We start from the raw sequence: 57,671 nt of genomic DNA, 5'->3' as shown, positions 1-57,671 counted from the left end.
CAAGATTCAATTGGTTGGTGACGATGTCTTTGTGACCAATACCAAGATCCTCAAGGAGGGGATTGAGAAGGGAGTGGCCAACTCCATACTGATTAAACTGAACCAGATCGGTTCGGTGACCGAAACATTGGATGCGGTAGAAATGGCCCACCGTGCCGGGTATACCGCCGTGATCTCTCATCGCTCTGGAGAGACGGAGGATGCCACCATTGCCGATCTCAGCGTTGCGCTGAATACCGGTCAGATCAAGACTGGCTCGCTGTCACGGACTGATCGGGTCGCTAAGTACAACCAGTTGTTGCGTATCGAGGAAACCCTAGGCGCTGCAGGTCGTTATGCCGGTCGAGCGAGTATTAAAAATTTAAAATAAGATGTAACTATTCACCTTCTGACCCAGAAAGGTGCCGAAGCCCAGAACCGTAACTGTTCAGCAGTGCCGCAGATGCTAGGCATCGGCTTGCGATGTGTGCTTTTCGCACATGAGCAGGCCGATAACAACGCAGATGTGGCACTGCTGGACAGTTCAATAAGATATTCATTTGGTAGACATACACTTATTTGATGGAGGTAATTGAGACATGACACTCACAAAGGCTGATTTGGTGCATAAGGTATACGAAACCCATGACTTAAGTAAGGCGCAAGCCACCGATGTGGTGGAAGTTTTTTTACGTCTTTCAAAACGGTGCATGGAGAATGGTCAGGATTTGCTGCTGAGCGGTTTTGGCAAGTTCAATGTTAAAGAAAAAAAAGCCCGTCGAGGGCGGAACCCCCAGACTGGGGACGCTTTAATGTTAGATGCCCGTCGGGTAGTTACCTTTAAACCCTCCGGACTGTTGCGCGCCCGACTTAACAGTGACGAGTGATCAACTGTTGACCTAATTTAGGACACTGTGGCAGCTTTTTTTATTGATGCCGCAATCGGACAGATTCGGATTACCGGTCTGTCCGATTTTTTTTTGTTCTGCAGTGTCGTCTTTTATGGTAAAAGCCAGCGAATTTGAAAGATGTGTCATGTGATTATGAAAGAGAGATAGTAACGACACAGGGTAACGGTAATCAGTTATCGGTTTACGGTTAAGAGAATCATGGTTAGTCATAAATCATCGCATGATACTCAGGGTCAGAGTGTGCTCAACTATTGGTAGGAACTATTCACCGTCAACTGTCAACCGTAAACCGACAACCTGAGCAGGTACGAAAGACATTGTGTTTTTGACTGGGGGGAGCTTAAAAAATGAAGACCCTAGCGGAATTAGTCGAGTTAGTCGGCGGAATGCTTTATGGGGATGGCACGATAACGGTAGCGGGTGTTGCGGATCTGGAATCGGCCCGAAGTGGAGAGATTACTTTCCTGAGTCACGAAAAAAAACGTGATCTTCTCGCTGCCAGCAAGGCCACAGCAGCAGTGGTTCCTCTCTCCACAACTGCCTATCCTTTGCCCGTCATTCAGGTAAAGGACCCATATCTGGCCATTGCCAGGATCCACACACTTTTTCTATCACGCCCCTTTGAGGCTACGGGGATTGATCCCAAGGCTGTTATCGGTAACGATTGCCGTCTCTCTCGGGTAGTTTCCGTGGGGCCGATGGTGGTGATCGGTGCTCGTGTCGTCTTAGGGGAACGGGTGACCATCGGACCTGGTGTTGTGATTGGCGATGACGTGGTAATCGGTAATGATACGACCTTGAAGCCCAATGTGACGGTTGGTGATGGTACCCTTATCGGCTGCCGGGTTATGATCCATGCCGGGACAGTGATTGGCAGTGACGGTTTTGGTTATGCTACCGATCATCTGGGGCGCCATGTCAAGCGCCCTCAGGTAGGAATCGTGCAGATTGATGACGATGTCGAAATCGGTTCCAATGTTTCTATTGACCGTGCGACTTTTGGCAGGACTTGGGTCAAGCGCGGAGCTAAAATTGATAATCTGGTCCAGGTGGCGCACAATGTCGTTGTTGGTGAGGATTCTATTTTAGTTTCTCAGGTTGGGATTTCCGGGTCAAGTATCCTGGGCACTGGTGTAGTCCTGGGAGGACAGGCGGGTGTCGCTGGCCATGTTCGGATTGGTGATCGGGTGATGGCTGCCGCCAGGGCCGGTATTCATGCCGACATCCCGGAAAAGTCGGTTGTATCTGGATTTCCTGCCATTGCCCATCCCCTTTGGTTGCGCATCTCGTCTTTGATGACCAAGCTGCCGGACTTGGTAAGGGACGTCCGTGCTTTAAAGAAGCAGGTTGCTGATCTGATGGAAAAATAGGTGACGACTCAGGTTGACAACGACCAGTTGCCGGTTGGCAGAGGCTGTCCTTCTTGGTCAGTTGCCAGCGTGGATTATCGAATAGGAGAAGATATGACTTCAGAGATTGAATCTTTTGATATTGTAGAAATTTTGAGATTGTTGCCGCATCGCTATCCTTTTGTGATGGTCGATCGGGTGTTGGAAGTGGTCACTGGGGAGAAGATTAAATCACTAAAGAACGTCACCATCAATGAACCGTTCTTTCAGGGGCATTTTCCGGTGCTGCCCGTAATGCCGGGGGTTTTGATCCTGGAGGGAATGGCTCAGAGTGCGGCGATTTTGGCCTATACGACCATGAAGGATTATGTCGGCACCAAACTTGTCTATTTTGCCGGTCTTGATAAAGTCCGTTTCCGTCAAAAGGTAAGCCCGGGTGACCAATTGATCTTTGAGGTCAGGACCATCAAGCGGAAGCTGAGCTTGTGGAATATGGAAGGGAAGGCTTTTGTGGATGGAAAACTGGTGGCTGAGGCGATACTCATGGCAACATTCGGCTGAACCAAAAGTAGTGCCGGCGGTGCGTGTAGGAAGACCACCGGTGATTTTTTGTGCTGTTAGTCCCATGAAGAGTTGAATGGATGAGACTTTGTGCTTTTTATCCTTTTTCATTTGATGGGGTTAACTTTTCTATTGTCCTTTATTGCTACGATCGAGCTTGAAAAAAGCTCTCATACTGGCACAGATTTTTCTACTATTATGACTATTCATCCATCCGCAATTGTTGATCCAGGCGCAGAATTGGGCGCTTCGGTAACCGTTGGTCCATATGCCATTATTGAAAAGGGCGTAGTTATCGGAGACGGTACGGAAGTAGGCGCTCACGCAGTCATCTCAGGCTCCGCTACCATTGGTAAGCGAAATAGTATTCACTCTTTCGCCAGTATCGGAGCGCCGCCGCAGGACTTAAAGTACAATGGTGAAGAGACAGAACTTGTTATTGGTGATGATAATCAGATCCGCGAGTACGTCTCCATTCATCGGGGGACAGTCACTGGCCGGGGAGTAACCACTGTAGGTAATAGCAATATGATCATGGCCTATTGCCATATTGCCCATGACTGCATAGTTGGAAACCATGTTATTATGGCGAATGGCGGGACATTGGGCGGTCATGTTTCAGTCGGTGATCATGTCAATCTCGGCGGGATGGTGGCAATTCACCAGTTCAGCCGGGTTGGGGCTCATTCTTATATTGGCGGTATGTCAGGGATCAGTAAGGATGTTCCTCCCTTTGTTATTGCTTCTGGTATTCGTGATTATCTGCGAATTACTGGAATCAATAAAATTGGTTTACGGCGCAGCGGTTATGCTGCCGAGGATATTGCCGCCTTAGCCAAAGCTTTTGTCTCGATTTTTCGAACCGAGTTGGTGCTGAGCGAGGCCCTGGACATAGTTTTGGCCGAGTTCTCTGAGTGCCGGTTGGTGGTTGAGCTGGTTACCTTTATGAAGGCGCCTAACCGTTTTGGTGTGGTGCGCAAGTTTGATGCCGAGTGATCGGATAGGAATCATCGCCGGTGGGGGCCAGTTCCCGCTGCTTTTTGCTCAGGCCGCTAAAGCGAGAGGGCGAGAAGTTGTTGTAGTTGGTCATCGTAATGAGACCGATTCCGCACTTGAAGTCATCGCCGATATCTTTTGTTGGGTCAAGCTTGGTCAACTCGGGAAGATTATTAAATTTTTCAAGACTCACGGAGTAAGTGAGGCCGCCTTTTTGGGTACGATCACCAAAACTCGAATTTTTTCAGATGTCATGCCGGACTTGAAAGGACTGACCCTCTGGAATAAAATTGATATCAAACATGATGACTCTATCCTTCGAGCTATTGCCACGGCGCTGGAGGAGGAGGGGATTCGGGTCGTCGAGTCTACCTTGTATCTCAGAGAGTTACTCTTCCCGTGCGGAATTTTGACTAAAAAAAAGCCTTCATCTGCTCAGATGGACGATATCCGTTTCGGTTGGCGGGTCGGCAGAGAGATCGGGCGACTTGATATCGGCCAGTGCGTTGTGGTGCGTGACAGCACGGTGTTGGCTGTTGAAGCCATTGAGGGCACAGATGCCGCCATTAAACGGGGCGGGGCTTTGGGTCGCGGCAAGGCGGTGGTGGTTAAAATGAAAAAACCGGATCAGGACTTCCGGTTCGATCTGCCTGCCACCGGCCCAAAGACCATTGACAGTATGATTGAAGCGCAGGCCGCGGTGCTGGCGGTTGAAGCTGGCCAGTCCTTGCTCTTTGACCGTGACGAGGTCCTGATGAAGGCCAATAAGGCTGGAATCGTCATTGTCGGGTTAGTCGAAGGCGCCGAGGGGCCGACTCTGGAGTTCTCATGAAGGCCATGGTCTTGGCCGCCGGATTGGGGACACGGTTAAGGCCCTATTCCTTGCTCCGGCCTAAACCTCTTTTCCCTGTCCTGGGGCAGCCGCTGATCCTTCGTATTATTGGCCAACTGCGTTCTGCAGGCTTCGGGCCAATCATTGTTAACGCTTTTCATCTGGCCGATCAGCTTATGGCCATTCTGGCGGATCAGCCGGATATCATTCTTCAACGTGAGCTTATCGAGCTGGGTACCGGTGGGGGCTTAAGGATGGCCCGTAATCACTTTGACAATGAGCCGGTGTTGATTACCAACGCTGATATCTATCACGATATTGACTATGAGGCGGTCATGGTTCGGCACGGTCAGAACAGATGTCCAATTACCATGGTCATGCAGGATCACCCCCGATTCAATAAAGTTGCGGTAAGAAATGGCCAAGTTTTGGGGTTTGCCAATGGTCCGTTAACAGTAGAGAGTGGTGCTGCAGCACATCGCCTTGCTTTTACCGGTATTCATGTTGTTGATCCCATTGTGCTCGATGACATTCCTCTCTCGTGTTTTTATTCAATTATCGACCGATATCAGGAGCATCTCCAGGCCGGCGGGATGATCAAAGCCATGACAGTCACTGGTCATTTTTGGCAAGATATTGGTACTTTGAACGATTATCTAGGGCTTCACCAGTTCCTCTTGAACGATCATCTCCCATCTTTTATGCTGGGAGAGAATGTCGATATCGGGCAGGGTGTGAAACTTGAGGACTGGGGATATATTGGAGACAGGGTCATTATAGGCGACGGAGCGAGTCTTGCCAGGGTGGTGGTTTGGGATGGCGCAGTTATCGCCCCGGGTTCGAGTCTCACGGACTGCCTAGTGACGGCGTAGGACATAGAGCTTTTAATGATACGATTGACCGACAGTGTGCGGAACGAAAAGTTGCGGCCCTTCCCAGGATAATGGATCAGAAATATCGCGCTATAATCGACACCTTGCTTCGTCAAGCTGGAATAGATTCGGAACCAGAGACTTATGCACCTCTTGCCGGAGATGGTTCTGATCGGCCGTTCTACCGGATTATCTGTGGAAACGCCTCCTATCTTGCTGCCTTTTCTTCTCCGACTCTGGTTCGGGCGCGGGCCGAAGCTCATGCCGCTTATATGATCGGCACTCATCTTGCTCATGTAGGGGTCCCGGTGCCAAGGATTTTCACCTATGACCAGGAGAGTGGCGCTATCCTGTTTGAAGATTTGGGTGATCGGCTGCTTTTTCATGCTTTTCATGACGGTGATGCGGATATTTTTGATTTTTTTCAGCAGGCGGTCGTGGCCCTGGCGGATTTCCAATGCTTGTCGCGAGAAGGATTTCAGTCGGAGTGGTGCTGGGATAGTGTCTTCTATGACCGTGAGCTGATGATTACCCGTGAGTCGAATTATTTTTCCCGTGAATTTTGTCGTAAGTTTATGGGGATGAATCTGTTGCCTGATGGTCTTGACCAGGAGTTTGCTCTCTTGGCCGAGCGAATCAGCCAGTGTCCGTACAATGGGATCATTCATCGTGATTACCAGTCGCGAAACCTTATGGTTGTTAATGGGAAGATTCGTATCATTGATTATCAGGGGGCACGCTTCGGTCCCTTGGCTTATGATCTGGCTTCTCTGTTGAACGATCCCTACGTCCTCCTTGACGATGAGACAAAACAGGAGTTGATCGAACTCTATCTGCACCGGGCTGGTTCGCACATTTCTCTTGACCCCATACGTTTTATGGATGACTATCATCAAGTGGCCCTGCAGCGTAATCTGCAGGTCCTTGGCGCTTATGCCTTTTTAACCCAGGAACGGGGCAAGGCATTTTTTAGAAATTACATTGATCCTGCCCTGCGTCGTCTGTTTGTGCTGCTGGCCGGGACTCTGGCAGGCGATTATCCAGTACTTCTGGATCTTGTCAGCCGGATAGTCGCTGAGAGGCAAAACGATAATATGGCGTATTATGAACAATAAATTGCACATTGTAGCTTTGGTGGGACGACCAAATGTTGGGAAATCGTCACTTTTTAATCGCTTAGCTCGGCAGAATAAAGCGATTATTGATTCGGCGCCTGGGGTAACGAGAGACCGTCATTTTGAGCGGGTAGTCTTTGATGGTAAGATGTTTATTTTGGTTGATACCGGCGGCATTGAGTTTGATCCTGCTGCCTCGGGCCATGATGCTTCTGAAGTCAAAATTTCCGCCCTGATCCGCGAACAGAGCTGGCAGGCAATAGCAGACGCTGATATCATCGTCCTGATTATGGATGGAAAAGAGGGACTGACTCCTGATGACTACGAGTTGACGGCTCAGTTGCGTAAAACTGAGAAGCCTCTGTTCTTTGTGGTCAATAAGATTGACGATTATTCTCAGGAGAATGACCGGCTTTCGTCTTTTTATTCCCTGGGAGTTCCGCATCTCTGGCCGGTTTCTGCCGCTCATGGCTATGGTTTAAATGATTTCCTCACCGAAATGGTGAGTTGGATTGAGGAGCCAGTTCCGGAACCAGATGAATTAAAGCCGGACGCTATCCGACTTGCCTTTATCGGTCGGCCCAACGTTGGTAAATCCTCCTTGGTTAACCGTCTGCTCGGCGAAGAACGGATGGTGGTATCCGACGTTCCCGGCACGACCCGGGATTCTGTGGATACTCTCCTTGAGCGTCATGGGCAACAATACCTCCTGATCGATACTGCCGGGATCAGGCGCAAGGGCAAGGTTTCGGCCAAGATCGAGAAGTTCTCGGTGATGCGGGCCTTGCGCTCAATGGAGGACTGCGATATCGTTTTGATCCTGATCGATGCCGAAGAAGGTATCACTGAGCAGGATACCAAGGTCATTGGCTATTCCGTTGAACGGGGCAGGGCCTGCCTCGTAGTCCTTAATAAATGGGATATGTTGAAAAACGACCCGAAGCGGCAAAAAAATCTGCGTACTGAAATTGAGATGGCCACCCGTTTTATTGGTTATGCGCCAACCGTTACCCTGTCGGCCCTGACGGGTCAAGGCGTGATGAAGATTTTTGGCCTGATTGATACCATTTACAAGCAGTTCTCGACCAAGGTAACGACCGGTCGTTTGAACCGTGTGCTACAGAAGGCGGTTGAAGCCCATCCCCCGGCCTTGCATCAGGGGCGACGATTGAAGTTCTATTATACTACTCAGGTTGCGACACGGCCACCGACCTTTGCCGTCTATGTCAATTACCCGAAAGGGGTGCATTTTTCGTATTACCGCTTTCTGGTCAACCAGTTCCGCTCGGAGCTGGGTCTGGACTCCACCTCGCTTCGTATCCTGTTGAAGGAACGACAACGGAAGGATTATGGGAGTACCGGACCATCAGGAGCTGTGTGATTATGGTAGGGCAGTTTTGAGCGTTTTGTTATGAACAGTAATTGTTTAAGGTATCAGTTTACGGTTGACAGTTGACGGTTAACGAACCCTACCAATGGCGGAGTACGCACTGACATCATGTATCTACGTGATGTATGATTGGTAATCGTTCACCAGAAGCGTTGAACGTGCGGATTTCACCGGACTGTAAACGTTTACCGGGTGCCCCAGATGCGCGAAAGCGGTCTGCGAAGTGTGCTAGTTGCACATGAGCAGGCCGCTAACAAAGCAGACGGGGTGTCCTGTGAACGTTTACATTCTTTTAACCGCAAACCGATAACTGATTACCGTTAACCTGAGTAGTCAACTTATTGTTACAGTTGTATATGTCCCGGTCATTTAGGGGGCGCGTAAGCCTACGCTCGATCCAGATGTATTAGAATTTCCTGAGTCCAAAAGGATTGTAGCCGGTGCTGATTGTCAAGGAGAGTGATGACTTGTCCTGACTCAAAACGATCCATTCCCCTCTCCTCTGCCAGGCTTGCTGCAGTCAGCAAGGAACTTGTCGGCAGAGTTCGTAAGGAGGTAGGCCCTGCCTGCGATCCTCCCGCTAATCTATTTGTTTCTCTGCTTTCTTCCTTAGTCAAAGACATTGCTCTTTGCCACAATCACCCAATGTTGCCCCAAGCGCTGAAGTTGTCGGCTCTGAATACGGGCCGTTATTTTGCCCGTTTGGTCCGGGGGGTGGGGCTTGATTGCGGTCACGCCATTACTATTGCCTGCCAGGTTCCCACTCTGCTGGGGCACTCTAGCCAAGACGATGACCTTTCGGCAACTGGGGTATCGTCAGCGGTTTATGATTCCTATCACGAGCATTTCCTGCGCGGAGTTGTGGTTGAGTCAGTTCGTCTGGAAACAGTGTTTTTTCATCGCAAGCTGCGAGAGGCGAATCGTTATGTCTTGCAAGAGCGCCGTCGATATTCTTCCATCTTCAAGAGAATGGCTGAGCCCGCTTTTATTGTGGATCAGGACCTTCACCTGCTCGAAACCAACAAGGCCTTTGATCGATTCTTCATGGTTACTGGCAGAGACCATATCGGTGAAGACTGCTATCAGGTCTTAGGAGACGAGTTTCGCTTAGCCTGTGACCTTCACGAGGTGCTGCATGGCAAGGGTGGAGGGGTTGATCTTGAGGTTGATATTACGATTCAGGGAGAGTCGCGCAGTATAATTGTCACTGGTACTTTTCTTGGTGATATTAATCGCGAGGCAGTGGGCGGGATTGTTATTATTCAGGATATTACAGCTAGGTTAGAGGCTGAACGGGCATTATGCGAGCGCGATCGGCACTACCGGTGTTTGATTGAAACCATGCCGGATGTTACCTGGCGTGCTGATCAGGATGGGGATTTCGTCTATGTCAGCCCTAATTCGTTTCGTATTTATGGCTATTCCGCCGAAACCCTGCAGGGTGACCCTTCGATCCGCCGGAGAGCCATTCATCCTAATGACAGCGATCTGGTTCGCCATGCCTATTATCGATTTTTTGATGCCTCTTTACCTGATGGTGTGGCACTACGCCGTTCGTTTTGCTCGCAATTAGATGACGCAACAGAGGAGGGAGGCGATGAGATTGGGTTGTATGATGTGAAATATCGTTTTCTGAGGGAGGATGGGAACTGGGTCTGGATTCATGAACGGGCCAACTATGTGGAATTTAAGAATGGTCGTTGGTATGCCAATGGCATCTCATCAGACATTACGGCCTTGAAGATGGCGGAGGCCGAGTTGGAGCGCCATCATTTCCGTCTGGCGGAATTGGTCGACGAGCGGACCTCCGAGTTGCTGAGCGTCAACCAAAAACTAAAACAGGAGATTAAGGTCCGCCGCCATACTGAGCAGGCCCTGGTGGAGTTGACGGCCCGGCTTTCTGCATCAAATCAGGAACTTGATCAATTTGCCCATGTGGCATCCCATGAATTAAAGGAGCCGTTGATGCTGATCGGGGCTTTCACTGAGCGCTTGGGCAATAAGTACGCTCACTGTTTCAATGAAAAGGGGAAGGAGTATCTGTCGCGTATTAAAGCCGCAGCGGAACATATGCGCCAGCTGGTTGATGGCTTTTTGTCATTGTCTCAAGTGACGTCCGGAGGCCAGTCCTATGAAGAGATCGATCTCAATGATTTAGTACGAGAGGTCCTCCAGGATCTTGAGGGGCGGATTATGGAAAGTAAAGCCTTGATTGAGATTGGAGATCTGGGAAGAATGGGCGGGGACCGGGTACAGATGCGCCAATTGTTTCAAAACATTATTGCCAATGCCCTGAAATATAGCAAGCCTGGCGCCTCGCCTAGGGTGGTGCTTAGGGGTGGGGTGGCTGATGATGAGGATTTTTACGAGATCCTGATTCAGGACAACGGTATTGGTTTTGATCCCCGTGATGCCGAGCGGATCTTTAAGCCGCTGGAACGGCTGCACAGTCGGCGGGAATATGAGGGAACCGGCATGGGGCTCACGACCTGCCAAAAAATCGTGGCCCGCCATGGTGGAGAGATTGTGGCACGGGGGGCGCTTGGTCAAGGAGCCACTTTTATCATCCGCTTACCCGCAAGCTTAATAAAGCTAAAGTAGAAATGATAGAAGTCAAAGCGATTTTTTTTATTTATATTTCATAATTAATGATTCTAAAAGAGCTGGCCAGGCCGCCAATAGCGCCTCTTGGTTTGCAAAAGTCAGACTGAGAGTGAGTTCGTCTTTTTCATAGGATGGTGAATGGCTGAGACTAGCTCCTTTTGGCAGGTTCAATCGTTTGGTCAATTGTGAAAACTCCTTTTCTGCCGCTGCCAAGTTCGGGGCATGCTTTCTGGTGAGATATTGCATTGCCTGCGTAGTTTTTTGTGGCGCGTTGGCTTCCGGGTGGTCGATAATTTCTCTCAACTCTTGAGCTGCCAGGATGTCGTGGATTGAGGTGTCATGACGTTTTGCCAGATCCTGGCAGATGATGATGAGTTTACGTTGGCTGCTGACACTGAGGTGCAGAGTGTCGATCAAGTCAAAAATGGCGAATCTGTCGCGGAAGGAGAGTCCGGTCATGGCTATGGCGGTTTTTTCCTCGAGTCTGCCCTGATGGAGCGCCAAGGCCAGGGGTTGCTCAAGGGTGGCGATTCCCACAATTTGCTGGAGGTGGTATGGGTGCGGGGCAAGGCCGAAAAGGGGCAGAAAGCGTCGAGCCGCTTCTTCTGGTGGGCAGAGGGCTATAGCCTTGCTGAAAAAAACTGCTTTGGTTAGCGGGTTGACAGGTCCGCTGAGAAGAGTTTCGTTCAGGGCCAGGGCCAGGGTGGCAAGAGGATCAAATTCAACCGGCACAATCAGGCAGTCGCAGGCGGCAAGCTTGAGCAGATCACCGATGATCCTGAGCCGTTTCCTTCCCGAGACGATCAGGAAGTTCCCTGATTCGGTTTGTTTAAGAATCGGGGGGTGAAGAATGCCGCTGTGGACGATGTGCTTGGTTAGTTCCTTGCTGGGCGGGTCATCAAAGGGCATGAGGCTGAAGGTGTGATCGTTGCGGTCGATCAGGGAAATAGGGACGCGTTGGATAGGAAGTGATTTCATTTGGTTTGCAGACAGCGTGGGGATTAGCCTGAAGGGTGAAGGAAGTGTACTCAGGTTGTCGGTTTGTAGTTGACAGTTGAGGGTGAGTGATCCTGCCTCTGGCTGAGTACTCACTGACATCATGACTTATCGTAACCGTAAACCGATAACTGATAACCGTTAACCTGAGTAGCTGTTACATGAAGACTATGTCATTTTCTCAGGAGGAAAGTCAAGTAAAGATTCGGTTCTTGCCCGGTACTGCTCTTGCCGCACTGCCGACTGATATTGTTCGTGCCGTAGCTGTTGTCGGGCGTCGCCGGGCACTTCCGGTGTATTTCAGTGGTGGTGCGGTGCGAGACTGGGTACTTGGTCGTGTCCCGGCGGACTTGGATTTGACTATTGCCTCTGGTGCCTTGGATTATGCCCGTGAACTGGCAGCGTTCCTGGGAGCGGCCTTTGTTCCTCTGTCTACAGCAGAAGGAGTGGCCAGGGTGGTGCGAGGCGCGTTTAATCTTGATGTCAGTCAGTTTCGAGAAGGAACCACCTCTATTGAGGCCGATCTCTCCCTTCGTGATTTCAGCGTTAACGCGCTGGCAGTGGCTTTTGACTGTAATAGTCAGACATTTGCCGACAATGGGCGGATTATTGATCCTCTTGATGGTCTCGCTGATATTGACGGCAAACTGATTCGACAGGCCTACCCGCAAGCCTTCAGTGCCGATCCTCTGCGGATGATACGGGCCTATCGATTTCAGGCGGCGTTGAACTGGTGCGTCGATCAGGATACGAGCGAAGCGGTTATCCGGCAGGCCCATTTGATCCGTCAGGTTAGCGGCGAACGGATTGCGGCTGAGTTCGATCTGCTCTTGACTAGTAATTTGGCCTATCAGTCCATCTCCGGCATGGCCGAGACCGGACTCCTGTTTCATATTTTGCCTGAGCTTCAATCCGCTATCGGTTTGGAGCAACCATCAAGTCACCACCTAGATGTCTTTGGTCACAGCCTGGAGACACTCCGGCAGATAGAGTTAATTGTCCGCTCTCCTGAAAATTTCTTCCACAGTTTAACCGATGAAATGATGCTTTATCTGCAAGAGCCACGGCAGAAAATTCGTCTCTACTATGCCGCCCTTTTTCATGACCTTGGCAAGACGATCACCTCTGACGATAAAGAGGGTAGGATTACCTTTTATAATCACGACGAGGTGGGAGTTGGGTTGTTTTTAAATATCGCTCGCCGTCTTCGGCTGAGTAATGAAGATACTCGGCGAATTGGTCAGATGATAAAGCAGCACATGTGGCCTTTTCATCTTCAGAACGCCCAGATACGGACAGGCGTCACGCCTAAGGCCATCCTCAAACTCGGCAAGGCTGCCGGTGACGATCTTGTTGGACTCTTTATATTGGTCATGGCCGACAGTCTGGCCGGTCAGGGGCCTGGTAAGCCGATGGGGATGGAAGAAGGGGTGGCGGCGCTTTTTGACACAGTCTTTTCCGCCTACCAAGGACAGATCAAGCCTTTAATCGCTGCCCCGCTGTTGACGGGGGATGATCTGATTCAAGAGTTCAACCTTACACCTGGCCCTGTTTTTAAAAGGATTCTCGACGGGCTTCTTGAAGTACGGGTTGTTACCCCGGAGATGACTCGGGCCGAGGCCTTGGATTGGGTGCGTGATTATTGCTGTCAGGAAGAAAAATCTCTGTAACGGAGATGAGTTATCCCTCTATTTCTCTTGACCTAAATGATTTGGTTGTGGCAGACTGATAATGTTTATCGGATTTCGCCATTTATTTGTGCAGAGCTAAGGTGTCTGCTGATTTAATGGTGTGAAGACCGCAAAGATCTCTACTCTTTTCAAGGTGCCTTTATGAAGAAATCTCTCCCGGTCAAAAATGAAGACCCATTTACTTCTCTGTTCAACCCCAAGGATGTTCCTGGCATAAAAAAAACCATCTTGAATCATCTGATCAGTTTTCAGGGCCGGGATCCCGACCGAACTGGCGCCTTTGATACCTACAAGGCCATGGCCTATACTATCCGTGACTTCATGATGGAAAAGTGGATTGGCACCCAGAAGAGCTATTACGTCAAGAATCAGAAAAGGGTTTATTACCTCTCCCTTGAGTTTTTGATCGGGCGTTCTTTGGGGAATAGCCTGATCAATATGGGATTTGATGAGAAGGTCGAAGAGGTCTGCCGCGAGATGGGGTATGATCTTGACGAAATACGGGAAGAGGAAGAGGATGCCGCGCTTGGCAATGGCGGGTTGGGTCGTCTGGCTGCCTGCTTTATGGACTCGGTTGCCACCATGAATATCCCGGCCTACGGTTACGGAATTAATTACGAGTTCGGATTGTTTCACCAGAAGATTATCGATGGCTTTCAAATGGAAAGCCCGGATAATTGGATGCGTTTTGGTTCTCCTTGGCAATTTGAGCGCAGTCTCCCCCTGCACCCTGTCAATTTTTACGGTAAAGTTAATACTACAGTCGACGACAAAGGGCGGTTCCGTTCGGAGTGGGTCGATACCGAAATGGTAATGGCCACTGCCTGTGATGTCCTGATTCCAGGGTATCGTAATGATAATGTCATCAATATGCGTCTCTGGCGGGCCAAGGCCTCCCGTGAACTTGACTTGTCATTCTTTGGGCGAGGCGATTATATCGGAGCTGTAGAGCATAAGGTCACCTCCGAGACCATCTCCAAACTGCTCTATCCTCCTGATGAGGCCAGCGCCGGTCGGGAACTGCGTTTGAAACAGCAGTATTTCTTTGTGGCAGCCACCTTTCAGGATATTTTCCGCCGTTACACCAAGCATAACAAGGAGTTTAATCGATTTCCCGATCTGGTTGTCGTTCAGCTCAATGACACCCATCCCGCTATTGCCATCCCCGAGTTGATGCGACTCCTGCTTGACGAATACGGTCTGGGTTGGGAAAAGGCCTGGGATATCACGGTAAAGACTTTTGCCTACACCAACCATACCTTGATGCCGGAGGCCTTGGAGACCTGGTCTGTTGAAATGCTTGGCAGGATCTTGCCCCGGCATATGGAGATCATCTATGAGATCAATCAACGATTTCTTGATCAGGTCAAGCAACGTTATCCGGGGAATGACTCTAAACTGCGGTCAATGTCCTTGATCGATGAGGGTCCGCCTAAACGAGTGAGGATGGCCAATCTTGCCATTGTTGGCAGCCATTCGGTGAACGGTGTCGCCGCCCTGCACACCCACCTCTTGCGGACTAGGTTGTTTAAGGATTTTGATGAGTTTTATCCTGATCGAATCAACAATAAGACTAACGGGATAACGCCACGTCGCTGGTTGCTTAAGTGTAACGTTGGCCTATCGACTTTGATTACCGAGACAATCGGAGATGGATGGATTACTGACCTTGATCAGCTACGCCGTCTCGAACCATTCGCTGACAATGCAGTCTTCCAGAAAAAATTTCAGCAGGCTAAATTCCACAACAAAATGCGATTAGCCAAGGTCATCAAGAGTGAATGCGGTTTGGTTGTCAATCCTAATTCATTATTTGACGTCCAGGTGAAGCGTATCCATGAGTATAAACGTCAGCTCTTGAATATTCTCCATGTCATTAACCTCTACCAGAGGATCGTTATCGACCCGGATACGACCCTAACTCCACGGACGGTCATCTTTGCTGGAAAGGCCGCGCCGAGTTATTGGAAGGCCAAGCTGATTATCAAGTTTATTAATTCGGTGGCAGCGGTAATTAACAACGATCCCAGGGTTGGTGATCGGCTCAAGGTGGCTTTTATCCCGAATTATGGGGTTTCCCTTGCAGAAAAGATCATTCCGTCGGCAGATCTTTCGGAGCAGATTTCCACTGCCGGCACCGAGGCTTCGGGTACCGGGAACATGAAATTTTCTCTGAACGGGGCATTGACCATTGGTACCCTGGATGGAGCGAATATCGAGATTCGTGAAGAAGTCGGTGCAGAGAATTTCTTTCTCTTCGGTCTTACCGCCGAGGCGGTAGAGTGGGAAAAACGCTCTCCCCGACGTACCCCATATCAGATTTATGAGCAGAACAACGATATTAAGCAGATTATTGATGCTGTTCGCGGAGGTTGTTTCAGTGAAGGCAACAAGCAGCTTTTCCTGCCCATTGTTGATGATATTCTTGACATTAATCGTGATCCCTACCTGAATCTGCTTGACCTCGAAGACTATCTCCGCTGTCAGGATGAGGTGGGACAGGCTTATCAGGATCAGAAAAACTGGACCCGGATGGCGATACTGAATGTGGCGCGAATGGGTAAGTTTTCCAGTGATCGTACGATACGAGAGTATGCCGATGATATTTGGGGTATCCCGATAAGTTGCCCACTGCCTGCTGTTAAGGATCAGGCAGTGCGGTGCAGCGCGGATAGTGATTGACGTGGTTAATGTCTGGCCGGTGAGAATCCAAAGATTTGTGGTGTCTATGATAGAGGGGTTGTCAATCGGTCTTCTTTTCTTGCTGTTGACCCTCTGGACTCCGCTATCGTGGGCTGAAGAGGGCTCAGTCTCCATGGCAGCCAGTGCCGAGTTGGGTGAGCTTGAGCAGCGCCTGGCAACCAGTCTCACTCTGCCGGACCTAATCTCTTTCGCCTATCAAAGAAGTCCTGAGATCGTGGCCGCCCGCTTCGAGTGGCGAGCTGCCACAGAGAAGTATCGGGTTGAAACCGCCCTTGCCGATCCTGAGTTGATGGTGGAGGGGATGTACATGGAGGAGACCTTCGGGGATCAAACTCAGCCTGACGACTGGAAGGTTACTCTGACCCAGCCCTTGCCTTTGCCCGGCCAGTTGACTAAATCAGGACACGTGGCAACTGTTGAGGCAGGGATTGCCCGATTGCTGCTGGATAGCGCAGTTCGAGACATCTCCTCTCGAATCCGCGAATCGTATCATGAACTTCTGTATCTTCGGGAGGCGCAGCGGCTGGCTATGGCTAACCGGGACGTGCTCGATCAGCTCCGCAAGGCTGGAGAGACAGCGGCGGCTTCAAGCCGTGCATCAATTGTCGATGTGATGAAGGCTCAGGCCCAATCAGGCCAGGTTCAGTATGATGTCCTTCTGCTGGAAGAGCTGACCAGGACCGAACAAACCCGTCTTAATGCGATCATCGATCGTAATCCTGATGCTCCTTTTGGCGACCTTGCCGACCTCCCCTTGTATCCTCTCCGTTATTCATTAGAAGAGATCTATCAACTGGCGGAAATGAATCTTGAGGAGATAAAGGTTGCTTCCGCTAATGTCGAGAAGGCCCAGTCCTTGCGTGACCTTGCCCGTTATCAGACATGGCCTCAATTTAAACTGGGGCTTTCGTATGGAGAGTTGAATCAGGCCCGACAGGTCGCAGTCCAGGCAGGGCTGATGTTGCCGATATGGATAGGTAAGAATTCCGGCAGGGTTGAGGGCGCCCAGGCCGATGTCGATACCATGCGAGCGAAGCAACGCCTTCAGATTAATGAGTCCAGGGCAGAAATTCGAGATACCTTCTTCCGGTTGCAGAATGCCGAGCGGCTGGTGACTCTCTACCAGCAGGATCTCTTGCCTCAGGCCGTCCGGTCCATGCAGATGGCTGATACCTGGTTTTCTAAGGGCCAGGGCAGTTTTGCCGATTATCTTGAGACCGTGGGCGCCTGGTATAATTTTCAACTGGCGCTGGCTCGCTCCAAGGCCGATTATGGTAAATATTTAACCCGACTGGAAAGCCTCGCCGGACTGTCCTTGACAGTGCGCGAATCGTCGACCGGCGCCATTGAAGGACCAAGCGAGGGCGGGCAATGAGATTGCTTGTGATCAGCGGTTTGATGATTGGGACAGCCTTTGCCGTGGAGGCTCAAGCTGGCTATCGTGCTCTGATGACCGAATTGGACAGCTACCAGCCTCCGCCGGTTGTCGCTTCGCAGATGGAGCCACAGGGGGTGGCGACAACAACTGCAGCCATCGATCTGAGTGATGAGGCATTCCAGGCTCAGCGCGCCGAACTCAGAAAAGAGGAAGAGCGGTGGCGTAACTCCATGGACCACCCGGATCAAGGATCAGTGTTTCTCGTTCCAGAGCACTCCATGGTGACACGGTTACAGACGGCAGTTGAGGATAACGATGCTGCAGGAAAGGCTTTGGCAGACGGATTTACCCTGGAAACTCTCGAAACATTGGTCTTGCTCCGCAGCCCTGCTGTTCGCGCAAGAGAGAGCCAGTTCAAGGGGGTGCTTGCCGGGTACAGTCAGGCCGAACATCTTGATACCATTCTCAGACGCTATGCAGCGCTTACGAAGAGTGTCATGACCGGTGTGGGAGGAATGACCAATCCCGATCCTGTGACGCTAAAGTTTCCTTTTCCCGGTGTCTTGGCGTTGAAGGGTGAGATTGTCGGCCAAGAGGCAAGGGTGGCTAGGGAAGAGTTGGAAATTGCTCGCCGGGATGCGGTGACCGCTGCGCGCACGGCATATGCCGAGTTGTTGTATCTTCGTGATGCTCAGGAGATTACTCGCTCCCAATTACGTCTTATTGCCAATCAGCAACAGGCGTTATCGACCCGCTATCAGTCGGGAGACACTGGGTTTGATTCGGTGTTGAAGGTAGGGATTGAACTGGAACAGATTAAGGAGGAACTGACTTCCTTGATTGAGGAGCATGGCAATGTCGAGATGGTAATTCGTGCCGTTTTATCTCTGCCTGAAAGGATAAAGATTGGTAGTCCTGCCTCTCGAGACAAGGGCTCTCGCCCTGTTGGTCTTGAAGCGCTCTATTCATTGGCTCTAGAACGGCGGCAGGAGATTAAGGCCAAGCAGGCCATGGTTGGCAAGACTGAGCGAATGGTTGAGATGGCAGAAACCATGATTTATCCGGGTTTCACTCCAAATCGATCATTAATTGAGGCGGATGCCATTTCATCGGTTGGTAATACGACTGTCATGGAAGAGTCAGAAGCTGGTCCGGTTTCATCAGAGCCTGGAGTCGGCGCTGTTTTGCCAAAAACACCGTGGTATGCGGCTGATGATGCCTATCTCCGTCAGGCACGAGAGCAGATTCAGGTGTTAACCAAGGATGTTGAGGCCGAACGGGCAGCGACACTGCTGGGGGTTAGGGAAACGTGGTATCGTATGGACAAGGCTTGGCGTCAGGAGGCATTATATAGGGAGAGAATCACCACACTCGCCCAAGCGGGTTTTGACACTACAAGTCAGGCGTATGCCGCTGGCCGGGTATCATTTTCTGAGTTTATCGAATCAGCCAATGCCTGGCTTTCTGCTCGACTTGGACTGGCACGAGCAAAGGCCGATATCTTGAGATCTCAAGCCGAGCTTGATGCTGCCGTGGGAGTCAGCTTGGTGGATTCGGCGAAGAAAGATTAGACTCTCAGGGGAGAGTAATACGAGCGGTAGGAACCATTGTGTCCTACTGCTTTAATTTAAAGGAAAAACCATGCACGAATTTCCCGAGTTGCCCACGCCGCCTCCAAATAAGCGTCATCTTTTCACCCGGACCAGACTGACTTTGGCTGTCGTCCTTGTAATCATGCTACTTGCTGGGTTTGCTTATGTCGGCAGGGAGTTCTTTCAGACCGGACATGACCACTCGGAATTAAGCCAAGCTGATGTTAAATATATCTGTCCCATGCATCCTGCGATTGTTGATAACAAGCCGGGGTCTTGCCCGATTTGCGGTATGGATCTGGTAAAGATTGAGAATGAAGAGTCGGCTCGGGAATCCAAGGTTGTTGTTCCGGTCAAGGATGATCTTGACGATCTGTTTGGAGATTCTTCTGATTCCAAGTCTAAATCAAGCGAAGGGCGCACTATTCTTTTTTATCGTAACCCCATGGACCCGACAATTACCTCACACACACCGGATAAAGATGAAATGGGCATGGATTATATTCCTGTCTACTCAGACGAATTTGATCCTTCTGCCCCGCCGGTGGAAGGGATGGCTACTATCAGGTTAGGTGAGGACGCGCTTCGGTTGACAGGAGTGCAGACGGCAAAGGCAACAAATGAAGTCGTGGCTCGTTCAGTGCGGACGGTGGGGATTGTGGTCCCTGATGAAACTCGCATCCGTCACGTTCATACCAAGGTTGATGGGTGGATTGAGACCTTATATACCAACTTCACTGGTCAGATCGTCACTATGGATCAGCCGTTGCTGTCCATTTATTCTCCTGAGTTGTTAGCTTCCCAGGAGGAGTTTTTGGCCGCAAGGGCAGCGGCAGTCAAGTTTACTTCGTCATCCAGTCCCGATGTTAAGACTTTGGGGAAGAATCTCTTGTTGTCTGCTCGCAAGCGGCTGGAGCTTTTCGATGTGCCTGAGAAGGTTATTGATGAGCTGGAAAGGACCGGCGCTGTGCAGCGGACTGTGACCCTGGATGCGCCGGTATCTGGCTTTGTTACCTCAAAGGGGATCTATGAGGGCCAACAGATTGAGCCGGGCTTGGAACTGTTTACCATCACTGACCTTTCCCAGGTCTGGATAGAAGCCGACCTCTATGAGTACGAGGCTTCCGCAGTACACCTTGGCCAAGAGGCTATCCTGACCCTGGCCTATGAACCGGGGGTCGAATTGAAGGGTTCCGTGGCCTATGTTTTTCCTTATCTATCCTCGGATAGCCGGACACTTAAGGTCCGGTTTAATTTTCCTAATCCAGACTTAAAGTTGAAACCGCAGATGTACGTTGATGTTACCTTAGCCCTTGCCAAGGGCACTGGCGTGACGATCCCTGATTCGGCAATTATCGATTCCGGAGTTCGTCAGGTGGTTTTTGTAGAAACTGCGCAAGGCTCCTTTGAGCCACGCCAAGTCAAAAGCGGGGTGAGAGGAGGCGGGAAGATTCAAATTCTGGGCGGGGTCAAGGTTGGTGACAATGTGGTGGTCAAGGCCAATTTTCTCCTGGATTCGGAGTCAAAGTTGCGAGCCGCTTTGAATAAGATGACAGGCGGAGGGGGGAAGTAAATGCTTCCTCATGCTTCCGAGGCAGGTGAGTCGGGCAGGCTCTCCTTGATCCAGCGCATTATTAAAGCTTGCGCCAATAATCCGATCATGACCATTCTGGCGGTGGTCTCACTGATGGTAGTGTCGGTTTATACCCTTAAGGTCATTCGTCTCGATGCCCTGCCTGATCTCTCAGATACTCAGGTTATCATTTATTCACGGTGGGACCGTTCGCCTGATATCATCGAAGATCAAGTGACATATCCGATTGTTTCTTCATTGCTTGGTGCCCCTCATGTTAAGGCGATTCGGGGTTTTTCCGATTTTGGTTTTTCATACGTCTACGTAATTTTTGAGGACGGCACTGATATCTACTGGGCTCGGTCTCGGGTTCTGGAATATCTTTCTAAAATCCAATCTCGGTTGCCCCAGGGGGTGCAGACCGAGATTGGGCCAGATGCTACTGGTGTTGGATGGGTGTTTCAATATGCACTGGTCGATAAGTCCGGAACGCATTCGCTTGATGAGTTACGTTCATATCAGGACTGGACTTTGCGCTATGCCATTCAGTCGGTGTCGGGCGTGGCAGAAGTGGCTTCCATTGGTGGATTTCAGAAACAGTATCAGATCACGGTAGATCCTAACCGTCTAGTCGCTTACGGATTGTCACTGGATATGGTGATGGAGGCAGTGCGTAAGTCGAACAACGAGGTTGGCGGGAGACTGCTCGAGTTTGCCGGAACCGAGTATATGGTTCGGGTCAGAGGGTATGCCAGGAACATTGCCGATTTTGACACCATCGTGGTCAAGACCGGAGAGGGAGGCGTGCCGGTTTTACTTAAGGATATCGCCAGGGTGGAGCTGGGGCCTGAAATCCGTCGGGGTGTCTCCGACCTCGATGGTCTTGGGGACCATGTGGGTGGAGTGGTGGTGATGCGCCATGGGGAAAATGCCTTGAATGTCATTAACCGGGTCAAGGCCAAGATCAAGGATCTTGAGTATTCCATGCCCAAAGGGGTTGAGTTCGTCACCACCTATGACCGTTCCGATCTCATTCAACGGGCCCTTGGTACCCTGAAGCACGAATTGATTATGGAAATGATCATCGTCTCCCTGGTGATTCTCGTATTTCTGTGGCATTTCCCGTCAGCCCTGGTACCAATCGTTACCATCCCGATATCGGTTTTGCTCTCTTTTATACCGCTCTATCTTATGGGGGTGACAGTCAATATCATGAGTCTTGCTGGCATTGCCATTTCAATTGGGGTATTGGTGGATGGAGCGATAGTCGAAGTGGAAAACGCTTATAACCGTATCCACCATTGGCAGGAAGGCGGGCGAAAAGGCGATTTTCACAGTGTGCGTCTCGCGGCCCTGATGGAGGTTGGGCCATCAGTTTTTTTCTCTTTGCTCATCATTGCCGTCTCCTTCCTGCCGGTCTTCGTCCTGGTAGATCAGGAGGGACGTCTCTTTAAACCTCTGGCCTATTCCAAGACTTTGGCGATGGCTTTGGCTGCGATTCTCGCTATTACTCTTGACCCAGCCCTCAGAATGCTTTTTGCCCGTATTGATCCTTTTGTTTTTAAACCGCGTTTCCTAGCCAAAATAGCCTCAACTTTTTTGGTGGGCACCTATTTTTCCGAAGAGCGGCATCCGATCAGTCGGGCCATTTTTCGGGTCTATTATCCGGCTTGTCGTTTCGTCCTTCGACACCCCAAGGGGGTGATAGCTGCTGCTTTTGCTCTGGTTCTTATCAGTCTGCCTGTATATTTTAAGCTTGGCAGTGAGTTCATGCCGCCATTGAATGAAGGGGCGATCCTCTATATGCCAACTACGCTGCCTGGAATTTCTGTGGCTGCGGCTCAAGAATTGATGACGACCCAAGACAAGCTTCTAAAAGGATTTCCTGAAGTCGAGAGGGTGTTTGGTAAAGCCGGTCGGGCTGACACCTCGACTGACCCCGCGCCATTTTCGATGATGGAGACTACGGTCATCCTGAAACCTGAGCGTGAGTGGCGCGGTAAGGAACGTTGGTACTCGGAGTGGGCGCCTGACTGGCTTAAAGCCGTATTTCGCACTGTATGGCCGGATCATATCTCGTGGGATGAGTTGGTTGCCGAAATGGACAAGACATTACGTATTCCTGGGGTTACCAACGCTTGGACTATGCCGATTAAGGCTCGTATCGATATGCTCTCAACCGGGATCAGGACTCCGGTCGGGATTAAAATCTATGGCTCCGACCTCAACGCCATTCAACGCATAGGCGAACAATTGGAGAGTATTGTGCGGGAGGTTTCTGGTACTCGAAGTGTTTTTGCCGAGCGGGTGACCGGCGGATATTTCGTGGATTTTGATCTGCGGCGTGATCAGATTGCCCGGTACGGACTTAGCATTGATGAGGTCCAACGGGTGATTCTGACTGCTATTGGTGGCGAGAATATAACTACCACGGTAGAGGGTCGGGAGCGATATCCGGTCAATATTCGTTACCCGCGCGAATTGCGTGAGGATACCGACCGGTTGGGGCGGGTGCTGGTGGCGGCTACTGGTGAGAATGGGATCATTCAGGTGCCATTGGCTCATCTCGCTGAGATCCGTCTGGTTACCGGCCCGGCGATGATTCGTAACGAGAATGGTTTTCTCTCCGGTTATGTCTATGTCGATATAGCCGGTCGTGATGTGGGCAGTTACGTTGAGGAAGCTAAGCAGGCGGTGGCTGATAAGTTGGAGCTTGAGCCAGGCTATGTCCTGCAGTGGAGTGGGCAATACGAGAATATGATCAGGGTACGAGAGAGACTGCAGGTCGTGGTTCCTCTGACGCTGGCCTTGATTTTTGTGTTGCTGTACATCAATACCAAGAGCGCTTTTAAGGCCTCGGTGGTGATGCTTGCCGTTCCCTTTTCGACTATCGGAGCTATTTGGCTCTTCTATTTTCTGGATTATAACGTTTCCATTGCTGCCTGGGTAGGGATGATAGCCCTGCTGGGTCTGGATGCGGAAACAGGGGTGTTTATGCTCCTGTTCCTCGATCTCTCCTATAACGATGCCAAGGCCAAGGGTGCTTTGAAAACTATGGCCGACCTGGATGAGGCCATTCTTCACGGGGCGGTGAAACGGGCTCGGCCCAAAATGATGACCGTTGCCGCGGCTTTCATGGGACTTTTACCGATTATGTGGTCGACATCGGCTGGATCTGATGTCATGAAGCGGATTGCCGCTCCTATGATCGGCGGACTGATTACTTCTTTTGCCTTGGAGCTTTTGGTGTATCCTGCCATTTACAAATTATGGAAGGGGAGGGAGGTTGTTGGGGACAAGCAATACCAAACTTGATTCCCAGTTTTAAAAAGGGCTTGACCATCATCATAATCAGCTATATGTTAGGTGTAAGAATTATTCCTAATTAGCATGAGGGATCAATCTTGAAAAAACAAAGACGGGCTAACCTTGATAAAAAAATACTTGATTTTGAGCAGGCCTGTCGGGGCGCTGGTCTCAAACTTACCCATCAGCGGCTGGAAATATTTCGAGAACTTGCCTCTGCAGAGGATCATCCATCTGCGGAATCACTCCACAAGAGGCTGCAGAAGAGGCTTGCCTTTCTCTCCCTTGATACAGTGTATCGAACGTTAGCAACATTGGAGAAATATCAGCTTATTTCCAAAGTTGAAACGGTTGAGAGCCAGGCCCGTTATGAAGTCGAGATGGACCGACACCATCACGCTATTTGTAGAAAATGTGGGACTATCACTGATTTTAGATGGAATTCATTTGATGAAGATCCACTGCCTGAAACTGTCAAAGATTGGGGATGGATTGAGAAGAAGAATATCACTGTGCACGGGGTTTGTGGAAAGTGTACCCTAACTCCTCCGTAAAGGGGCGAGAATTTTTTTTGTCTTTAGAGTAAGAAATATTCTGATATAGTTATTTAAATTATGTTGATTTCCTAGTAGATAAACCATACTTTGCTGTTGATGTTAATCTATATCATCTGATATGATCATTTTATTAAATGAGTAATGACGAATTTGTCATAATAAAAAAAAGGAGGTTCATAATGGCAAAAAGTAAAACCGTAATGACCACTAGTGGCGGCAATCCCGTTGCTGATAATCAGAACTCGCTCAGCGCAGGCGCTCGCGGCCCCCTGCTGCTTCAGGATTATCAGTTAATCGAAAAGCTTGCCCATCAAAACCGGGAGCGTGTGCCGGAGCGGGTAGTTCATGCCAAAGGCTCAGGGGCCTATGGCACACTTACGATCACCAATGACCTCAGCAAGTATACTAAGGCCAAGCTTTTCTCCCAAAAGGGGAAGGAAACCCCGGTGTTTCTCCGTTTTTCGACTGTTGCCGGAGAACGTGGTGCAGCAGATGCGGAGCGTGATGTACGAGGCTTTGCCTTAAAGTTTTATACAGAGGAAGGGAATTGGGATTTGGTGGGTAACAATACCCCGGTTTTCTTTGTCCGGGACCCACTTAAGTTCCCGGATTTTATCCATACTCAGAAACGTCACCCCCGTACTAACATGCGTAGTGCGACTGCCATGTGGGATTTCTGGTCGCTTTCCCCGGAAAGTCTTCATCAGGTTACCATCCTTTTTTCCGATCGCGGTTTACCTAAAAGTTATCGCCATATTAATGGGTACGGGTCGCATACTTACAGCTTGATCAATGCGGCTGGGGAGCGTTTCTGGGTGAAGTTCCATTTTAAGACCGAGCAAGGGATTCAATGTGTAACCAACCAGGAGGCTGAATCCATTGTCGCCAAGGACCGGGAAAGTAACCAGCGTGATTTGTATGAGTCCATTGAGGGGAAAAATTATCCTCGTTGGAAAGTCCAAGTACAGATCATGCCTGAGAAAGAAGCTGAGACTTACCACCTCAACCCCTTCGATTTGACTAAAGTTTGGCCCCATCAGGATTACCCGGCTATCGATGTGGGCATTCTTGAGTTAAATCGTAATCCGGAGAATTATTTTGCCGAGGTAGAACAATCTTCGTTCAGTCCTTCCAATATCGTGCCTGGCATAAGCTGGTCTCCGGACAAGATGCTTCAGGCCAGGGTATTTTCATATGCCGACGCCCATCGCTATCGGGTCGGTACTCACTACGAGTTGCTGCCGGTGAATCGTCCTTTAAATCAGGTGCACACCTACCACATGGACGGCTCCATGCGATTTGACGCCCCAGGTGGTCCGGATGCCTACTACGAACCCAATAGTTTTGACGGACCGATGGAGGATCAGAGTTTTCTTGAACCACCACTGAAAATTTCAGGCGATGCTGATCACTATAATCACCGTGAGGGTAATGAAGATTATTCTCAGCCAGGCGCGTTATTCAAGCTGATGAGCACTGAGCAAAAAGCACAGCTCTTCGGTAACTTGGCCGAGGCAATGGCCGGAGTGCCTTTGGAGATAGTCACTCGCCAGTTAGGACATTTTCATAAGGCGAATCCAGCGTATGCTGCAGGAGTCGCTGCAGCTTTGGGAGTTAACTGGAATCCAGGCACATAAGAGGATGATGCCAAGCGGCTCATGGGGGAAATCTATGGGCCGCTTGCGATAAGAAAGATATCTTTGAAACATTATGCTTCTCAGCGAATCAGAAGAAAAACGCTATATCGAGCTGCAGTCCCTTGCTCTGGAAAGCGCCCGGTCAGGCGACACGGAACTGCTGATAGGCATGCTACAGGCAGGTATGCCGGTAAACTTAAGTGATGGCAGGGGGAACACTCTGTTGATGCTCGCTGCCTATCACGGACATGAAGAGACGACCCGGATTCTTATGGAGTTTGGTTCGGACCTTGAGCGCCGCAATGACCACGGACAGACACCCTTGGGAGGTGTCGCCTTCAAGGGAAATCTTGCTCTGGCAAGAATACTGGTTGAAGCCGGGGCAAATGTTAATGCCGATAACGGTGGCGGTAAAACTCCGCTGATGTTTGCTGCGATGTTCGGACATCGCGATATTGTTGCCTATCTGCTAGAAAAAGGAGCGGATAGTAACTCTCAGACCCTGTTGGGTATCTCAGCTCAACAGCTTGCCAGGATGACTGGCGCTGTTAGATCACTGGGCTCACTACTTTCGTGGTAGTGTTCTTGTGCATTTCCCGCTTATTTTATGTAGAGCAGCTGTCTCCACTCGTAATGGAGCATGTTTTCGATTAGTTGCATTATGTGAAGTTGCTTTATGATTTGGGGTGTGCTGCCATTTTGTTAAGTCTGCAGATTTAATTGGTGGGTGCTGGCGGAGCGTTGAATTGACGCTATAGTATCTCATGAGGGTAATTGATACTCACCTTGCTCAGTATTCTATATGGACGGTGCATGTCGAGTGCAGGATAAATAGTCGATCTTTTGTAGAATCAGGGTATCGACTGAGTTAATTACTAGGAAAGTTATTGACTTTTGCAACGAGTTCGAATTAACGTTGCTTTAATCGACAGCTATCTAGACTGATACAGAGGTATCACTGGTTGTCGTAATTTCGACCTTTTTAACAGATGCTATTTTTGACATCACTAAAAGGATCAATATCGTGCGTTGCATAGACCTGGTGATTGTGCTGGTCTTTGCGGCGGACACCAAAAACATAATGAGGTAGACAAGTGAAAAAAACGATCATTATTTCAGTTGGATTAACGCTGCTCTTTTCTGGTTGCGTGCCTCAAACCAATACACAGAAAGGTGGCATGTACGGGGCTGCGGGCGGGGCCGCAGTTGGAGCAGGTGTTGGCCAACTGGCAGGCAGAGACACCAAGGCAACCCTGGTTGGCGCAGCTATCGGCGCAGCTATCGGTGGACTGGGTGGGGCAGGTTATGGCCGCATGATGGACAACCAGGAGAGGGATATGCGGCAGGCAATCGGCCAATCGGAAGCGGCTACAATTCAGCGTCAAGGTGATTTGTTGGCTATCAGCCTTAAGGGAGATGTAACCTTTGATACTAATTCATCGGCAGTTCGATCTGGACTCTACTCAGAAATTGACCGAATCGCCAATGTTCTGCAAAATTACCCAGACACTGTCGTTATGATTGAAGGTCATACCGATTCTCGCGGCTCTGACTCAGCTAACATGGAGCTTTCTCAACGTAGGGCTGAGTCCGTCAAATCGCTTTTCATCGACAGGGGGATAGTTCCGAGTCGAATCGAGGTTCAAGCCTTTGGTGAGTCTAAGCCAATCGCTACCAATGACACCGAGTCAGGTCGTCAGATGAACCGCAGAGTGGAAATAAAAATTGCCCCCAACGCTCCGCAAGCTTAGGGCGGGGCTGGAACCAATACTGTGCAACGGCGGTGATTTGATCTTCGATCAGAGGTTGGTCGGAGTTGGTTTTGTAAGGTTGTTTATCTTTACTTGACCATCTCAATCAATAATGTTCCGGCAGTGTTGAGTCAATCTGATTGCACGTCAGTTTGAAATGTCGTCCTCTGGCCTGGTTATCAGCTCGTGGCAGAAAACGATGAGTTTATCAGCCGTCGACACCGTGCATTTGATGCCCCTCTTATTGGATGTTGAGAGTATAGTCCTCGACCTCGCCGTAGTTAAAGGTGCCGCATGCCGGTGGATAGTTGTTGTAGCGCATGGCAGTTCGAAGGCGCGTGGCCCCTGTGATGGCATCGGCCGGGATCGTGATCATGCCAATGACCGAAGCCTTGCCTGTGCCTTCGAACAGCAGCTCACCTGAATCGTTAAAATCGCCGTCATGGTTTAAGTCTGCCCAGAGACGCCAGTATTCAGAAAAAGGAGAATTGGCAAAACCAGGTGTCATTTTAATCGTCATGGATGCCCCCTTCTGGATATTGATTATCAGCTCCGTGAAATTCGAATACCCGCCTGGACCTGACGTTTTGGTCTGCAGTCCCGCCTCCACTTGAGCGATCCACTCATAGGTTTGGGTGTTTCCCTTGGTCTCACAGTAATTTAATCCTCCTTCGCCCACCGTGACTAACTGGGTTGCGGAGCCTGTCAGGCCATTGCCATCGGTCACCGTCAGGGTCACGGCATAGGTGCCTGCGATCACATAGGTATGAATCGGATGTTGGTCACTGGATTGGCTGACGTCGCCAAAATCCCAGTGTCGTTCGACAATATCGCCGCTGCTCATATCAGTGAAGCTGGCTGTGAGCCCCTCAACCGTGTGGCTGAAGGCAGTCTGTGGTCCGATGTTACTACTACTGATCTGGAGGGTGTAATCTTCCACCTCACCGTAGGAGAAGGTGCCGCACGAACTGGGATACAAGCCGTATCGCATTGATACCCGCAGTCTGGTGGTGCCGACCGCTACTGTTGGTGGGAGGGTGATTGTGCTGTTGACTACTGTCCCTCCTGTGCCATGAAACAATAATTCGTCAGCATCGTCGAAATCGCCATCCTGATTCAAATCGGCCCAAACCCGCCAGAATTCTTTATATGGTGTACCGGTAAATCCCTGGGTTAGAGACAACGTTGTCGGAATTTCCTTTTGCACCGTGAAGATTTGATTTGTGAAGTCAGAATACCCGGCAGCGCCGGAATTTTTGGCATAGGCTCCTACCGTGACCTGGGTGATCCATTCAAAGCTCTGACTGTTGCCCATGCTGGAACAGTAGGTCGCCTTGTCACTCACGGTCACCAGTTTGGCGACGCTGTCAGTCAGTCCGTACTTATCCGTCACTGTCAGGGTCACTGTGAAGGTGCCGGTAGCCGCATAGGGGTAGACTGGATGTTGCTCGAATGATTGGCCGCCATCACCAAAATCCCAGTGCCAGTCAACGATGGTGCTGGTAGGGGCCGTGCTCTGGTCGGTGAAGGTCACGGTCAACTTGGCCGCTGCGGAATGGAAGTTCGCACTCGGGCCGGACAGGGTCAGCGATTGGTCTTCACTGCCTGTCAGCCCGCTACTGTCGGTTATTGTCAGGGTGACCTGGTAGGTGCCGGGAGAGGCATAGGTGTGCTGGGGATGCTGCTCGCTGGACTGGTCGCCGTCACCAAAATCCCAGTGCCAGCTCTCAATGTTGCCAGCTGGGTTGATGCTTGAATCGGTAAAGCTCACAGTCAGTCCGCTTACGGAATAGCTGAACGCTGCCTGCGGCGTCGGGTTGCCTGTCCCGATGAATAAGGTATAGTCTTCCACCTCACCGTAGTTGAAATTGCCGCAAGGTTCAGGGTATCCACCATATTTCATCCCTGTCCGCAGTCGGGTTGCTCCGTCAATTGCGGCAATCGGGATGGTGATAGTGCCTTTGACCGCCCCGGTGCCGTTGCCTTCGAACAACTTCTCCCCAACATCCTCAAAATCCCCGTCACGGTTTAAATCCGCCCAAATGCGCCAGTATTCCTTAAATGCGGCAGAGGAAAAACCAGGGGTCAGGTTCACCTCAGTTGTGGTATCTTTTTGTAATTCGATGACCTCTGAAGCGAAATCAGAATAACCGCTGGGGCCAGAGGAGTGGGTAAAGTTCTCCACCGTCAACGTCTTGATCCATTCATAGGATTGTTTATAGCCTCCGGTTTCGCAATAGTCCAGTACCATTCCTGCCTGGACGATATTGCTTACGCTGGCTGTTCCGCCGACACTATCGGTCACGGTTAGGGTGGCAGTGTAACTCCCTTCCGTCCCATAGGTGTGGGACGGATTTTGATCGGCAGAGGTTTGGCCATCGCCAAAATCCCATTGCCAGTCAACAATGGTGCAGTTTGAGCAGGTGCTGGCATCGGTAAAATTAACCGTCAACTGGTCCGTGTAGGTCGAAAAAACAGCATTCAACCCCTGTGGGACATCGATGTAAATGTCAACAGCAGCAAAGGCATTTTGGACATCCTTGGAGGAGTATCCGAGACTGATGGCCGCGTCCCGAACTCCCTCGGCACCTTGAAAAAAATTGGTGCTGGGCTCCCAGTAGTCTTGGTTGGCCTTGACGAAAACCGCAAATGCCTTGCGGGTGTCCCAGCCAGGAGTGGTGGCCAGCAGATAAAAGGCCTTGTTAAAAACACCACTGCTGTAATGGACATTCATCTCGTTTACATAGGCATTGGCGCTGTCGATGGACTTGCCGTCTTCTGGTGGATTATCCATGTAACGCAACGCTCCGGGGCCCTTGCGAATATCATTGGCCACCAAAAAATCGTTGGTCCCCTTTAAGTAAAATTCGGCCGCTTCGCCGGCTATATCGGAAAAGGCCTCATTGATCCCACCCGACTCTCCGGAATATATCAGATCGGAATGTTGTTCAGTGAAACCATGGCTGATCTCATGGGATATTACATTCAGGCCAACCAGCGGGTAGTAATTATACCATCCATCGCCAATAGAGACTGAAGAGCCATCCCAGAAGGCATTGTCATAGTTGTTGCTGTAATGGACCCCTATCACGATCTGGAAGTTGAGCGGCGTGATCTTGAACCAGTTTTTGTACATGTCATGCACTGTGGTTGCCATGAAGTGAGCGTCATTGATGGGTGAGTAAGCGCCATTGATAGTCTTGAAGGTGTTTTCATAGCAGGCGTATGTATAGGCTGTTGAGCCAGAAGAGTTGTGATTCAGGTTGACTGTTTTGACCTTGGCGATGTTCATCGTGCACTGCCCCCCGACAGCGAAGACTTCAAGAGGGGGAAATTCCTGCCCGTAATGATACAAGCCTATTTTTTCATTACCGCCAGGACCGGTTCCGTTGGCATGGGTCAATCCGTCAAATTCTGAGATGATCTCGCCGGTTGCGGCATTAAGGAGGATGACAGGACGCGATGGGTGTCCACCCATCTCTGTATCAGCAACAAAAGAGATTAGGTAGCAGATGCGAGCCAGATTGTCCCCGTCGAGGGAGATTACGGTTTTGTTGACTTCATTCTTAAATATCCACGACAGGCCCGGTGATGAACTGTTGGCGATATGTCGTTGTTTCATTTGTTCCAAGGCGGCTTGGGAGGTCAAGGTAGAAGGCGCCAGGGATGGACTTGTGAGGTCAGCGGCGATTTCCGCCACTTTAGTCCCATGGATGCTGATGACTTGGTCAGCTACATTTCTGACGACGATGATATGATGGCCCCAAATAGGGATGCCGTTGAATAGTTGACGATACCGGCTGTGGGTGATACCGCTTTCGTCTGTTCTTTGCCCCAGGAGTTGCAATCCTTCTTGCGGGGTCAGTCCAAGTGTGGATTCCAGGCTCTGGATCGAAAGAGTTTGGACCTGTTTGGCTTGAGCCTGTATCTGCATGGCATTGGGCAGATAAATTTTTGTTGCTGCGAACCCCTCTGCTAATAGGATCAAATGGAATAATAGTGACAGGATACCGATTATGGGTGTTTTTTTCATACCCTTTCCTCCCTTACCTTTGGGGATACTGTAATGGGTGATGATTAAGCCTTGTCTGTCTGTTGTCTCTGTCTTCATAGACGGATAATTCTCTGGACAATTTCTTAAGATGTCGTCTTCTGTTATTATACTCAGAGCCTGTGTGTCATGTCCTGGTGGTGGTTTGAGGTGTAGGATGGGATGTTTTGTGCATGGATGGTTTCCCAGTCAATGACAAGTGAGTGGTGTTGAGCTCATCCAGGTTAACCCTGGATCTGTCTTTTAGAGAAATGAAAGAGTTGTATGAAGAAAAATAACGTTAGTTCAATTTGACTAACCTCTATTTATACTCTTGAAAAACTAATTATAATTTTATTATAATACCATAAAAAAATATCAGAACACTGTGTGGAAGTCAATTTTTTTCGGGTTATCATGTTTGGAACAAGGACATGTCGTGCAGTGTAGGGAGTTAGGTAGTCGATAACAGAAAGAAAAGAGGTTGTTCGGGTCCAGGTGTCAATTGGCCTGGTGGGCTGAAAATATGATACTCAGTAATTATGTCATTTAACCAAGGAGGTTCAACATGCACACCATTTCATCGTATGCCGCCATGACAGCAAAATCAGCCCTGATTCCTCATGCCATTGAGCGTCGAGAACCTGGTCCACACGATGTTTTGATCGACATTCTCTACTGTGGTATTTGCCATTCTGATATTCATCAAGCCAGAGATGAATGGGGTGGATCTATTTTTCCGATGGTTCCAGGCCATGAAATTGTGGGAAAAGTAGCCAAGGTGGGTACCCAGGTTAATAGGTGGCAGGTGGGTGATAGAGTAGGGGTGGGATGCTTCGTTGATTCTTGTCGCGAATGTGATGCCTGCAGGGAGGGTGAAGAGCAATTCTGTGAGCACGGGACGAGTTTTACTTATAATTGTTATGAACGTGATGGCAAGACCCCAACGTATGGTGGTTACTCGACTCGTATTACGGTGAATGAAGATTACGTCCTGCGTATTCCACCAGGAATGCCACTTGAACGTGTTGCTCCTCTCCTCTGTGCTGGGATCACCACATATTCTCCTCTAAGACAATACGCTATCAAGACTGGAGACCAAGTTGCCATTGTGGGACTCGGTGGACTTGGTCACATAGGAGTAAAAATAGCTAAGGCGATGGGGGCTACGGTCACTGTTCTCAGCCATTCTGCCAATAAAAAAGCTGATGCCAGAGCCCTTGGCGCAGATGATTTTGTTGTTACCAGTAATCCTATAGCATTTAAGGAAAATTCAAAAAAATTTGATTTTATCTTGGACACGGTGTCGGCTCAGCATGACTACAACGCTTACCTTGAACTGTTGAAACGTGACAGGACAATGGTTCTGGTTGGCATACCCGATCCTATTCCCCTTTCTGCCGCGCCACTGGTCATGCAGCGAAGGCATCTTGCAGGGTCACTCATTGGTGGAATTCGTGAGACCCAGGAGATGCTTGATTTTTGTGCTGAACATAGTGTGTTTTCTGATGTTGAGGTGATCCCGATCCAAAAAGTCAATGAGGCTTACGAGCGAGTGATCAAAAGTGATGTGCGCTACAGGTTCGTCATTGATATGGCAAGCCTCAAATAGGGGTCTGGTTGCGCTAGTGGGGGTTGGTTTTTTGTTACAGGTTGCAGGTATGCAATAATGCAACGCTTTAAATTGCATTATTGCAATATTAATTAACCATTCCGTTGATTCTGGCCTCTTTTGCAAAACAATCAACGGTATGTTTTACTGTTCCCAGCAGGTAATTTCTGCTGCTGCATTAGCTGAGGTGAATTTTTTGCTTTTTTCCACTCAATTATATTCAATGACATTGTTGTTATTTCTGTGAAGGCAGCAAACCTGGGAAGATGGCTGTCTCGTAGGGTTTCCCGCCATGGCGATGATAACGTTCATAGAAGAGTAAGTCTTTTTCCCAATGGATTGCCACTGCATGGCAATCAGGATTTATTCTGCCCAAATACTTTTTATTCTATGCTTGGCATCATGATTGCTATGTTAATAGGCAAGAGACAATAAAGAAGGGATCCTAAAGATGGGAAAAGGAACCAAGCAAACCTAAGGAGGTGCGCCATGAACACTAACAAAACAACCCAAAAGTTAAGTGCAGAGAAGAAGACAGCGTTGTGTATCGTGATGTCAATGTTCTACTTCGCAATGTTAGCCTATCCATTTGGTGTCAGCGTTGAGGGATATGTCTGGCAGAAGGTTCTTATTGCTGCAGTAATTTTCTTTGCCATTTCCATCCCCGCCTGGATTATTAATCTGAAAAGGGAGTTTTATGACGTTCAGAAAGCTGAAGGAACGGTTGGCGAACTTCTTGAGAATGAAATTGATGTTAACGCCCATGAAAATACGGCTAAAATCAGCCGGATTGGCGAACTCGCACGAGCACAGAGATGGTTAACCCTTGAAGACACGGCGCAAATTCTTTTCTGCCAGAATGGTGAAACTGGCAGTAAGTTTGGGCAGGTTGCCATAAAAAGGAATTACCTGACCCCTCAGCAGGTCGAGAGCTTATTGGCCATGCAGACTTCGAGATCTTAAGATCTGAATTTTCAACCTGGATATTCAATCTGAAAACAGCTGGACAAACTACGGATAGATTAAAAGCTATCCACTAAAAAAACCTTCCTTCCTGATACTGGTGTTTCGATTCACCAAACAACGGTATCAGGAAGGACTGGGACATGCGCTGCACCAGCTAATCAGTTATTCCTCGAGATCAATTCCGAAGACAATTTTTCCCTCTCAAAAACACTCTCGTTTCTCAAATAGTGCGGGTATCATTACTGTCTCGACTCAAACGAGGAATAGCGTCCTCCGGATACCCCTCCATATACCCCTCCATCATACCTATACCAAGCAGCAACATGAGGCGTCAAAAAAAGGTTAGGACTCATTGGCCCTGGATCAGGTTATTTTTTCAGCAGGCCAAAAATGCTCTCTCCTTTTAACAGCATGAGGGAGGTCTGTAATTGATTGTCATCCTTCATCCGCGTATCTTCCTCAGTATCTTTTTCCTTCTTGTCGTTTTTGGGGTCCTTCTCTTTTTTGTCTTCGCCCTGTAGCTCATTGCCGTTTTTGATGTGGTGACTCAAGTCCTTTTCCTTGATCATGCCTGATGGAAGGATGCTATTGTTTTCGTCGCTAACAGTCTGGAGGGGGATGACCAGGTTCGGGGTGATTCCTTTGGCTTGGATCGACGTTCCGTTCGGGGTGTAGTAGCGGGCGGTGGTGACCCTGAGTCCTGCCCCGTTGTTTAAAGGGAAGATGGTTTGTACCGAGCCTTTGCCAAAGGTTTGTTCCCCTAAGATCAAGGCCCTTTTGTGGTCCTGGAGGGCGCCGGCCACGATCTCTGATGCCGAGGCGCTGCCTCCGTTGACTAGTACGATCATAGGGAAATCATAGTGTGGGCCGCCGGAGTGGGCCTTATATTCCATGCTTTGTTCCGAGAGCCGACCCTTGGTGTATACGATCAGGCCCGAATCGAGGAAGAGGTCGGAGACATTGACCGCCTGGTCCAATAAGCCCCCTGGGTTATTCCTGAGATCGAGGACAAGCCCCAAGATTGGCCCTTTCTCTATCATCTTGTTGAGTTCGGTCCGGAGGTCTGAGGTGGTTTTGGCCTGGAAATTGGTGATTCGGATATAGGTATAGCCTGGCTCCAGGAGTTTGGTCTTGACGCTGTAGATAGGGATATCGTCGCGGGTGAGGGTAATTTCCTGCAGTTCTGTCCAGCCTTTGCGGAGGATAGCGATGGTAACCGCACTGCCTTTTGGTCCTCGGAGTAATTCGACGGCCTCAATAAGGCTCATATCCTTGGTAAATTGACTATCTATCTTGATGATCCGGTCACCGGCTTGTATCCCTTTTTTAAAGGCCGGGGTGCCCTCGATAGGCGAGACCACAACCAGCGCCCCGTCCTTTTGGGTGATTTCGATACCGATGCCACTGAAGCTTCCCTTGGTCTCTATCTGCAAGTCTTTGAAGCTCTCAGGCTTCATGTAGGAGGAGTGGGGATCAAGGACATCAAGCATCCCTTTGATGGCGCCCTGGACCACCTCGTCGGTTTTGATCTCCTCGACATAATTATTCTCCAGGATACTGAGGACATTGGCAAAAGTTTCGAGGCTTTTGTAGGTATCCTGTTCTTTGGCCTGACTTAAGGATGCGCTGAGACACAGCATGGCTACGCCAAGCACAAGAAGTTTACGATGTAGCGAGAGGGAACGGGTTGTATGGTTTGACATGGTATCCTTTATCATTAATGGCAGGGGTGTGTTGTTTGAGACTTAGGCTTCTGACGGGTCCGTGGCAGGTGGAGGTGCTTTGGCGCCCTGATTGCCGTAATTTTATGCAACCGTTCACCAGGGGCGCCCGGTAAACGTTTACAGTCTGGTGAAATCCGCACGTTCAACGCTTCTGGTGAACGATTATGAAACTACAGGTACCCCCGGAACTGTAAACGTCCACATTTTTATCATACCACGCTCTCTTGCTGTGAACAACTGGATCATCATTAATACGTAATTATGATGCCTGAAAAAGAACAGGCTGCTTATGAATTTCTTTGGGCTCATCGGACTATCTCAAGTTGGCTGGTGTCGAGCCAGGGGAGCGGATCTTCCGGGGTGGAACCGTGGCGGATCTCTACGTGGAGACCGGGGGTGATCAGTCCAGGAGCCTGGTCAAAGACGCCGATGACATCACCGGTGCTGACGATGTCATCCTTGGCCCTGCTTAGTGAGGCCAAGCCGGAGGTCAGGGTGTAGTATTGGGAGTCGTGGTCGATGATGATCAGGTTGCCGTATCCGGGCATGGTGTCGGCGAAGATAACTCGACCGCTGTGCATAGCCGTGACCGGGGTTCCTGGCGGCACATCAATGTCAATGCCGTCGGAGCGAAGTCCGTTGCCGAAAGGGTCTTGGTAGGGGCCGAATACTCTGGTGATCTGGCCGATTGCCGGAGGAGGCATTCGGCCCTTGTCGGCTAGGAATCCAGTGTTCACTGGTCGGGTGGGCTTGGTTTTAGGCAATTGCCGGGACTTTTTCTGCCGGGCAGCCTTAAGTTCGCGAGCCCGTTCCTGTTCAATGGTCGTGGTCAGTTTGGTTGCGGCGTCCTGGAGCGCTTGAGTGGCCTGGCGGTGGAGTTCTACTTCCGTGCGAACTTGTGCTAGCAGTTGGTCCCGTTCCTCACGGCTGGCACGCAGGGACTTTTCTCCTTCTTCGGCTTGGGTGATGAGAGCTTCCAGGTCGGCCTTGGCCTTGGCCAAGGCCTCTTTGGCTTGAGCCAACAGCTCGATTTGACGCTTGAATTCGTCAGTTACCTGCTTGTCGTATTTGAATAGCGCTTGGACGTATTCCTGTAGGTTCAGTAAATCGCCAAGATCTGAAGCCGAGAATAACGCATTGATAATACCTACTTCGCCAGACTGGTAAAGCCCAGCGAGTCGTTTCTTGATGTGAGCGGCTCGAACATCTTTTTCGGCCACTATCAGGTTGATTTCATCTTCCTTGTTGCTGATGGCTTCTTCTTGTCGCCTCGATTTTTCCTGTAACTCTTGAAGATTCTTTTGCCCTTTGGCGATCTGGCTGTCGATGCGATGCATCTCTTGTTCAAGATTTAAGGCTTTGATGTGTGATTCTTTGATTTTTTCGTGGTGGGAGTCGAGTTGTTCTTCAACCTGTCTCAGGCGATCATTACTGGATGGTCTATTTTGCTCGGCTAGCGCCGGGATTGGCGGGATTAGGGCAAGAGTCCCGATAGCGACAATGAGGAAATTACGGATCTTCGATCCGGGGCAGGCGAGGTGCATCGGCATCAGATACGCAGGAATTTGCGGATTGAGATAAGGCTACCCAGGGTGCAGAGGATGATACTGACCACAAAAATCAAAGCGACAGCTTCTCCAGGGAGAAAGGAGAAGGTGATCATGTTAAGGGCGGTTTGGCCATGGAAGTGATCTTGGACCCAGGAGAATAGTCCGTATAGGCACAAGAGTCCGACACCTGAGCCAAGCGCTCCTTGGAGGAGTCCTTCCAAAAAAAGCGGGGTCTTGATGTAAGCCGAGTCAGCGCCCAGCAGGCGCAGAATTTCGAGTTCGGCCTGTCTGGTTACCACCGTAAGCCGGATGGTGCTTGAAACCATGAAGGTTGAGGTAAGGACCAAGAGTCCGCCGCTGAGATACACGATCAAGCGGACCAGTTGGGTTAAGCTTGCCAGCCGTTCAATCCACTCTCTGCCGTATTGGACCTTCTTGGCTTTGGGCAGGGTTGCCAGAAAGTCTGAAAACTCTTTGATCTGGGTCAGCGCTGTTAAGCTTCGTGAAGGGTGGACTTCGATGGACGGCGGGAGGAAATCGGGTGTGAGATCGGCAAGTAGGTCACGGTCTGCTCCAAGGTGTCGACCTAACTGCTCGAAGGCCTCTGTTCGTGATTTGAAAACTACTGAATTAACCGGAGTAAAACTTCTGATTTGTTTTTCGATCAGTGGTTTTTCTGTGGCGGTGGGTTCTTCTTCGAGATAGACGATAATCTTGATGAACTCTCCAAGCTGGATGCCTGTCTTTTGCAGGTTGATAAACACCAGGAAGAAGAAAGAGAAGATCAGCACCGACAGGCTGACAGTTGCCATGGTCATGATTTGCGAACCGAAGGTCTGGCTGAGGTTGCGGACGGTTTGGCTGATGATCGAACGGGTCTTCATGACTTATGCTTAGGGTCTGTTCAGTGGAGTTGGTTTCAGCGTGGCAGAGGCTGGGTGGTTAACAGGGGGGGATGATTTGATTCTGCCCTGAGTTAACTCGAGAACATGGTGATTGGTGTTTTGATAGAGAGAGTGGTCATGAGTCGCAATGACCAGTGTGGTTCCGGCCCGGCGTAGTTGGTCAAAAAGATCCATCACCAGTTTGGTGGTCGTTTGGTCAAGGTTACCAGTTGGCTCATCCGCCAGCAGAAGCGGTGGGTAATTGGCAGCGGCACGGGCGATGGCTACCCGTTGTTGTTCCCCGCGTGATAGTTTTTCGAGTCGGACATCTCGTTTTGCAGAGAGGTTCAGGGAGTCCAACAGGTAGTTGACCCGGTCGCGGATGGTCTTCTTGGGGGTGTAGGTGACCTCCAAGGGCATGGCGATATTGTCGGCTACTGACTGTTTTGGGAGGAGCTTGAAATCTTGAAACGAGACCCCCATCTGCCGCCGGAGGTTTTGAAGTTGGGAGGGGGAGATCTTGTCGAGATCGTGGCCAGCGACGAGAATCACACCCTGGCTGGGGCGTTCAATGGCTGAGATCAACTTGAGCATGCTGCTTTTGCCCGCGCCGCTCATGCCGGTAATAAACAGGGTCTCTCCGGGCTGAACCGTGAACGAAACGTTGCGGAGAGCGATGACGTCAGGCGGGTAGATTTTGCTGACTTTGGAGAAATCGATAATTGGTGATTGCGGGAGAATTCGTTCCATGTCGTCTGCTGGTGGAGAGAGGGAACATCAATATGATAATAATTTTACTACCATACCCTGTCCAACGTGTGGCGTAAACTGATAACCGGCTACATTTAGCAATTATTTCTGGTTTGGAGGACTGCCTGACCAAGATATAAATCTACTGCGCGATCCTCTCGACCCGATTGTGCCACCAAGTTGTGATGGCGCAGGGGGCGGTTAAGGAAACACTTGTAACGTATCATTAGGTGAAGTAGACTTTTTATAGTGAGGGAATAAAGAGGTGTCAGTGTCTTTTTGCTGGCCCATAATTTTCTCTGGAGTGGCTTGCATCTGGCCGGATTTCTTCCAAAACCTGCGGGAATGATGAAATACAACATTATTTCTCTCTCTGGGGCGATGTGACGACATCTGACTTAGAGATGAAGTGGGGATGAGTATGAAAAAAACCATTAAAACAGAGAAACATCCGATCAAACTTTGGTTGGATGATATTGAAGCCGGTGCCCTTGAGCAGGCCAGAAACTTGGCTAATCTTCCCTTTGTCTTTCGGCATGTGGCGATTATGCCTGATGCCCACTTAGGGTATGGAATGCCAATTGGCGGTGTGATGGCGACCGAGGGAACTGTGATCCCCAATGCGGTGGGAGTTGATATCGGTTGTGGGATGTGTGCGGTCAGGACTTCATTGACTAATATCTCCACCGAGAAATTACGCGCGGTGCTCAGTTTGATTCGGAGTTCCGTCCCACTTGGTTTCGCGCATCACAAAGAGGGGCAGGACCCGGCCCTGATGCCGAAGACCAAAGGGTACACAGTGGATGATATGCCGATCATCTCCCAGGAGTACCGGAGCGCTCTGCGGCAGTTAGGCACCTTGGGCGGGGGGAATCATTTTATCGAGATCCAGAAGGGCAGCGATGGTCATATCTGGTTGATGGTCCATTCCGGCAGCCGGAATCTGGGCTTCAAGGTGGCTCACTATTACAATAAGCTGGCTGGGGAGTTGAACCGAAAATGGGGCTCTCAAATCCCTCCTAAGTGGCAGCTTGATTTTCTGCCACTGGATAGCAAGCCGGGTCAGACGTATTTGAAAGAGATGCGCTATTGCGTCGATTTTGCCTATGCCAACCGGCAACTGATGATGGAGAGGATTAAGGATGCCTTGGCCGCAGTGCTGGTGCCGATTACTTTTGAACCATTGATTAATATTGCCCATAATTACGCAGCAGAGGAAGAGCATTTTTCCAAGCGTGTTGTGGTTCATCGTAAGGGGGCAACCAGCGCTCTCCCCGGTGAAGTCGGGATCATTCCCGGTTCACAAGGGACGCCAAGTTATATCGTCAAGGGTTTGGGTAACGCGGAAAGCTTTGCCTCGTGTGCTCATGGTGCAGGGAGGAAGATGGGTCGGAAGCAGGCCCAGCGTCAGTTGGACCTTCAGCAGGAGCAGAAACGGCTGGAGGACCAGGGGATCATCCATGCCATCCGTCATACCTCGGATCTGGAGGAGGCGGCAGGGGCCTATAAAGATATTGATGAGGTGATTGATAATCAGCTTGATTTGATTGAAGTTATTGTCGAGTTACGACCTTTGGCGGTGATCAAAGGATGATGGTTTAGCAACGTTAATTCTGTTCAAGGGATTGTTTTTTTAATGAAAGGGGGGGATATGAAGGTAAAACTTTGTGGTCTGTTGTTGGTTATTTTCTTTTATGCTCCTCAGGCCTACGCAGAGACTGGCGTTAGGATCGGCCTGATTCAGACTTTGAAGGGGTCGGCTACCATTCAGCGTGGCGGTCAGGCGCTGGCTGCTGCCCCAGGCGGGGAGGTGTATCGTGGTGACCTGATCCAAACGGCCAAAGGCAGCGCGATGGGTGTCGTTTTGGAGGATGATACCACCATCTCAATGGGGGCTGAGAGTGAATTCATCATCACGGAGTGCGACTTTTTCCCTAAAGAGGGCAGATTCTCTCTGGTGTTGCGGATGCTGAAAGGCACATTTTCTTATATTTCCGGAATAATGGCTAAACTTGCCCCAGAGGCTGTGCGTTTGGAAATTCCCGATGGCACTATAGCTGTACGTGGGACAAAACTTCTGGTTGATGTTAGGGAATAACCCGTTACCCGAATCCTAAAGGAGACTCTCCATGCGATACCTTACAGGCGGCCTGCTGGCCATGATGCTTATGTTGTCGGTGCTTACCGGCTGTGCAACCAAACATGCTGTTGTCCTTGTGGCTGATCCTGACGGTCATGTCGGCAAGGCGGAGGTGATCACCGAAGGCGGGGCGCAGCGTCTTGAAAAAGCAAGGGATGTGACCCATCTTGCCGGCAAGTCGGCCCCTCCTTCGCCGGTGGCTACGGCGGATCCTAAGTACATTGAAACGACCTTCGGTGAGGCGCTGGGGGTGGAGCCGCTGCCGTCGGAAAAATTTACTCTTCTCTTTGAGACCGGCGGCGCAGCTCTTGCCGCCGAGTCTCAGTCCGCGATTGCCGATATTGTGGCGGCGATCAAGCGGCGAGGCGCCATCAGCGTTAGAATCAGCGGTCATAGTGATTCGGTGGGCTCGATTCAGATTAATGACGCTATCTCCCTGGAGCGTGCTACCCGGGTTAAGGATCTGCTGGTGGCAGATGGGGTTGATTCCTCGATCGTGGAGGTATCTTCTCACGGTAAGGGGAATCCTCTGATTCTGGTGCCGGACGGGGTTGCTGAGCCCAGAAATCGTCGGGTAGAGGTCATTGCCCGTTAGGCCGGTCATGTCAGATTCAGAGTCAGAGGCATCTTCATCTTCGATCCGTCCGTTGTTGTTGCCTCTTTGGGATGGTGGCGGCCTGTTGATTGCCGCTGGATTTCTGTTGACTCTCTGTATGTTCTCTCTTCTGGCAGTTTCACCTGTGTGGATACGCCAGGCCGAGCTGCGTCTTTACGATCATATGCTCAGTGATCGCCCTTCTTCGTCGCGGCACGATGCCACGGTCATTGTGGGTATCGATGAGGAGAGCCTGGCCGCTTATGGTCAATGGCCATGGCCACGGTATCGCGTGGCCCGCCTGCTGGAGAGGATTCATCAATTGGGAGCGGAGGTCATCGCCCTTGATGTCCTGATGCCGGAGGCGGATCGTACTTCACCTGACGTCATCATGGCCGAACGGCAGCGGGATTTTGGTGTGGTAGGAGCGGCTGGCCCCTCAGGGGCAACTCCGGACAGTAATTCACAGGCGCTGGCCGCAGCACTTAAAAAGGGACCTGCCATTATTGGGTGTTACTTTGATTTTTCAGAAAAATCATCCTATCAGGAGACCGGTTCCCCTAATGTCCCCGCTAAGTTGGTGGTGGTGGGTCGGGTTGGGGAAGGAGTATGGCCCGAGCCGACTGGAGTGCTTCGCAGCATTCCGGCGCTGACCGCCGTAGCGGTTGAAGGATTTACCAATATCAGGCATGATATTGACGGCATTCTTCGACGGGCGCCGATATTGATTCGGCAGGGGAGTCACTATTATCCTTCTTTGGCCCTGGGTGCGGCTTTATTGTCATCCCCGGAGCGAACGTTCTGTCTGCGGCAGGATATGGGGGAAACTATCCTGCAATGGGAAGAACGGGCTATCCCTTTAGATAGGCAAGGGAATCTTAATATCAACTTTCGTCCTCGCGATGCCCCCTTTCCCTATATTTCTGCCAAGGCAGTGTTGAGTGGAGCAGCCGGACTGCCCTCTCTCTCTGGCAAAATCGTCGTGGTTGGCGCTTGGGCCAAGGCCTTGGGTGATATTCATCAGGTGCAGTATGGGCGGTCCCTCTCTGCCTTGGAGGTGCATGCCAATATCATTGATACTCTTCTGTCGGGCGCTTTTATCTCCCAGCCAGGCTGGGCTCGTGGTACAGAATTGGTGGTCATTGCTGTGTTGGGGGTGTTGAGCAGCCTGTTTCTCAGCCGGACAGGGGCCGTGGTATCAGGGATCATGGTGGCAGTGGCAAGTGTCGGGAGTTATTGGATCTGTCGCGAGTTGTTGATGGTAAAGGGGCTTTTTGTGTCGCCTCTCTTGCCGATGATGACGCCGCTTGTGGTCTTGACGGGCGTGATTCTCTTGAAGTATGGGATCGAGGCCCGTAAGGTTCGGCAACGTAATTGTGAGTTGCGCCAGGCCCATGAGCTGATCGAAGGGGTGGCGGAGGAAAAGGTTGAATTAGAGTTAGTCAACCTCAAGTTGGCGGAGGTTGATCGGCTGAAATCCATGTTCATCGCCTCCATGAGTCATGAACTTCGCACGCCGCTTAACTCAATTATTGGCTTTACCAGCATCTTGATCATGGGACTTGCCGGGGATTTGAATGAAGAGCAGAAAAAGCAGCTGGCTATGGTCAAGTCAAGTTCGCTGCATTTGCTTGATCTGATCAACGATATTATTGATTTAAGTAAAATTGAGGCCGGTAAGATTGATATTCGTTGGGATGATTTTGACTTGGCTCAGACCGTGCGTGAGGTTTTTGCTACTTTTCAGGTTACGGCGGACCAGAAGTCGCTACGTCTGATCTTCGAGGGGCCGTCCCAGTTTATGATTCACAGTGATATTTGCCGGGTGCGGCAGATTTTGGTCAATTTGATTGGTAACGCTGTCAAGCTTACTGAGTCCGGGTCCGTATCCGTTACCCTCAGTTCGGTTCGGCAACAGGTTGCGGTTGCGGTTTGTGACACCGGGGTGGGGATCAGGCAGGAGGACATGGGTAAACTCTTTCAGTCTTTCAGTCAGATCTCTACGGATGGAGAGGTGAAACATGAAGGTACAGGTCTCGGGCTTTATTTGTCGAAAAAATTGTCGGATCTTCTGGGAGGGACTATTGTGGTGGAGAGCAAATTTGGTAAGGGGAGTATTTTTACCTTAAGTCTGCCAGTCAAGGAAACTGAGGAGAGGGGATGAAGACAGTCATGGTGGTTGATGATAACGAAGCGAATTTGTATCTGATGGCCTGCATTATCAAGAAGATGGGGTGCCGTATCCTTCAGGCAAGAACAGGGGAGGAAGGGGTCGATCTTGCGGTGCGCGAGCGGCCTGATCTTATTGTGATGGATATCAAGTTGCCTGGAATTGATGGAGTGGAGGCAACCAGGCGGATACGCCAGTCTGAAGCGTGCGCCAAGGTGCCGATCCTTGCGGTTACGGCCCATGCCATGACTGGTGATCGGGAGCGTTTTCTACAGGCAGGGTGCAACGCCCATATCGAAAAACCCATTGATCCGGTGATGATCATGGCAGAGATTTTCGCGTATCTGCAGTAAACGTTCACCGGGCACTCCATCTGCTTCGCAGTCTCGCAAACTCGCTTAGCTGTCATATTATGGTATGCCGAACGAGCAAAACCGCCACGTAATTTAGTTCAATCCCCGCTGGTGTTGGACGGGGACGCAGTAGATCGGACTTTTTGCGACGCCATCAACTGTGACTTTCGACTACCTGCTGGATCTCTTCCTGGAGGGTGGTGATGACTTGATCAGGATCTTCTGCCTTGGAGATTGGTCGTCCTACGACAACATAATCGGCGCCGGCGGCAATGGCTTGACCCGCGCTCATCACCCGTTTCTGATCGTCGTTCTCTGCGATGTTGGCCCCTGGCCTGATGCCTGGGGTGACAATCAGGAGCTTTTCTCCTAACTGCTTACGTAGTCGTTCAGCCTCGAGGCCCGAGGAAACCACCCCGTCACATCCCAGATCCAATGCCCTTTTGGCGCGAAAATAGACGAGATCCTCGATGCTTTGGGTCATGCCCATGGCCCGCAGGTCGTCTTCTCCGAAGCTGGTCAATACGGTAACTGCCAGGATTTTCAGGCTTTCGTCTGCGTTTTTGTCGCGAGTAGCATCCATGGCGGCCTTGACAATGGCATCGTTGCCATGAACCGTGGCTAAAGAGACTCGGCGGGCCATAAGTTGTTTGACTGCCAGGTGGACGGTCTCGGGGATGTCGAAAAATTTAAGGTCAACCATTACCTTGTGGCCGCGGTCAACAATCCAATCTACGGTGTGAAACCAGTCCGCCATGAACAGTTGGAGCCCGACTTTATAGAAGCCGAGTTTTGATTCGGTGGCTAGAACCAGTTTTTTTGCGGTTTCTGGGTCGGGAACATCAAGGGCCAGGATAATCCTGTCCCGTAAGGGGATATTTTTCATTGTGGTCTCGCTGATGGCGGCTTTGCTGGGTTTCGGCGTGTGGTTTTTTGTCGGGTATTGAAATCTCAGTGAGAGATACCAAACTCTGGCGGAAATTGCCAGTCTCAACCTTGTGGTTAATGGTTAATCATCCCCACCCGGTAATGACTGAAGGCATCGGTTTACGGTTGATAGCTGACGGTGACCTCATCGCAGACCATGATTTTTTGTAAACGTTCACCGGTAACTGGTCACCGTCAACTCAAGGCAGTTTCCTTACAAGTGTGTAATTGTTCACCAGAAGCGTTGAACGTGCTGATTTCACCGGACTGTAAACGTTTGCCGGGTGCTCCAGCCGGAGTCTCCCTACGGTCACTTACCTGCGCGATTTATATTGACCCGCTTCGTCGGTCAATAAAGCGGTCTGCGAAATGTGCTAGTTGCACATGAGCAGGCCGTTAACAGCTAAGCGAGTTTGTGAGACTGCGAAGCAGATGGGGTGCCCGGTGAACGTTTACACAAGTGTTTGATGCTCAGCCCATAGAGAGCGCCTCTTGCACGGTGTCGCTTAAGGTATTGATGGTGATGGGTTTGGTCAGATAACTGGTGATGCCGAGGGCTTTTGCCTGATCTTCTGACAGCACGTTGCTGAATCCGGTACACAGAATGATCGGTAGTTTTGGCCGAAGGGCGCGAACCCTTACAGTTAGTTCGGCTCCGGTCAAGCCCGGCATGGTCTGGTCGGTGATCAACAGGTCGAAATCATTGGGGGTGGAGGTGAAGGCGGTCAGGGCGTCCAGGCTGGAGAGAAAGGGTGTCACGTGGTGGCCGAGTCGTTCCAGGATGCTATGGAGCATGGTCACGATCATGGGGTCGTCATCTACCACCATGATTCGGGCATTGCAAGTTGGGAGAGACGGGCTGGTGGGTTTGGCAGCTTGGCTGATGGATTTATTTTTTGAATCAGGCAGGGCCTGGAAATAGATTCGGAAGGTTGTGCCGTGGCCGGGCTCACTTTCCACAGTGATTATTCCGCCTAAGGCGTCAACGATGCCATAGACTACAGCTAAGCCGAGTCCCGTCCCTCTGCCACGCGCTTTGGTGGTAAAGTAGGGCTCGAAAATATGAGGCAGGGTGTCTGCTGCTATCCCTGCGCCGGTGTCCTGAACCGTCAATTCGAGGTAGGGTCCAGGGGTGAGTCGCGGGTGAGCGGCAAGGTCTTTGCGGGTCAATTCCCTGCGCTCCAGGGTGATGGTAATGGTTCCCTTTTCATCGGGCAAGGATTGGAAGGCATTGGTGCAGAGGTTGATTACGATCTGATGGATCTTGGTGGGGTCGGCGAGGATGACCCCGGATTGGGAATTGATCTTGTCGACTATGGCCATGGTCGTTGGCAAGGAGACGCGAAGGAACTTCAAGGCCTCCTTGATCATTGGCGAGGGGTTCATCGGCCCGAGTTGCTGGGTGCCGCCCTTGCGGCTGAAGTTGAGGATCTGTGACACCAGCTCTCTGGCCCGCAAGGCCGCTTCAATCACCCCATTAATTTCTGCTAAGGGGCGTTCCCCTCCACCCAGAAGTTTTTGCTGGGTCAGTTCTGCGTAGCCGAGGATAGCGCCAAGGATATTGTTGAAGTCGTGGGCGATGCCGCCGGCCAAGGTACCCATGGCTTCCATCTTGTGGCTTTGAAACAGGTCTTCCTCCAGACGTTTTTGGATAGTGATGTCCCTTGCGACATGGATGATGTATTCAATAGCGTTATTGTTGCCAATAACCGGGGCTGAGCTGACAGAGAAAATTTTGCCGAGAGCCTTGTGAGTGATTATGCCGGAGTGAGGTTGCCGATCTTGAATGGAAAGAACAATGGGGCAGTTGGGACAGGGTTCGCTGCAGCCACTGAACACCTCGTAACAGAATTTACCGATAAGATTTTCAGGTTGGGTGGAGAAGCACTCTCCTGCCGCATTGTTGGCTTGAGTAATGCGCATGTCAGTGTCGAGGAGGGTGAGGATGTCGTGCAAGGAGTTGAAGGTTCGCTCCCATTTGGTGGTAATTGCCTCCAGCTCGTGGACTTTACGTTCAAGCTTGGACGCGACCATGGCAGCATATGTTTCTAGTAATGCGGAGCTATTGTTGATTGTCTCCTGGGAGACAGGAGGGGGCTCGCCTAGTTTTTTTATGATCTCAGAGAGTTGACGCCATAAGGTTGCCGGCTCTAATGGTTTGGTCAGGAACGAGGCGGCGCCAAGTTTGGTGGCTAATTCGTGTTCGTCCTTGCTGGTGTAGGTGGCTGAGTAGAAGACAAAGGGGATTGTGCTCAAACCGGGATCGCTCTTCATGGTCCTGAGCAGGGTGAAACCGTCCATCTTTGGCATCAGGGCATCGGAGATCACCAGATCGGGCGTGTCTGTCTTGAGATGTTCCAGGGCATTGAGGCCATCGGTGGCTTCAGAGACTTGGAGTTTCTGATGTTCAAGGATTAAGCGAAGGAGTCTTCGATCCTCGGGGCGATCATCAACCAGCAGTACCTTTTTCATGAGGTCACGCTCCTTGCAATATTTTCATTAATTTTTGTAACTGTCCAGCAGTGCCACATCTGCGTTGTTATCGGCCTGTTCATGTGCGAAAAGCACACATCGCAGGCCGATGCCTAGCATCTGCGGCACTGCTGAATAGTTACGGTTCTGGGCTTCGGCATCTTTCTGGGTCAGAAGGTGGATAGTTACTAATTTTTTTCACCACTTCACCCCTTGCCCTTCGGGTTGGAATAATAAGGGTAAAAGTGCTGCCCTGGTTCAGGGCGCTTACGACTGTCAGGTCGCCTTGAAGCACTTCGTTGGCCAGTTTGTGGCTCAAGTACAGGCCGAGACCGGTGCCGGGGTACTTGTTGTTGGATGGTTCTAGGCGCAGGAAGGGGGTGAAAAGTCGGGCTTGGTCTTCCGTGGAGATACCGATACCGGTGTCATTGACGGAAATGGCGATACGGCTGTCGGCCAGTTTTTTTGCATAAACGCTAACCATGCCGTGTTCAGTGAATTTGACAGCGTTGCTTACCAGATTTATCAGGCATTGCAAGAGACGACGTCGGTCGGTTAGCAGGCGGCAGGCACAGGGGTTGGTGTTCAGCGAGATGCCTTTGTTGTGAGCTTCTTGACTGAAATTGATGGTGGTTTCGGCGATCAATTCATCGAGATCGAATTCCATGTCCTGAGATTCGAGCATCCCTGCCTCGATCTTGGAGATATCGATGATGTCATTGATCAAGGATAGCAGGTGCCTGCCGTTATTGAGGATGATGGCCTGGTTGGTTCTCTGTTCAGGGTTGAGCGGTCCGGGCCACTCTTCGAGGAGAATGCTCGAAAAGCCAATGATGGAGTTAAGCGGCGTGCGAAGTTCATGGCTCATGGAGGCGATGAACATGGATTTTAAACGATCGAGTTCTTGTAATTTGAGGTTGGCGGATTCCAGTTCCTGTTGACTCATTTCCAGATCAACGGTCTTGCCTCGCAGCTCTGCCGTGCGTTCCTCGACCATGGTCTCAAGCTGAGTTTGGTACTGTTCCAGTTCAATTTCTTTTAGTTTGCGTTCAGTGATGTCACGGGACGATGCAATGATAAAGTCTTGCTGGTCATGGGTCAGATAGCGGAGTGTGACCTCTACTGGCATCAGAGTGCCATCCTGGCAACGGTGATGGCTGTTTATGGTCATTTGCTCTCTGTTTTTCATCTCTTGGACATGGGCGTTCCATGCTTGGATGTCGGGGAAGGTCGGATCAATGTCCATGACGGACTTGGTTAACAGATGTCTCTGTTTGAAGCCAAGAACATGGGCAGCCCTTTCGTTAATATCCAGCAACCTGGAGGTGTCTGGATCGACGATGAAGAGTGAGTCATTGGCTTGGTCTATTAGCGAGCGAAACAGGGAGAGATTATTTTTTTTGGTGTTGAGGTCTGCTTGGATACGTTCGTTTTCGATGATTTTGGCCTGTATCCGGCGAGTGCCAAGCGCAAGTCCGGCCCAGCCGACACCATAGACGATAAGGTGTAAGAATATGAGGCGGGAGAAGCGCTCTTTTCGCAGTGCGTAATACTTGCCCATGGGTACTGATACGGAGATACCTCCCCGGATATCTCCAGTCTTGTATCCTTGGTGTGCGTGGCATTTGAGACATGGCTTTTCGGTGATGATGGGGCGCATGAAGCGGAGGTAGGGAGTGCCGGATGTCGTGTCTTGCGATGATACTTCGTTGATCCCATTGGCAAAGGACTCAAGCGCTTGCCGTTCCCAGAGGTCTGGACCATTCTCAGGCCTGATTGGATTGAGGCTGGTGATGTGGCTCTTGGTCTCGAACAGTTCTTTTGCCATCTCATGGACCTGGCGGGTCATATATGCCGGATTCACCAAGGTCAGGTGCACGCCTGCAGTGGTCGTGAGGTCGCGGTTGGGGAGGAAGCTGAGGTGGGGGTTGGGAGGGGTGTAGGCGCTTGGGACAACATAAACGCCGCCCTGTTTGGCTGCCCATCGCCGGTAACTGAGGTCATTGTTAAAACTGGCATTTGCCTCTATGGTGGCAAGCTGAATGATCATCTGTTGGAAGTCACACATCGTCCAGATGAGAGAGACGGAGATAATGACGGTCCAGACCGCAAGGAGGATCAGCATCCCCTGGCGGATGGGGATTGGATGCGATACAGGGGCGCTATTGTTCGTGGAGGTCATTGATTGCCCTTCAAGGTTCTTGACATGTTATCTCGGCGAACGGTGTGGTCCTTTTATCAGTGAGATCAGGGGCGTGAATGAAGGTGGTCTCATTTCTATGATGTCTTGGTCGTGTTATAAAGTCAACGCAATTTTGTTGTAAAAGTAATTGACAAAATGCTAGAACCTGGCATTTTAAGTTGTCACAAATCGGCAGTCTCTTGCTTGACATTGGGATAGTCTCTCCCGTAGAGTAGTTTATGGAGATTGTTGGGCGAAATTTTAGTAAACGTTCACCGGGCACCCCAGATGCGCGAAAGCGGTCTGCAAAGTGTGCTAGTTGCACATGAGCAGACCGCTGACAAAGCAGATGGGGTGCCCGGCAAACGTTTACAGTCCGGTGAAATCCGCACGTTCAACGCTTCTGGTGAACGATTACAAATTTTATGCTTAGGGACTTGGAAATTGGTAATTTCCGAGTCCCTTAGTTCAGTAGTTGGGAGATGTGCTGCTCGGATCCACCGTGGATTTATTCTGGTGATATCCCCTTTGTCACAATGTAACCGATTCGCGGCGTTAGCTGCCGTGAGTAAAGGAAGTTCGGCTGACCATGGCAAACCCTTTTATCCTGATTGATCATCCTTGTTATCGCGACCATGATACCGGTGGCGGGATGCATCCTGAAGTGCCGGGGCGGATTGCCGCTATCCGGACTTGTTTTGAGGCAGGTCCTTTTGCCGCTGGGATGCGGGTCGTTGCGCCAAGAGATATCAGTCGTGCCGAGTTGCTGGCAATCCACGATGAGTCGTATCTGTTTCGACTGGAAGAGGCCTGTCTCTCCGGGCATATCAGTATTGATCACAATGATAACCAGATATGTTACGATTCTTTTGATGTGGCGCAGGTGTCGGCTGCTGCGGGTCTTACTGCCATTGATCTTGTGGAGCGCGGTGAGACAGAGACGATCTTTTGTGCTGTCCGGCCGCCGGGGCATCATGCCGAGCGGTCCACGGCCTTGGGCTTCTGCTTGCTGAATAATATTGCCATTGCCGCCCGTTACTGGCAGCAAGCCTATGGCCGCCGGAAAGTTTTTATTATTGACTGGGACGCCCATCATGGCAACGGAATCCAAAGCGCCTTCGAGCATGATCCGGAGGTCTACTACGCCAGTATCCACGAGCACCCGACCTTCAGCTTTCCAGGCACTGGTTTTGGAGATGAGCGCGGGCATGGACCTGGCAAGGGCACGACCTTGAATGTCCCTCTGCCGCCGGGAGCCAATGATGCCATGCTTCTTGAGGTTATCGAGAGTAAGATTGGACCTGCAATAGAGTCATTCCGACCGGATGCCCTGTTGGTGGCTGCCGGGTTTGACGGGCATCAGGATGACGATATGTCCGGACTCTGTTACTCCACAGGAGTATACAAAACCTTGGGGCTGATGACACGGCAATGGGCTAAGCTTTTTCATGGCAGGGTGGTGTCAATCCTTGAGGGTGGCTATCACCTTGAGTCGCTTGCTCAGAGTGCCGAGGCCTATGTGGACGGGTTGGCCGGTGAATGATGGTTGTAGGTTGGAATAGCGAAGCGTAACCCAAGATTTTTCTTTGCCTAAATATGATGGTCTCGCAAAAAGTCACGGTATGTCTAAGCAAAAGGGCGCTGCAACGCAGTAGATCGGGCTTTTTGCGACGCCATCAAATATGAAAGAAGAGGAGGAGATCTATGTATATTGAACATTACATGACCAAGATCCCGGTCACGGTCGGGCCTGAGACTCCCATCGGTGAAGTGAAGGGAATCCTTGAGACTAAACATTTTCGGCACTTGCCGGTTGTCGGGGATGATGGTTGTCTCCTTGGCATGGTCACTGACCGTGATATTCGTTCGGCCTACCCCTCCTGTGTCGATACCGGTAAGCAGCATAAGGACGAGATTTGGAAAATCAGTCAGTCCCCGGTTGGCGAGATCATGAGTAAGGATGTGGTTTCTCTTTCATCCTATGCCACCTTGGACGATGCCCTGATCCTTCTTAATCGGCACAAGGTTGGCGCCTTGCCGGTGATCGATAGCCACCACAAGGTGATTGGAGTTTTTTCCGTTCGTGATCTGATCATGGCCTATACCACGCTCTTTGGTCTTGGCGAGCGGGGATCGGTCCTGGTCGGCGTCAAGGACGATGGCAAGCCCCGGCCTTTAACCCGGATCGTGCACACCTTGGAGGAACATGATATCCATTTCAGCCGGGTGGTGCGCAGCAAGAGCATGGTCCCTGGTCAGCATTCTCAGACTATCTCGGTTCGGGTCAATACTATGAACCTTCGGGCCGTGCACCGGGCCTTGGAAGAAGCTGGGTTTGTTGTCGACCCGATGCTGCCAGAGCAACCTCTGTAAATTTAATCGGTTACACTAATAGGAATTAAACTACCCATGCTTGACGCCCTGTTTCAACCTCAGACCATTGCCGTTATCGGCGCATCACGCAGTGAGGGCGCCTTCGGCCACCGGTTGCTGGCTAATATTATTCAGGGAGGGTATGCCGGGACCGTGGTGCCGGTAAACCCGAAGGCTGATGAGGTGCTTGGGCTCCGCTGCTATCCTGGGATTTCTCAGTTTGCAGGGAGGATCGATCTTGCCTTGATCGCCGTTCCTGCCGCTCAGTGCCGGGATGCTGTCCGTGATGCCATTGGCGCCGGGGCTAAAGCGGTGATCGTGCTGTCGGTGGGTTTTAAGGAAGCGGGTGAGGCTGGGGCTGAAATGGAGACCCAGATTGCCGAGATGTGCCGACTTCGTGACGTGCGACTCTTAGGTCCAAATTGTCTTGGCGTCATTAATACTGCTCATTCGCTCTTTGCCTTTGACACCGAGTCATTTCCTGAGCCTGGCGGTATTTCGATGATCTCTCAGTCCAGTTCTCTCTGCGCACTTTTTCTGGAGCGTCTGGCTGGGGTGGGGCTGGGCCTTGCCAAGATGGTCAGTCTTGGCAACAAGGCGGAATTGTCCGAGATTGATCTGCTCAGAGCTCTGGCCCTCGATCCTCAGACCAAGGTTATTATCGGCTATCTTGAGAGCATTAATGCCGGTGACGCTTTTGTCAAAGCGGCGGAATATGCCACCAGTCGTAAGCCGGTGATCATGTTGAAGGCTGCAACTACCCTGTCCGGGCGAAAGGCGGTTGCCGCTCACTCTGGGGCGTTGATTGGCCAAGATTCCGCTTATGGCGCCGCGTTCCGGCGTTCCGGGGTGATCCGGGCGGAGAGTATGAGCGCCCTTTTTGACCTGGCCACTTCGTTTAGTCTACAGCCTCTGCCTAAGGGGAAGCGGATTATGGTGCTGACCAATGCCGGTGGTCCGGGGATTATGGCCGTGGATGCCATAGAGCGGGCAGGACTTGCGATCAGTTATCTTGATGCGACGGCGGCAAGCATTCTCCGGGCCGAACTGCCGGATGCAGCCACTATCTATAATCCAGTGGACCTTCTTGGCGATGCCGGGCCGGAACGGTACCGGGTGGCGCTTGAGGCGGCAGTCAATGACAGTCATGTCGATGCGGTGGTGGTTATTATCGCCAGGCGTGGCGCAGCGGATCAGACCCTTGCCATTGCTCAGGCAATTGTCTCCTGCAATCATGGTCAGAAGCCTCTCTCTGTCTGTGTGCTGGGAGGTGATACTAACGCGACTCGGGATTTGTTGTTTCACGGAGGAGTGCCTGCCTTTGATTCGCCAGAAGGAGCGGTTGCCGTGCTCAAGGCCATGGTTGGGTATGTGGCCTGGCGCAATCGACCGCCGCGGGTGGTTACTCGTTTTAAGGTGAATCGGCGTCGGGTTGAGCGGATCATCTCTCGCCGGATCCGAACCAATCGTCTGCATATTGCCGAAGTCAAGGCTAAGGACATTCTTAAGGCCTATGATTTTCAGGTGCCTCCTGGCCACCTGAGCACTACCGTGGAGGAAGCCATCGAGCATGCCGAGGGAATCGGTTATCCGGTGGCAATGAAGATCGTGTCGCCGGATATCGTTCATAAGAGCGATATGGGTGGGATTCGACTCAATATCACCAATCGTCAGGGAATTCGGGACGGTTTTGATCTGATGATGCTCAGGATGAGCCAGCGTGCCCCTGATGCCTGGATCGACGGGATTTATATCGAGAAGATGTTGGACCGAGGTCCGGAGGTGATCATGGGAATGCATCGGGATCCCCAATTTGGGCCGATGCTGATGTTCGGTCTGGGGGGTATCTATGTGGAGGTGATGAAGGATGTGGCCTTTAATTTGGCTCCTATCACCTTTGATGAGGCCATGACCATGCTGAGAAATACCAAATCGTACCAGATCCTGGTCAGGACTCGCGGGGAGGGTGGGGTCGATATGGCAAGCATTGCCCATTGTCTGCAAAAAATCAGTCAGTTGGCCACCGACTTTCCGCAGATCGCAGAGATTGAGATCAATCCGCTCTTGGTCTGCGAATTTGGTACCGAGCCGGTGGTGGTCGATGCCAAGATCAATCTGCGAGTAGGGAGTTAGGAGCCAGTCGGACTTAGCATCCCCGGACTTTTTGCGAGACCATCATTTATAGAAATCATCAACCGTTAACTGATAACCGTAAACCGATAACCTGAGCGGTTATGACCAGAGACTTTATGATCAACACTGATAACGCTTTTTTTGACCCGAACTGGCAGGAGACCTACCGGTCCATGATCACTACTGCCAAGAAGGCGGTGCGATCCTTCCGTCCGGGGCAGCGGATCTTTATTGGCACTGGTTGCGCTGAGCCTCAGGAGTTGGTGCAGGCTTTGACTGACAGGGCCCATGAGTTGCTTGATGTCGAAATCATTCATCTTTTGACTAAAGGAGAGGCGTTGTACGCCGCCAAGCAGTTTGCCGATCATTTTCGGGTGAACAGTTTTTTTATCGGTCACAATGTCAGGGATCAGATCCAGGAAGGTTTTGGTGATTATACCCCGGTTCATCTCTCCGATATCCCTGGGTTATTCAATTCCGGCAGAATGCCGATCGACGTCGCTCTGATTCAGGTTTCTCCTCCTGATCGACGGGGACGGGTCAGTCTCGGGATTTCAGTGGATATTGTCAAGAGTGCCGCTGAAAACGCCTCCCAGGTCATCGCTCTGGTTAACGAGCAGATGCCTTACACTTACGGGGACAGCCTCCTCCATGTCAATGATCTTGATGTGCTGGTGCCGATTGACGTCCCGCTTCTTGAGCGGGTGTCCAATCCGCCCCATCCGGCGACGGATACCATTGCCCGGCATATCGCCGCTTTGATTCAGGATGGCGATACCCTCCAGTTCGGGATGGGCCGGATTCCAGGGATAGGCCGGATTCCTCCGGCGGTGATGAATCATCTTCTCGATAAGCGCGATCTTGGTCTTCATACCGAGATGATCACTGACAGCATCATCAAGCTGGTTGAAGCGGGGGTGTTGACCGGCCGCAAGAAGTCTCTGGATCGAGGTAAGCTCGTCACTTCATTCTGTATGGGAACTCGCCGGTTGTATGACCTTGTCGATCGTAACCCGCTCTTTTCCTTTAGGCCCACCGAGTATGTTAACGACCCTGCCATTATTTGCCGTTTAGAGCGAATGGTGGCTATCAACATGGCCATGGAGATAGATTTGACAGGCCAGGTCTGTACCGATTCGATTGGTGAAAAATTTTATTCCGGCATCGGCGGTCAGATAGATTTTGCCCGGGGCGCTGCTCGATCACCAGGCGGGAAGGCCATCATGGTCATTGCCGCCTTGGATGAGCAGAATCAGACATCGCGTATTGTTGCCCGGCTCAGCCCTGGCGCCGGTGTTGGGATTACCAGGGGTGATGTCCATTACGTGGTCAGTGAATTCGGGGTTGCTTATCTTCACGGCAAAACGGTGCAGGAACGAGCGCTCGCCTTGATCTCCATTGCCCATCCCGAGTTCAGGGAGCAGTTGTTTCAGGAGGCCATTGAGGCCAAGCTGATTCGTGGTGAACATGCCCATGTTCAGGCCGGTTTTGTGGTGGCGGCTGGTGAACGGAAGAAGAGTGTGGTTCTGCCCGGCGGGGTCGAGGTCTCTCTTCGACCGATTTTGCCAACCGATGAGCAGGGGATTAAGGATTTGGTCTATTCACTCTCGCAGGAGACCCTGTATCACCGTTTCATGACCAGGACCAAGCAATTCGGCGCTAAGCAGATTCTTGATTTTGTCTATGTTGATCATCGAAGTAATGTCGCGTTGGTGGTGACAATCCCTGAGGCCCACGGTGATGACATTATTGCGGTGGGAAGATATTACCTGGATGAAAAGACCAATCGTGCCGAGGTCGCTTTTTTGGTCCGTGATGATTGGCAGGGGCGAGGAATAGGTCGACTGCTCTTTGATGCCCTGGTGGTGATTGCCAAACAGAGCGGGATTGCAGGGTTTACTGCCGAAGTTTTACGTGAGAATAGAAAGATGCAGGCCGTGTTTAATCGGTGTGGACTGATGGTGACCAGTCATCTGGAGGATGATGTCTATAGTTTTCAGCTGGATTTTTGAGTGTAGGACGGTCTTTTTGTCGCTAGTGTGGAGAATATTTTGACTTGTGTAGTTTTTTTTGTACGTTAGGTTGGGAGGTGGAAGCCCTATAGCCGATTCATCAGGTGTGGATGATGAATCGTTCGCACCTTGAAGAGGGGGGCTATTTCCCCGATTAACTTATATTAAGGAGAGTTTGATATGGCTGATTTTCAACGGGCGTTACAGGTGGGCAGACCGCCGAATATTGTTAAACTTTTTCCTAATTCCAAGGCATTGATTGTCAGCGGCAAGGTGATTGACCGGGCGCTAATCGCTAAGGGTGGGGCTATGACCATAGCGGCCAATGGCCGTAATAATTTTGTTATCCGTGGGGTGTTGCGGGCCGCTCAGCGGGCCAATGCCTGCATTATCATTGAAATTGCTCGTTCCGAGGGCGGGGCCAAGGCGTATTGCCCGACAAACTATTGGAACATGGCGCTCCAGATTGACGCGGCCTGTAATGAGATGGGAATTACGGTGCCGGTGGCAGTTCATGCCGATCATTACGGGATTAAGAAGGAGTCGGATATAGCCTTTGCCAAAAGCGAAATCCCAACTCTTTTTGAGTCAGGGATCACCTCTATCGCTATCGATGCCTCCCATATGCCGGATGATCAAAACCTCCTGGCCAATATAGCTTTAAGTTCGTGCATTCCCTCGTGGGCAGGGCTTGAGACCGAGGTCGGCGAGATCAAGGGGGATCAGGGTCTGTCCACAGTTGATGACGCTTTGTTCTTGATTCAGGGGATGAATGCTCATGGGATCTTTGCTGACTGGATCGCTTTGAATAACGGCACCACTCATGGTTTAGAGAGCAGCGGTCAAGGGATTCAAGTGGAATTGACCGCAGATATCCACCGCCACCTTGAGCCTTACAAGGTATCCGGCGCTCAGCACGGCACTTCGGGGAACTCATCGGGGCGGTTGCGGGCTATCGCCACTCAGACCAACACCTACGGTAGGATGTAGCCGACCGAGGACGGG

41 protein-coding genes (1 of these 41 running past the window's edge) are annotated in these 57,671 nt (G+C 50.8%); 32 read left to right on the top strand and 9 right to left on the bottom strand.

What is annotated here, in order from left to right:
• The 10 genes from FP815_14910 to FP815_14865 all read left to right on the top strand — a co-directional run.
• A protein-coding gene (locus FP815_14910) for a phosphopyruvate hydratase (protein MBA3016219.1) crosses the window boundary here: on the top strand, positions 1 to 370 show its final stretch. It extends 923 nt beyond the left edge of the window; 370 of the gene's 1,293 nt are visible here — the last part of the coding sequence; its start codon lies beyond the left edge, outside the window; it ends in the stop codon at positions 368 to 370.
• A 208-nt stretch (positions 371 to 578) separates the two neighbouring features.
• Positions 579 to 866 (top strand): integration host factor subunit alpha, encoded by a 288-nt coding sequence (locus FP815_14905; protein MBA3016218.1) that lies wholly within the window; start codon positions 579 to 581, stop codon positions 864 to 866.
• Positions 867 to 1,237: 371 nt separating this feature from the next.
• A complete protein-coding gene (lpxD, locus tag FP815_14900) occupies positions 1,238 to 2,260 on the top strand; it encodes a UDP-3-O-(3-hydroxymyristoyl)glucosamine N-acyltransferase (protein ID MBA3016217.1) in 1,023 nt (340 codons plus the stop codon).
• Positions 2,261 to 2,353: 93 nt separating this feature from the next.
• Positions 2,354 to 2,800 carry a 3-hydroxyacyl-ACP dehydratase FabZ gene (fabZ, locus tag FP815_14895; GenBank protein ID MBA3016216.1) on the top strand — a complete coding sequence of 149 codons (447 nt, stop codon included), beginning with the start codon at positions 2,354 to 2,356 and terminating at the stop codon, positions 2,798 to 2,800.
• Between the two features lie 198 nt (positions 2,801 to 2,998).
• Complete coding sequence (gene lpxA / locus FP815_14890; GenBank protein MBA3016215.1) at positions 2,999 to 3,796, top strand: acyl-ACP--UDP-N-acetylglucosamine O-acyltransferase; 798 nt, start codon at positions 2,999 to 3,001, stop codon at positions 3,794 to 3,796.
• Positions 3,786 to 4,628: an LpxI family protein gene (locus FP815_14885; protein ID MBA3016214.1), complete on the top strand. Its 843-nt coding sequence runs from the start codon at positions 3,786 to 3,788 to the stop codon at positions 4,626 to 4,628. The genes lpxA and FP815_14885 overlap by 11 nt, the downstream gene beginning before the upstream one ends.
• Positions 4,625 to 5,500, top strand: a complete 876-nt coding sequence (locus FP815_14880; GenBank protein ID MBA3016213.1) for an NDP-sugar synthase — start codon at positions 4,625 to 4,627, stop codon at positions 5,498 to 5,500. Before FP815_14885 ends, FP815_14880 begins: the two co-directional genes overlap by 4 nt.
• A 71-nt stretch (positions 5,501 to 5,571) precedes the next feature.
• The gene (locus FP815_14875) at positions 5,572 to 6,615 is read left to right on the top strand and encodes a phosphotransferase (GenBank protein ID MBA3016212.1); all 1,044 of its coding nucleotides are present in this window, start codon (positions 5,572 to 5,574) and stop codon (positions 6,613 to 6,615) included.
• A complete protein-coding gene (locus FP815_14870) occupies positions 6,605 to 7,996 on the top strand; it encodes a ribosome biogenesis GTPase Der (GenBank protein ID MBA3016211.1) in 1,392 nt (463 codons plus the stop codon). Before FP815_14875 ends, FP815_14870 begins: the two co-directional genes overlap by 11 nt.
• Before the next feature lie 471 nt (positions 7,997 to 8,467).
• Positions 8,468 to 10,606: a PAS domain S-box protein gene (locus FP815_14865; protein ID MBA3016210.1), complete on the top strand. Its 2,139-nt coding sequence runs from the start codon at positions 8,468 to 8,470 to the stop codon at positions 10,604 to 10,606.
• A 27-nt stretch (positions 10,607 to 10,633) separates the two neighbouring features.
• Here the strand turns inward: FP815_14865 and FP815_14860 are convergent, their stop codons facing one another.
• Entirely contained in the window at positions 10,634 to 11,710 is a 1,077-nt protein-coding gene (locus tag FP815_14860) for a hypothetical protein (GenBank protein MBA3016209.1), read from the bottom strand.
• Positions 11,711 to 11,766: 56 nt separating this feature from the next.
• Between FP815_14860 and FP815_14855 the strand changes: the two genes are divergently transcribed.
• From FP815_14855 to FP815_14810, 10 genes are all read left to right on the top strand, one after another.
• Entirely contained in the window at positions 11,767 to 13,275 is a 1,509-nt protein-coding gene (locus FP815_14855; protein MBA3016208.1) for an HD domain-containing protein, read from the top strand.
• A gap of 162 nt (positions 13,276 to 13,437) precedes the next feature.
• Positions 13,438 to 15,978, top strand: a complete 2,541-nt coding sequence (locus FP815_14850) for a glycogen/starch/alpha-glucan phosphorylase (GenBank protein MBA3016207.1) — start codon at positions 13,438 to 13,440, stop codon at positions 15,976 to 15,978.
• A 40-nt stretch (positions 15,979 to 16,018) separates the two neighbouring features.
• Positions 16,019 to 17,374: a TolC family protein gene (locus FP815_14845; protein ID MBA3016206.1), complete on the top strand. Its 1,356-nt coding sequence runs from the start codon at positions 16,019 to 16,021 to the stop codon at positions 17,372 to 17,374.
• Positions 17,371 to 18,948, top strand: coding sequence for a TolC family protein (locus FP815_14840; protein ID MBA3016205.1), 1,578 nt, complete (start codon positions 17,371 to 17,373; stop codon positions 18,946 to 18,948). The genes FP815_14845 and FP815_14840 overlap by 4 nt, the downstream gene beginning before the upstream one ends.
• A gap of 70 nt (positions 18,949 to 19,018) precedes the next feature.
• The gene (locus tag FP815_14835) at positions 19,019 to 20,542 is read left to right on the top strand and encodes an efflux RND transporter periplasmic adaptor subunit (protein MBA3016204.1); all 1,524 of its coding nucleotides are present in this window, start codon (positions 19,019 to 19,021) and stop codon (positions 20,540 to 20,542) included.
• A 45-nt stretch (positions 20,543 to 20,587) separates the two neighbouring features.
• A complete protein-coding gene (locus FP815_14830; protein ID MBA3016203.1) occupies positions 20,588 to 23,857 on the top strand; it encodes an efflux RND transporter permease subunit in 3,270 nt (1,089 codons plus the stop codon).
• A gap of 89 nt (positions 23,858 to 23,946) precedes the next feature.
• Positions 23,947 to 24,402, top strand: a complete 456-nt coding sequence (locus tag FP815_14825) for a transcriptional repressor (GenBank protein ID MBA3016202.1) — start codon at positions 23,947 to 23,949, stop codon at positions 24,400 to 24,402.
• Positions 24,403 to 24,584: 182 nt separating this feature from the next.
• Entirely contained in the window at positions 24,585 to 26,042 is a 1,458-nt protein-coding gene (locus FP815_14820) for a catalase (GenBank protein MBA3016201.1), read from the top strand.
• Between the two features lie 70 nt (positions 26,043 to 26,112).
• Positions 26,113 to 26,622: an ankyrin repeat domain-containing protein gene (locus FP815_14815; protein ID MBA3016200.1), complete on the top strand. Its 510-nt coding sequence runs from the start codon at positions 26,113 to 26,115 to the stop codon at positions 26,620 to 26,622.
• Positions 26,623 to 27,136: 514 nt separating this feature from the next.
• Positions 27,137 to 27,793: an OmpA family protein gene (locus tag FP815_14810; GenBank protein ID MBA3016199.1), complete on the top strand. Its 657-nt coding sequence runs from the start codon at positions 27,137 to 27,139 to the stop codon at positions 27,791 to 27,793.
• Between the two features lie 241 nt (positions 27,794 to 28,034).
• Here the strand turns inward: FP815_14810 and FP815_14805 are convergent, their stop codons facing one another.
• Complete coding sequence (locus FP815_14805) at positions 28,035 to 31,904, bottom strand: PKD domain-containing protein (protein MBA3016198.1); 3,870 nt, start codon at positions 31,902 to 31,904, stop codon at positions 28,035 to 28,037.
• 487 nt (positions 31,905 to 32,391) lie between these two features.
• Between FP815_14805 and FP815_14800 the strand changes: the two genes are divergently transcribed.
• Positions 32,392 to 33,435, top strand: coding sequence for an NAD(P)-dependent alcohol dehydrogenase (locus FP815_14800; protein MBA3016197.1), 1,044 nt, complete (start codon positions 32,392 to 32,394; stop codon positions 33,433 to 33,435).
• 489 nt (positions 33,436 to 33,924) lie between these two features.
• Positions 33,925 to 34,398, top strand: coding sequence for a hypothetical protein (locus FP815_14795; protein MBA3016196.1), 474 nt, complete (start codon positions 33,925 to 33,927; stop codon positions 34,396 to 34,398).
• A 371-nt stretch (positions 34,399 to 34,769) separates the two neighbouring features.
• Here the strand turns inward: FP815_14795 and FP815_14790 are convergent, their stop codons facing one another.
• The 4 genes from FP815_14790 to ftsE form a co-directional block, all read right to left on the bottom strand.
• Complete coding sequence (locus FP815_14790) at positions 34,770 to 36,104, bottom strand: S41 family peptidase (protein ID MBA3016195.1); 1,335 nt, start codon at positions 36,102 to 36,104, stop codon at positions 34,770 to 34,772.
• Between the two features lie 326 nt (positions 36,105 to 36,430).
• Positions 36,431 to 37,675, bottom strand: coding sequence for a peptidoglycan DD-metalloendopeptidase family protein (locus FP815_14785; protein ID MBA3016194.1), 1,245 nt, complete (start codon positions 37,673 to 37,675; stop codon positions 36,431 to 36,433).
• A complete protein-coding gene (locus FP815_14780; GenBank protein ID MBA3016193.1) occupies positions 37,675 to 38,559 on the bottom strand; it encodes an ABC transporter permease in 885 nt (294 codons plus the stop codon). The genes FP815_14785 and FP815_14780 overlap by 1 nt, the downstream gene beginning before the upstream one ends.
• Before the next feature lie 9 nt (positions 38,560 to 38,568).
• Complete coding sequence (gene ftsE / locus FP815_14775) at positions 38,569 to 39,309, bottom strand: cell division ATP-binding protein FtsE (GenBank protein MBA3016192.1); 741 nt, start codon at positions 39,307 to 39,309, stop codon at positions 38,569 to 38,571.
• 421 nt (positions 39,310 to 39,730) lie between these two features.
• On the opposite strand from ftsE, the gene FP815_14770 reads away from it, so the two are divergent.
• From FP815_14770 to FP815_14750, 5 genes are read left to right on the top strand one after another with little or no spacing between them, the layout of a single operon-like run.
• A complete protein-coding gene (locus FP815_14770; GenBank protein MBA3016191.1) occupies positions 39,731 to 40,903 on the top strand; it encodes an RtcB family protein in 1,173 nt (390 codons plus the stop codon).
• Between the two features lie 57 nt (positions 40,904 to 40,960).
• Complete coding sequence (locus tag FP815_14765) at positions 40,961 to 41,407, top strand: FecR domain-containing protein (GenBank protein MBA3016190.1); 447 nt, start codon at positions 40,961 to 40,963, stop codon at positions 41,405 to 41,407.
• Positions 41,408 to 41,438: 31 nt separating this feature from the next.
• Complete coding sequence (locus FP815_14760; protein ID MBA3016189.1) at positions 41,439 to 42,044, top strand: OmpA family protein; 606 nt, start codon at positions 41,439 to 41,441, stop codon at positions 42,042 to 42,044.
• Positions 42,045 to 42,051: 7 nt separating this feature from the next.
• On the top strand, positions 42,052 to 44,208 hold the full coding sequence (locus FP815_14755; protein ID MBA3016188.1) for a CHASE2 domain-containing protein: 2,157 nt from the start codon (positions 42,052 to 42,054) through the stop codon (positions 44,206 to 44,208).
• Complete coding sequence (locus tag FP815_14750) at positions 44,205 to 44,567, top strand: response regulator (protein ID MBA3016187.1); 363 nt, start codon at positions 44,205 to 44,207, stop codon at positions 44,565 to 44,567. Before FP815_14755 ends, FP815_14750 begins: the two co-directional genes overlap by 4 nt.
• A 154-nt stretch (positions 44,568 to 44,721) precedes the next feature.
• On the opposite strand, the gene pyrF is transcribed toward FP815_14750, so the two are convergent.
• The 3 genes from pyrF to FP815_14735 form a co-directional block, all read right to left on the bottom strand.
• Positions 44,722 to 45,453, bottom strand: a complete 732-nt coding sequence (gene pyrF / locus FP815_14745; GenBank protein MBA3016186.1) for an orotidine-5'-phosphate decarboxylase — start codon at positions 45,451 to 45,453, stop codon at positions 44,722 to 44,724.
• A gap of 512 nt (positions 45,454 to 45,965) precedes the next feature.
• Entirely contained in the window at positions 45,966 to 47,966 is a 2,001-nt protein-coding gene (locus FP815_14740) for a response regulator (GenBank protein ID MBA3016185.1), read from the bottom strand.
• Positions 47,967 to 48,105: 139 nt separating this feature from the next.
• A complete protein-coding gene (locus FP815_14735) occupies positions 48,106 to 50,148 on the bottom strand; it encodes a DUF3365 domain-containing protein (protein MBA3016184.1) in 2,043 nt (680 codons plus the stop codon).
• A 589-nt stretch (positions 50,149 to 50,737) separates the two neighbouring features.
• On the opposite strand from FP815_14735, the gene FP815_14730 reads away from it, so the two are divergent.
• The 5 genes from FP815_14730 (at position 50,738) to FP815_14710 (ending at position 57,656) form a co-directional block, all read left to right on the top strand.
• The gene (locus FP815_14730) at positions 50,738 to 51,691 is read left to right on the top strand and encodes a histone deacetylase (GenBank protein ID MBA3016183.1); all 954 of its coding nucleotides are present in this window, start codon (positions 50,738 to 50,740) and stop codon (positions 51,689 to 51,691) included.
• A 161-nt stretch (positions 51,692 to 51,852) separates the two neighbouring features.
• Positions 51,853 to 52,521, top strand: a complete 669-nt coding sequence (locus FP815_14725) for a CBS domain-containing protein (protein MBA3016182.1) — start codon at positions 51,853 to 51,855, stop codon at positions 52,519 to 52,521.
• Positions 52,522 to 52,557: 36 nt separating this feature from the next.
• Entirely contained in the window at positions 52,558 to 54,654 is a 2,097-nt protein-coding gene (locus tag FP815_14720; GenBank protein ID MBA3016181.1) for a CoA-binding protein, read from the top strand.
• A 116-nt stretch (positions 54,655 to 54,770) separates the two neighbouring features.
• Positions 54,771 to 56,666 carry a GNAT family N-acetyltransferase gene (locus FP815_14715; protein ID MBA3016180.1) on the top strand — a complete coding sequence of 632 codons (1,896 nt, stop codon included), beginning with the start codon at positions 54,771 to 54,773 and terminating at the stop codon, positions 56,664 to 56,666.
• 180 nt (positions 56,667 to 56,846) lie between these two features.
• The gene (locus FP815_14710; protein ID MBA3016179.1) at positions 56,847 to 57,656 is read left to right on the top strand and encodes a class II fructose-bisphosphate aldolase; all 810 of its coding nucleotides are present in this window, start codon (positions 56,847 to 56,849) and stop codon (positions 57,654 to 57,656) included.
• The last annotated feature ends 15 nt before the right edge of the window (positions 57,657 to 57,671 follow it).

This window comes from Desulfobulbaceae bacterium, from assembly GCA_013792005.1.
Taxonomy (GTDB): Bacteria; Desulfobacterota; Desulfobulbia; order Desulfobulbales; family VMSU01; genus VMSU01.
The sequence above is the reverse complement of the archived record's forward strand: the minus strand, read 5'-3'. Positions and strand labels throughout refer to the sequence as shown.

Coding starts and splice junctions, on each gene's coding strand:
- FP815_14740 (MBA3016185.1), bottom strand. CDS start 47,966: ATGAAAAAGGTACTGCTGGTTGATGATCGCCCCGAGGATCGAAGACTC.
- FP815_14840 (MBA3016205.1), top strand. CDS start 17,371: ATGAGATTGCTTGTGATCAGCGGTTTGATGATTGGGACAGCCTTTGCC.
- fabZ (MBA3016216.1), top strand. CDS start 2,354: ATGACTTCAGAGATTGAATCTTTTGATATTGTAGAAATTTTGAGATTG.
- FP815_14760 (MBA3016189.1), top strand. CDS start 41,439: ATGCGATACCTTACAGGCGGCCTGCTGGCCATGATGCTTATGTTGTCG.
- FP815_14715 (MBA3016180.1), top strand. CDS start 54,771: ATGATCAACACTGATAACGCTTTTTTTGACCCGAACTGGCAGGAGACC.
- lpxA (MBA3016215.1), top strand. CDS start 2,999: ATGACTATTCATCCATCCGCAATTGTTGATCCAGGCGCAGAATTGGGC.
- pyrF (MBA3016186.1), bottom strand. CDS start 45,453: ATGAAAAATATCCCCTTACGGGACAGGATTATCCTGGCCCTTGATGTT.
- FP815_14855 (MBA3016208.1), top strand. CDS start 11,767: ATGAAGACTATGTCATTTTCTCAGGAGGAAAGTCAAGTAAAGATTCGG.
- lpxD (MBA3016217.1), top strand. CDS start 1,238: ATGAAGACCCTAGCGGAATTAGTCGAGTTAGTCGGCGGAATGCTTTAT.
- FP815_14780 (MBA3016193.1), bottom strand. CDS start 38,559: ATGAAGACCCGTTCGATCATCAGCCAAACCGTCCGCAACCTCAGCCAG.
- FP815_14905 (MBA3016218.1), top strand. CDS start 579: ATGACACTCACAAAGGCTGATTTGGTGCATAAGGTATACGAAACCCAT.
- FP815_14730 (MBA3016183.1), top strand. CDS start 50,738: ATGGCAAACCCTTTTATCCTGATTGATCATCCTTGTTATCGCGACCAT.
- FP815_14765 (MBA3016190.1), top strand. CDS start 40,961: ATGAAGGTAAAACTTTGTGGTCTGTTGTTGGTTATTTTCTTTTATGCT.
- FP815_14875 (MBA3016212.1), top strand. CDS start 5,572: ATGGATCAGAAATATCGCGCTATAATCGACACCTTGCTTCGTCAAGCT.
- FP815_14885 (MBA3016214.1), top strand. CDS start 3,786: ATGCCGAGTGATCGGATAGGAATCATCGCCGGTGGGGGCCAGTTCCCG.
- FP815_14860 (MBA3016209.1), bottom strand. CDS start 11,710: ATGATGTCAGTGAGTACTCAGCCAGAGGCAGGATCACTCACCCTCAAC.
- FP815_14820 (MBA3016201.1), top strand. CDS start 24,585: ATGGCAAAAAGTAAAACCGTAATGACCACTAGTGGCGGCAATCCCGTT.
- FP815_14735 (MBA3016184.1), bottom strand. CDS start 50,148: ATGACCTCCACGAACAATAGCGCCCCTGTATCGCATCCAATCCCCATC.
- FP815_14725 (MBA3016182.1), top strand. CDS start 51,853: ATGTATATTGAACATTACATGACCAAGATCCCGGTCACGGTCGGGCCT.
- FP815_14800 (MBA3016197.1), top strand. CDS start 32,392: ATGCACACCATTTCATCGTATGCCGCCATGACAGCAAAATCAGCCCTG.
- ftsE (MBA3016192.1), bottom strand. CDS start 39,309: ATGGAACGAATTCTCCCGCAATCACCAATTATCGATTTCTCCAAAGTC.
- FP815_14785 (MBA3016194.1), bottom strand. CDS start 37,675: ATGCCGATGCACCTCGCCTGCCCCGGATCGAAGATCCGTAATTTCCTC.
- FP815_14850 (MBA3016207.1), top strand. CDS start 13,438: ATGAAGAAATCTCTCCCGGTCAAAAATGAAGACCCATTTACTTCTCTG.
- FP815_14755 (MBA3016188.1), top strand. CDS start 42,052: ATGTCAGATTCAGAGTCAGAGGCATCTTCATCTTCGATCCGTCCGTTG.
- FP815_14870 (MBA3016211.1), top strand. CDS start 6,605: ATGAACAATAAATTGCACATTGTAGCTTTGGTGGGACGACCAAATGTT.
- FP815_14795 (MBA3016196.1), top strand. CDS start 33,925: ATGAACACTAACAAAACAACCCAAAAGTTAAGTGCAGAGAAGAAGACA.
- FP815_14835 (MBA3016204.1), top strand. CDS start 19,019: ATGCACGAATTTCCCGAGTTGCCCACGCCGCCTCCAAATAAGCGTCAT.
- FP815_14750 (MBA3016187.1), top strand. CDS start 44,205: ATGAAGACAGTCATGGTGGTTGATGATAACGAAGCGAATTTGTATCTG.
- FP815_14710 (MBA3016179.1), top strand. CDS start 56,847: ATGGCTGATTTTCAACGGGCGTTACAGGTGGGCAGACCGCCGAATATT.
- FP815_14790 (MBA3016195.1), bottom strand. CDS start 36,104: ATGTCAAACCATACAACCCGTTCCCTCTCGCTACATCGTAAACTTCTT.
- FP815_14865 (MBA3016210.1), top strand. CDS start 8,468: ATGACTTGTCCTGACTCAAAACGATCCATTCCCCTCTCCTCTGCCAGG.
- FP815_14805 (MBA3016198.1), bottom strand. CDS start 31,904: ATGAAGACAGAGACAACAGACAGACAAGGCTTAATCATCACCCATTAC.
- FP815_14720 (MBA3016181.1), top strand. CDS start 52,558: ATGCTTGACGCCCTGTTTCAACCTCAGACCATTGCCGTTATCGGCGCA.
- FP815_14880 (MBA3016213.1), top strand. CDS start 4,625: ATGAAGGCCATGGTCTTGGCCGCCGGATTGGGGACACGGTTAAGGCCC.
- FP815_14770 (MBA3016191.1), top strand. CDS start 39,731: ATGAAAAAAACCATTAAAACAGAGAAACATCCGATCAAACTTTGGTTG.